49 protein-coding genes and 4 pseudogenes (1 of these 53 running past the window's edge) are annotated in these 56534 nt (G+C 73.5%); 23 read left to right on the top strand and 30 right to left on the bottom strand.

Features of this window, described 5'->3' with window-relative positions:
- On the top strand, positions 1–260 hold the final stretch of the coding sequence (locus tag P3T27_RS36685) for an excinuclease ABC subunit UvrA (protein ID WP_280685650.1). 2131 nt of this gene lie to the left of the window's left edge; only the last 260 of its 2391 coding nucleotides appear in the window; its start codon lies beyond the left edge, outside the window; the stop codon is at positions 258–260.
- Between the two features lie 118 nt (positions 261–378).
- A complete protein-coding gene (locus tag P3T27_RS36680) occupies positions 379–966 on the top strand; it encodes a hypothetical protein (RefSeq protein ID WP_280685649.1) in 588 nt (195 codons plus the stop codon).
- Positions 967–969: 3 nt separating this feature from the next.
- Here P3T27_RS36680 and P3T27_RS36675 read toward each other — a convergent pair whose 3' ends face one another.
- The 11 genes and pseudogenes from P3T27_RS36675 to P3T27_RS36625 all read right to left on the bottom strand — a co-directional run bounded on the left by P3T27_RS36675 (position 970) and on the right by P3T27_RS36625 (position 13288).
- Positions 970–2631 (bottom strand): amidohydrolase, encoded by a 1662-nt coding sequence (locus P3T27_RS36675; protein ID WP_280685648.1) that lies wholly within the window; start codon positions 2629–2631, stop codon positions 970–972.
- Entirely contained in the window at positions 2628–3482 is an 855-nt protein-coding gene (locus tag P3T27_RS36670; RefSeq protein WP_280685647.1) for a PaaX family transcriptional regulator C-terminal domain-containing protein, read from the bottom strand. Before P3T27_RS36670 ends, P3T27_RS36675 begins: the two co-directional genes overlap by 4 nt.
- Positions 3483–3552: 70 nt before the next feature.
- On the bottom strand, positions 3553–4311 hold the full coding sequence (locus tag P3T27_RS36665; protein WP_280685646.1) for an Asp/Glu racemase: 759 nt from the start codon (positions 4309–4311) through the stop codon (positions 3553–3555).
- 52 nt (positions 4312–4363) lie between these two features.
- Complete coding sequence (locus P3T27_RS36660; RefSeq protein WP_280685645.1) at positions 4364–5266, bottom strand: fumarylacetoacetate hydrolase family protein; 903 nt, start codon at positions 5264–5266, stop codon at positions 4364–4366.
- A 60-nt stretch (positions 5267–5326) separates the two neighbouring features.
- Positions 5327–6496 (bottom strand): cupin domain-containing protein, encoded by a 1170-nt coding sequence (locus tag P3T27_RS36655; protein ID WP_280685644.1) that lies wholly within the window; start codon positions 6494–6496, stop codon positions 5327–5329.
- On the bottom strand, positions 6493–7461 hold the full coding sequence (locus P3T27_RS36650; RefSeq protein WP_280685643.1) for a carbon-nitrogen hydrolase family protein: 969 nt from the start codon (positions 7459–7461) through the stop codon (positions 6493–6495). The genes P3T27_RS36655 and P3T27_RS36650 overlap by 4 nt, the downstream gene beginning before the upstream one ends.
- Positions 7462–7478: 17 nt before the next feature.
- On the bottom strand, positions 7479–9812 hold the full coding sequence (locus tag P3T27_RS36645) for an FAD-dependent monooxygenase (protein ID WP_280685657.1): 2334 nt from the start codon (positions 9810–9812) through the stop codon (positions 7479–7481).
- 77 nt (positions 9813–9889) lie between these two features.
- A pseudogene (locus P3T27_RS36640) lies at positions 9890–10261 on the bottom strand (thioesterase family protein); the annotation flags it as partial.
- A gap of 45 nt (positions 10262–10306) precedes the next feature.
- Positions 10307–11917: pseudogene (locus P3T27_RS36635) on the bottom strand (AMP-binding protein); the annotation flags it as partial.
- Positions 11918–12047: 130 nt separating this feature from the next.
- Positions 12048–12170: pseudogene (locus tag P3T27_RS36630) on the bottom strand (aldo/keto reductase); the annotation flags it as partial.
- A gap of 158 nt (positions 12171–12328) precedes the next feature.
- The gene (locus P3T27_RS36625; RefSeq protein WP_280685642.1) at positions 12329–13288 is read right to left on the bottom strand and encodes a chlorophyllase; all 960 of its coding nucleotides are present in this window, start codon (positions 13286–13288) and stop codon (positions 12329–12331) included.
- Positions 13289–13438: 150 nt separating this feature from the next.
- On the opposite strand from P3T27_RS36625, the gene P3T27_RS36620 reads away from it, so the two are divergent.
- On the top strand, positions 13439–14035 hold the full coding sequence (locus P3T27_RS36620; protein ID WP_280685641.1) for a helix-turn-helix domain-containing protein: 597 nt from the start codon (positions 13439–13441) through the stop codon (positions 14033–14035).
- 54 nt (positions 14036–14089) lie between these two features.
- Here P3T27_RS36620 and P3T27_RS36615 read toward each other — a convergent pair whose 3' ends face one another.
- The gene (locus P3T27_RS36615; protein ID WP_280685640.1) at positions 14090–15076 is read right to left on the bottom strand and encodes a hypothetical protein; all 987 of its coding nucleotides are present in this window, start codon (positions 15074–15076) and stop codon (positions 14090–14092) included.
- A gap of 232 nt (positions 15077–15308) precedes the next feature.
- On the opposite strand from P3T27_RS36615, the gene bla reads away from it, so the two are divergent.
- Entirely contained in the window at positions 15309–16226 is a 918-nt protein-coding gene (bla, locus tag P3T27_RS36610) for a class A beta-lactamase (RefSeq protein ID WP_280685639.1), read from the top strand.
- A 178-nt stretch (positions 16227–16404) separates the two neighbouring features.
- Here the strand turns inward: bla and P3T27_RS36605 are convergent, their stop codons facing one another.
- A complete protein-coding gene (locus tag P3T27_RS36605) occupies positions 16405–16902 on the bottom strand; it encodes a GNAT family N-acetyltransferase (RefSeq protein ID WP_280685638.1) in 498 nt (165 codons plus the stop codon).
- A complete protein-coding gene (locus tag P3T27_RS36600) occupies positions 16899–18224 on the bottom strand; it encodes a DUF6271 family protein (RefSeq protein ID WP_280685637.1) in 1326 nt (441 codons plus the stop codon). The genes P3T27_RS36605 and P3T27_RS36600 overlap by 4 nt, the downstream gene beginning before the upstream one ends.
- 373 nt (positions 18225–18597) lie before the next feature.
- Between P3T27_RS36600 and P3T27_RS36595 the strand changes: the two genes are divergently transcribed.
- The 8 genes and pseudogenes from P3T27_RS36595 (at position 18598) to P3T27_RS36560 (ending at position 25165) form a co-directional block, all read left to right on the top strand.
- Positions 18598–19797, top strand: a complete 1200-nt coding sequence (locus P3T27_RS36595; protein ID WP_280685636.1) for a peptidoglycan-binding protein — start codon at positions 18598–18600, stop codon at positions 19795–19797.
- Positions 19798–20102: 305 nt separating this feature from the next.
- Positions 20103–20699, top strand: coding sequence for a DUF2269 domain-containing protein (locus P3T27_RS36590; RefSeq protein WP_280685635.1), 597 nt, complete (start codon positions 20103–20105; stop codon positions 20697–20699).
- 52 nt (positions 20700–20751) lie between these two features.
- Positions 20752–21759 (top strand): MsnO8 family LLM class oxidoreductase, encoded by a 1008-nt coding sequence (locus P3T27_RS36585; protein ID WP_280685655.1) that lies wholly within the window; start codon positions 20752–20754, stop codon positions 21757–21759.
- 22 nt (positions 21760–21781) lie between these two features.
- A pseudogene (locus tag P3T27_RS36580) lies at positions 21782–22165 on the top strand (TetR/AcrR family transcriptional regulator C-terminal domain-containing protein); the annotation flags it as partial.
- Between the two features lie 566 nt (positions 22166–22731).
- Positions 22732–23115: a hypothetical protein gene (locus tag P3T27_RS36575; protein ID WP_280685634.1), complete on the top strand. Its 384-nt coding sequence runs from the start codon at positions 22732–22734 to the stop codon at positions 23113–23115.
- An 88-nt stretch (positions 23116–23203) separates the two neighbouring features.
- Positions 23204–24250 carry a transcriptional regulator gene (locus tag P3T27_RS36570; protein ID WP_280685633.1) on the top strand — a complete coding sequence of 349 codons (1047 nt, stop codon included), beginning with the start codon at positions 23204–23206 and terminating at the stop codon, positions 24248–24250.
- An 82-nt stretch (positions 24251–24332) separates the two neighbouring features.
- Complete coding sequence (locus P3T27_RS36565; protein WP_348534194.1) at positions 24333–24728, top strand: roadblock/LC7 domain-containing protein; 396 nt, start codon at positions 24333–24335, stop codon at positions 24726–24728.
- Positions 24729–24790: 62 nt separating this feature from the next.
- Positions 24791–25165 carry a hypothetical protein gene (locus P3T27_RS36560; RefSeq protein WP_280685631.1) on the top strand — a complete coding sequence of 125 codons (375 nt, stop codon included), beginning with the start codon at positions 24791–24793 and terminating at the stop codon, positions 25163–25165.
- A gap of 27 nt (positions 25166–25192) precedes the next feature.
- Here P3T27_RS36560 and P3T27_RS36555 read toward each other — a convergent pair whose 3' ends face one another.
- The 7 genes from P3T27_RS36555 to P3T27_RS36525 form a co-directional block, all read right to left on the bottom strand.
- Positions 25193–25594 carry a DUF6188 family protein gene (locus P3T27_RS36555; protein WP_280685630.1) on the bottom strand — a complete coding sequence of 134 codons (402 nt, stop codon included), beginning with the start codon at positions 25592–25594 and terminating at the stop codon, positions 25193–25195.
- A gap of 116 nt (positions 25595–25710) precedes the next feature.
- Positions 25711–26850, bottom strand: coding sequence for an NUDIX hydrolase (locus P3T27_RS36550; RefSeq protein ID WP_280685629.1), 1140 nt, complete (start codon positions 26848–26850; stop codon positions 25711–25713).
- Between the two features lie 116 nt (positions 26851–26966).
- Positions 26967–27851: an SGNH/GDSL hydrolase family protein gene (locus P3T27_RS36545; RefSeq protein ID WP_280685628.1), complete on the bottom strand. Its 885-nt coding sequence runs from the start codon at positions 27849–27851 to the stop codon at positions 26967–26969.
- Positions 27826–29022 carry a glycosyltransferase gene (locus tag P3T27_RS36540; protein ID WP_280685627.1) on the bottom strand — a complete coding sequence of 399 codons (1197 nt, stop codon included), beginning with the start codon at positions 29020–29022 and terminating at the stop codon, positions 27826–27828. The genes P3T27_RS36545 and P3T27_RS36540 overlap by 26 nt, the downstream gene beginning before the upstream one ends.
- Positions 29019–30299, bottom strand: coding sequence for a glycosyltransferase family 1 protein (locus tag P3T27_RS36535; RefSeq protein ID WP_280685626.1), 1281 nt, complete (start codon positions 30297–30299; stop codon positions 29019–29021). Before P3T27_RS36535 ends, P3T27_RS36540 begins: the two co-directional genes overlap by 4 nt.
- 108 nt (positions 30300–30407) lie before the next feature.
- Positions 30408–30596, bottom strand: coding sequence for a DUF1508 domain-containing protein (locus P3T27_RS36530; RefSeq protein WP_280685625.1), 189 nt, complete (start codon positions 30594–30596; stop codon positions 30408–30410).
- A gap of 316 nt (positions 30597–30912) precedes the next feature.
- The gene (locus tag P3T27_RS36525; RefSeq protein ID WP_280685624.1) at positions 30913–32601 is read right to left on the bottom strand and encodes a serine/threonine-protein kinase; all 1689 of its coding nucleotides are present in this window, start codon (positions 32599–32601) and stop codon (positions 30913–30915) included.
- A 140-nt stretch (positions 32602–32741) separates the two neighbouring features.
- Here P3T27_RS36525 and P3T27_RS36520 point away from each other — a divergent pair, with 140 nt between their 5' ends.
- Positions 32742–33536, top strand: coding sequence for an FHA domain-containing protein (locus P3T27_RS36520; RefSeq protein ID WP_280685623.1), 795 nt, complete (start codon positions 32742–32744; stop codon positions 33534–33536).
- On the opposite strand, the gene P3T27_RS36515 is transcribed toward P3T27_RS36520, so the two are convergent.
- The 3 genes from P3T27_RS36515 to P3T27_RS36505 all read right to left on the bottom strand — a co-directional run bounded on the left by P3T27_RS36515 (position 33527) and on the right by P3T27_RS36505 (position 37167).
- On the bottom strand, positions 33527–33781 hold the full coding sequence (locus P3T27_RS36515) for a hypothetical protein (protein ID WP_280685622.1): 255 nt from the start codon (positions 33779–33781) through the stop codon (positions 33527–33529). The two genes, P3T27_RS36520 and P3T27_RS36515, sit on opposite strands and share 10 nt — an antisense overlap.
- 32 nt (positions 33782–33813) lie before the next feature.
- On the bottom strand, positions 33814–36351 hold the full coding sequence (locus P3T27_RS36510) for a hypothetical protein (RefSeq protein WP_280685621.1): 2538 nt from the start codon (positions 36349–36351) through the stop codon (positions 33814–33816).
- 81 nt (positions 36352–36432) lie between these two features.
- On the bottom strand, positions 36433–37167 hold the full coding sequence (locus P3T27_RS36505; protein WP_280685620.1) for a Crp/Fnr family transcriptional regulator: 735 nt from the start codon (positions 37165–37167) through the stop codon (positions 36433–36435).
- Positions 37168–37340: 173 nt separating this feature from the next.
- Here P3T27_RS36505 and P3T27_RS36500 point away from each other — a divergent pair, with 173 nt between their 5' ends.
- The 6 genes from P3T27_RS36500 to P3T27_RS36475 all read left to right on the top strand — a co-directional run bounded on the left by P3T27_RS36500 (position 37341) and on the right by P3T27_RS36475 (position 42797).
- Positions 37341–38084 (top strand): hypothetical protein, encoded by a 744-nt coding sequence (locus P3T27_RS36500; protein ID WP_280685619.1) that lies wholly within the window; start codon positions 37341–37343, stop codon positions 38082–38084.
- A gap of 7 nt (positions 38085–38091) precedes the next feature.
- Entirely contained in the window at positions 38092–38508 is a 417-nt protein-coding gene (locus P3T27_RS36495; protein WP_280685618.1) for a hypothetical protein, read from the top strand.
- Positions 38505–39707: a protein phosphatase 2C domain-containing protein gene (locus P3T27_RS36490; RefSeq protein ID WP_280685617.1), complete on the top strand. Its 1203-nt coding sequence runs from the start codon at positions 38505–38507 to the stop codon at positions 39705–39707. Before P3T27_RS36495 ends, P3T27_RS36490 begins: the two co-directional genes overlap by 4 nt.
- Positions 39704–40843: a hypothetical protein gene (locus P3T27_RS36485; RefSeq protein WP_280685616.1), complete on the top strand. Its 1140-nt coding sequence runs from the start codon at positions 39704–39706 to the stop codon at positions 40841–40843. The genes P3T27_RS36490 and P3T27_RS36485 overlap by 4 nt, the downstream gene beginning before the upstream one ends.
- Positions 40844–40859: 16 nt before the next feature.
- Positions 40860–41510, top strand: a complete 651-nt coding sequence (locus P3T27_RS36480) for a VWA domain-containing protein (RefSeq protein WP_280685614.1) — start codon at positions 40860–40862, stop codon at positions 41508–41510.
- A 537-nt stretch (positions 41511–42047) separates the two neighbouring features.
- Positions 42048–42797, top strand: coding sequence for a polysaccharide deacetylase family protein (locus P3T27_RS36475; protein ID WP_280685613.1), 750 nt, complete (start codon positions 42048–42050; stop codon positions 42795–42797).
- Between the two features lie 53 nt (positions 42798–42850).
- Here the strand turns inward: P3T27_RS36475 and P3T27_RS36470 are convergent, their stop codons facing one another.
- Both P3T27_RS36470 and P3T27_RS36465 read right to left on the bottom strand, forming a co-directional pair.
- Positions 42851–44248 carry a glutamate-cysteine ligase family protein gene (locus P3T27_RS36470; RefSeq protein ID WP_280685612.1) on the bottom strand — a complete coding sequence of 466 codons (1398 nt, stop codon included), beginning with the start codon at positions 44246–44248 and terminating at the stop codon, positions 42851–42853.
- Positions 44245–45780, bottom strand: coding sequence for an NAD(P)/FAD-dependent oxidoreductase (locus P3T27_RS36465; RefSeq protein WP_280685611.1), 1536 nt, complete (start codon positions 45778–45780; stop codon positions 44245–44247). Before P3T27_RS36465 ends, P3T27_RS36470 begins: the two co-directional genes overlap by 4 nt.
- Before the next feature lie 484 nt (positions 45781–46264).
- Between P3T27_RS36465 and P3T27_RS36460 the strand changes: the two genes are divergently transcribed.
- Together P3T27_RS36460 and P3T27_RS36455 are read left to right on the top strand one after the other, a co-directional pair.
- Positions 46265–46633, top strand: a complete 369-nt coding sequence (locus tag P3T27_RS36460; RefSeq protein ID WP_280685610.1) for a hypothetical protein — start codon at positions 46265–46267, stop codon at positions 46631–46633.
- Between the two features lie 592 nt (positions 46634–47225).
- Positions 47226–48950 (top strand): amidohydrolase, encoded by a 1725-nt coding sequence (locus tag P3T27_RS36455; protein ID WP_280685609.1) that lies wholly within the window; start codon positions 47226–47228, stop codon positions 48948–48950.
- Between the two features lie 175 nt (positions 48951–49125).
- Here P3T27_RS36455 and P3T27_RS36450 read toward each other — a convergent pair whose 3' ends face one another.
- Positions 49126–51240: a glycoside hydrolase gene (locus tag P3T27_RS36450; protein ID WP_280685608.1), complete on the bottom strand. Its 2115-nt coding sequence runs from the start codon at positions 51238–51240 to the stop codon at positions 49126–49128.
- Positions 51241–51517: 277 nt separating this feature from the next.
- Here P3T27_RS36450 and P3T27_RS36445 point away from each other — a divergent pair, with 277 nt between their 5' ends.
- Positions 51518–51967, top strand: coding sequence for a MarR family transcriptional regulator (locus tag P3T27_RS36445; protein WP_280685607.1), 450 nt, complete (start codon positions 51518–51520; stop codon positions 51965–51967).
- Here P3T27_RS36445 and P3T27_RS36440 read toward each other — a convergent pair.
- The 3 genes from P3T27_RS36440 to P3T27_RS36430 all read right to left on the bottom strand — a co-directional run bounded on the left by P3T27_RS36440 (position 51964) and on the right by P3T27_RS36430 (position 55762).
- Positions 51964–52632, bottom strand: coding sequence for a cysteine hydrolase (locus tag P3T27_RS36440; RefSeq protein WP_280685606.1), 669 nt, complete (start codon positions 52630–52632; stop codon positions 51964–51966). The genes P3T27_RS36445 and P3T27_RS36440 overlap by 4 nt on opposite strands.
- A gap of 60 nt (positions 52633–52692) precedes the next feature.
- The gene (locus P3T27_RS36435; protein ID WP_280685605.1) at positions 52693–54126 is read right to left on the bottom strand and encodes an MFS transporter; all 1434 of its coding nucleotides are present in this window, start codon (positions 54124–54126) and stop codon (positions 52693–52695) included.
- Between the two features lie 178 nt (positions 54127–54304).
- Positions 54305–55762, bottom strand: coding sequence for an amino acid permease (locus tag P3T27_RS36430; protein ID WP_280685604.1), 1458 nt, complete (start codon positions 55760–55762; stop codon positions 54305–54307).
- Positions 55763–56103: 341 nt separating this feature from the next.
- Here P3T27_RS36430 and P3T27_RS36425 point away from each other — a divergent pair, with 341 nt between their 5' ends.
- Positions 56104–56310, top strand: coding sequence for a hypothetical protein (locus P3T27_RS36425; protein WP_280685603.1), 207 nt, complete (start codon positions 56104–56106; stop codon positions 56308–56310).
- The last annotated feature ends 224 nt before the right edge of the window (positions 56311–56534 follow it).

Here is a 56534-nt window from a genome sequence, read left to right as displayed (position 1 = left end):
TCGACGAGCCGACCACCGGCCTGCACCTCGCCGACGTCGAGCAGCTGCTCGGCCTGCTCGACCGGCTGGTGGAGTCCGGCAAGTCGGTCGTCGTCATCGAGCACCACCAGGCAGTGATGGCCCATGCCGACTGGATCATCGACCTCGGCCCGGGCGCCGGCCACGACGGCGGCCGGATCGTCTTCGAGGGCACCCCGGCCGACCTGATCGCCGCCCGCTCCACCCTCACCGGCGAGCACCTGGCGGCGTACGTCGGCTGAACGCCCGCAGTCGCTGACCGCCTGGGGCCGCTGAGCCCGCGCGGTCGCCGAACGCCTGCGCCGGCTGGACGCCTACGGCGGCAGGGTGGTGCCGGTCCCCAGGCACTACCCTGCTGCCATGGCGATCCAAGGCTTCGGGGCCACTGAGTTCCAGCTCGTGCTGCTGCGCCGGATGGCCGACTTCAACCCGGACCTGGTCGAGCAGGCCGTGCGGCGGCTCGGCACGACCCGCGCCGCCCTGCGGGAGGCGAACAAGCGCTGGCAGGCGATGATCCGCTCGCCCCGGTTCCCACGCGGCGCCGACCGCTGCGCCGCAGTGCTAGGCCCCCCGCAGGCGGCCGTGCCGCGCCGGATCGGGGACCTCGCCTGCACCGCGCGGCAGTGGGCGCTGCCGCTCTGGCCCGAGCTGCGCTTCGAGAGCCTGCTCGGCCCGGCGGAGACCGGCCGGCCGCTGCTGAACGAGTGGCTGGTGCGGGGCCCGGACGCCCCGGCGCCCGGGCTGCGCACGCTCGCCGACCTGACGCCGTGGAGCTGCGTGGTCGCCGACCTGGGCGCCGCGTTCCCGCCCGCCCGGCCGCGCGAGGGCAGCGCGCCCACCCGCTTCCAGCTCGACTTCACCGCCCCGGACACCGACGGGCGGGCGCGCCCGTGCACCGCCGACTTCACCTGGGGGTTGTTGCAGGAGGTCCGGACGGCGCAGGGCTGACCGCTACCCGGCGGTGCCGTGGACGGTCCGTCCGCCGACGACGGTGCGTTCGGGGCGCAGCCCGCGCAGCGCGTCGACCGGGCAGCTCAGCGGATCGACCGGCCACACCGTCAGATCGGCCAGGGCCCCCGGTCGCAGGCTGCCGCGCTCGGCGCTCTCGCCCATCAGCCTGGCGGCGTCGACGGTGTGCAGCGCGATCGCCTCGGCGCGGTCGATGGCGTGCTCGGGCCCGACCACGCCGGCGGTGGTCCGGCGGGTCGTCATGCCCCACACCGACACCATCGCGCCGTACGGGCCGACCGGGAAGTCCGAGCCGGCGGCGAGCAGTGCGCCCTCGTCGAGCCACTCGCGCAGCGGGAAGATCCCGGCGGTCCGCTCCCGCCCCCAGGCCCGCTGCTGGGTGAGCGCGCCGTCGTGCAGCAGCGGGTGCTGCACGGTGACCGGGATGCCGAGTGCGATCGCCCGGGCCCGCTGGTCGGCCCGGGCCAGCCCGCCGTGCTCGACCACCAGCGTGCCGGGCGGCAGGCCGGGGCGGTGCTTGAGCACCTCCTCGAAGACGTCCAGCAGGGTGCGCAGGCCGCGGTCGCCCCAGGCGTGCACGCCGACCCGCCAGCCGCGCCCGACCACCCGTTCGACGGCCGCGACCAGCTCGGCCGGCTCCCAGAGCAGCCGGCCGTGGTAGCAGGGCTGCCCCTGGTAGGGCTCGTCCAGGGCGCCGGCCTCGAAGCCGCCGTCGATGCCGAACTTGACGCCCCACACTCGGAGCAGGTCGTCGTCCTCGCCGGCGGCGCGCCAGGCGTCCATCCGGTCCAGCAGCGCGTCGACCTGTTCGGGGGTACGGGCGGCGAAACCGGAGACCAGCGCCCGGACCCGGACGGAGAGCGCGCCGGCCGCCCGGGCGGCGCGCAGCACGTCGAGGTCCTCGACCGGGACCAGGCAGTCGCGCACGGTGCCGATCCCGGTCGCGGCGTAGTCGGCGGAGGCGGCGCGCAGACCGGCGACGCGTTCGGTGCGCGCGGGGCGCGGCAGCACCCGCTCGACCAGTTCGACCGCCTTGTTGATCAGCCGTCCGGTCAGCCGCCCCTGTTCGTCGAGCTCGATCACGCCGCCGGGCGGGGCCGGGGTGGCGGCGGTGATGCCGGCGAGGCGCAGCGCGGCCGAGTTGAGCACCATGTTGTAGGCGCCGCGGCGGACCAGCACGGGGTGGTCGGCGGTGGCCCGGTCCAGCTCCTCGGTGGTGGGCATCCGCTGCTCGGCCAGGTGCACCTCCTGCCAGTTGATCGTGGTGTGGATCCACTGTCCGGCCGGGGTCCGGGCGGCGCGCTCGCGGATCAGGCCGAGGAACCCGGTGAGGTCCCGGGCCTGGTGGACGGGTACGCCGTGGACGCTGTGGCCGGCCAGGATCAGGTGGGTGTGGGTGTCGTCGAAGGCGGGCAGCACCGTCGCGGCGGGGGCGTCCAGCACCTCGGTGGCCGTTCCGATCAGGGCGTCCAGGCCGTCGGGGGCGGGGGACAGGGCGGTGATCCGCGTCCCGGTGACGGCGATCGCGCGCTGCGGCGGCTCGCCGGGGACGAGGGTGTGCACGGCGGCGGCCCGGATCAGCAGGTCGGCGGGTGCGGGTGCGGGTGCGGAGTCGGGCGCGGCGTTGTGGTCGGGGTCGGTCATCGCGGCTCCTGGTGGGGTGGGCCGCCGGCCGACAGACCGGTGACCTTCTCGACGTACCGCAGGCCGGGCTCGGCGAGCAGCGCGTGCAGCTCGGTGAAGACGGCCCGGGCGGCGACGGCGTTCCAGTCGGCGGGCAGCAGCGGCTCGGGCAGGCCCGGGTCCAGGTACGGCAGTCGGCGCCACTGGGTGAGCATCGGCACGTAGTCGCGGAACGCCTCGACCGGGTCGATCCGCGGCTGCCCGCGCAGGTCGGCGGCGACCGGGCGCCAGGCGTCGTCGAAGGCCGCGTACTGCGCCTCGATCGCCGGGAAGTCCCACCAGTCGGCCACCGCGGTGCGCAGTTCGGCGAAGCCCGCGTACTCGGCGGACAGGAACAGGTGCACGTAGGCGCTCAGGCCGAGGCGCTCCAGCAGGCGCCGGGCGTCCGGCAGCAGCCGGGCGGGTGCCAGCCAGACGCCGGGGGCGGCGTTGCCGAAGCCGAGCCAGCTCAGCCGCGAGCGCAGCCGGTGGCGGTGGGCGCGCTCGGACTCGGGCACCGAGAACACCGCGACCACCCAGCCGTCGGCGAGTTCGGCGGGCTCCAGGCTGTGGAAGATCCGGCGGTCGCCCTCCTCGAACACCGGGCCCATCGCCGGGGCCAGCCGGTAGCCGGTGCCGCCGCGGCGTTCCTGGAGCAGGGTGCCGGCCTTCTTCAGCCGGGAGATGGCCGAGCGGACGGCCGGGCCGTCGACGTCGAGTTCGGCCATCAGCGCTATCAGGTCGGCGATCGATATCCAGCCGCCGAGGCGGCGCACGAACTCGCCGTACACGGTGTGGATCAGCGAGCTGGGCCGGGGTGTGCTCTCCGACATGGTGGGCCTCCTCCCCGGCAGCTCGTGGTGATCATAGCGGTGGCCGGCCGTCGGCGGATCGGTGTCGGCTTCAGGCCTCCGCGTAGGCGCCGGAGAGCAGGTGTCCGGCGCCGGGGGCGAAGGCGGGGAGGCCGAGGGCTCGCAGCAGTTGGTGGGCGGTGCAGATCGCCGCCGAGACGACCGGCTTGCCGAGCCGCTGCTCGGCCTCCTCGACGGCGGCCAGCGAGGGCATCTGGACGCAGGCCGAGAGCACCACCGCGTCGGCGTCTGCGTGGGCGAGGCGCTGGGCGATGGCGGGGAGCCTCGCCGGGTCGTGGGCGGCCACGTCGAGGTTGTCGGGGATCTCCAGGGCCGCGTAGTCGAGCACCTGGACGCCCTCGTGGGCCAGGTAGTCGACCACCGTCCGGGCCAGCGGCCGCAGGTACGGGGTGACCAGGGCGACCTTCCGGGCGCCGAGCGTGTGCAGGCCGGCCACCAGGGCGCCCGCGCTGGTGACCACGGGCGCGGGGGCGCCGTTCTCGACGGTGCGGCGGTGCAGCCGCTGTTCGGCCTCGCGGTGGTAGCCGGGGCCGGTGGCCATCACGGCGACCAGGCAGGCGTAGCCGAGCACGTCGACCCGGGCGTCGGAGAGTTCGATGGCGCAGCGGTCGGACTCGGCGTCCATGGCGCGCAGTTGCTCGGGGGTGACCCTGGTCATCCGCATCCGGCTGGAGTGGAAGGTGAACCGCTCGGGCGCGACCGCCTCGCGGGCCCGCAGCAGGGCGGGGACCTCGGTCTCCATGGTGACGTTGGAGCTGGGGACGATCTGGCCGATCCGGTAGGTGGTCATGGGGGCGTGGGGCTCCTTTCCGGGTTTCCGGGGCTCCGTGCGGGGGCTCGGTTCAGCGGGCGTCGACCACCGGGTTGGCCAGGGTGCCGATCCGCTCGATGGTGGCCTCGACCAGGTCGCCGGGTTGCAGGAACTGCGGCGGCACCATGCCGGCGCCGACGCCGGACGGGGAGCCGGTGGCGATCACGTCGCCCGCTTCGAGCGTGACGCCGGAGGAGATGTCGGCGATCAGACGGGCGATGCCGAACAGCATGTGGCGGGTGTTGGAGTCCTGCCGCAGCTCGCCGTTGACCCGGAGCGAGAGGTCGAGTCCCTGCGGGTCGGGGATCTCGTCGGCGGTGACCACGACCGGGCCGAACGGCGCGTAGCTGTCCTGGCCCTTGGAGAAGAACCACTGCCCGGAGCGGCGTTGGTCGCGGGCGCTGACGTCGTTGACGATGCTGTAGCCGAACACGTGCCGCCAGGCGTCCTCCTCGGCCACCCGGAAGGCCGGTTCGCCGATCACCACGGCGAGTTCGCACTCCCAGTCCAGCTGTTTGGTCAGGTCGGCGTTGTGCCGGATGGGCTGGCCCGAGCCGGTGACGGCGGTGGCGGGCTTGCTGAACAGCACCGGGCGGTCGGGCAGTTCGCGGTCGGTGTCCAGGGTGCGGTGCGATTCGGAGACGTGCTCCACGTAGTTGAGGCCGACGCCGACGATCTTGCCGGGCCGCAGGGGTGCGCGCAGCGAGACCTCGGTGAGCGGGCGCAGAGCCGGGTGGTCCGTCGGCGTGGCCGTGAGCAGCGCGCGGGCGGTGGCCGTCGCCGGCTCGCCGGCCCGGATGAACTCCAGCAGGCCGTCGGGCAGTCGGGCGCCGGCGGCGGTGGCGAGGGCGGTCAGATCGGCGACCCGGTCGCCGAGCCGGGCGCCGAGGCGCGGGGTCTCGTCTCCGTCCGCGCAGTAGGTCAACAGGTGCATGGTCGGGGCTCCTTGGTGACGGTCCGGGGATTGGCCACCGGGCGGTGGCGGGTCGGTGGGTTACCGGGCGGTGACGGACTGGTGCCCGTCGGGGTCCGGGTGGGCCTCCTCGCGGTAGAGGCCGAGCGCGTGCATCACCGGGAAGTCGTTGAACGAGAACAGACAGGCGTCCTCGCCGGGGTCGAGGTTCGCGTGCTCGTGCCAGGCCCAGGACGGGACGACGAAGACGTCCCCCTGCCGCCACGCGAAGCGCTGCCCGGCGATCACCGAGACACCGCGCCCCTTGGCCGCCGTGTAGACCACCGAGCCGGTGTGGCGGTGGGCGCGGGTGGCCTGGCCGGGGCGCAGCAGCTGCAGGTGGGCGGCCATGGTGGGCATCACCGGGCCGCCGGTGACCGGGTTGGTGTACTCCATGATCACGCCGTCGTACGGCGATCCCTCGGTGGCCCGGGCGAGTTGGCACAGTGCGTGGTAGCTCGGCTCCCAGGGCCAGCCGAGCAGCGGGGAGTAGGGCCTGGTCCAGGTCTCGACGCCGTACGGGAGCAGGTTGCCGCCGTAGCTCAGCAGCGAGGAGTTCACCACCGGGCCGGGTCGCTGGTACAGCTCCGGGTGCACCTCGTAGAAGTTCGCGTCGAGCATGTTGACCAGCGGGATGTCCAGGCCGTCCTGCCAGATCACCGGGGCGTCGTCGGACTCGTTGCCGTGCTCGTGCCAGGAGTTGTTGGGCGTGATGGCGAAGTCGCGCGGGCCGACCTTGAGCTTCTGGCCGTTCACGATCGTCCAGGCTCCGGTGCCCTCGTGGACGAAGCGCAGGGCGGCGGCCTGGTGGCGGTGCGCGGTCATCGCCTCGCCGGGGCCCATGATCTGCAGGCCGGTGTACAACAGGCCGACGGCGGCGCTCAGTTCGCGGCGTCCGGGGTTGACCAGCATGACCACCCGGCGGCCGGCGTCGTCGGCCTTGACCAGCGGCAGTGCCTTGCGGACCAGCGGGCGCAGGTCCGCGTAGCGCCAGAGCACCGGTACCGACCTCGGCTGCGGGTACCAGGGCTCGATCTCGTTCGCCACCGTCCACAGCGCGCCGGCCTCGTGCTCGGCCAGTTCCTCGTAGTAGGCGGTGAGTTCGGGGCTGTCGCCGACCCTGGCGCGGCCGATCCGGTCGTCGTCGTGGTCGGCCGTTCCTTCGTGACCGGCCGTGCCCTCGTGGCCGGTCATGCCGTGGTGGCTGGTCATGCCTCCTCCTCCAGTGCCAGCGGCCGCAGCGGACGGTTGTCCACGTGCAGCCGGAAGACGTCGAAGCGGTTGTAGTGGCCCACGATGTCGTGCATCTGCTTGGGCTGGATGCACCGGCCGAGGTCGATCTCGGCGTAGACGATGCCCTCCTCGTCCACCAGCGGTTCGCCCACCGGGCGCCCGTCGGGGCCGAAGATGCCGGACAACGCGCTGCGCGGGCGGGCGAGTTGCTTACGGACCTGCTGGTCCTCGCCGGCGATCAGGTCCACCATCTCGGGCGAGATCGTGGAGCAGGAGACCACGGTGTACAGCTTGCCCTCGAAGCAGTGCGCGGCGGCGCGCAGCGCGATCGCCTCCGCCATGTCGTAGTCCTCGGGGGCCACCGGCAGGGCGATGTAGCTCGCGGCGTGGACGAGTTCGCCCTGGGCCAGCAGGGTGAAACGGGCCAGGGTGTTGGTGTTCTCGCCGCAGGCCAGCGCGCCGAGCGGGCCGACGGCCGTGCGGTGGACCCGCAGGGAGCTGCCGTCGCCGGGCGTCCAGGTCAGCTTCTCGGCCCAGGTCGGCACCAACTTGCGGTGAACGCCGAGCAGTTCGCCGTCATCGCCGATGATCAGCAGGGTGTTGTAGAGCACCCCGAGACTGTGCCGCCCGCGCTCGTTGACGCCGATCACCAGCACCACGCCGGCCTGCCGGGCGGCGGCGCGCAGCGTGTCCACGTACGGGCCGGGGACGTCCACGGCGGCGCGGTAGAGGCGTTCGTACCAGGGGGAGCCCTGGACCGGGGTCATCGTCCAGTTCCAGTACGGGTAGCCGGGGACGAAGACCTCGGGGAAGACCACCAGGGTGGCGCCGTGGCCGGCTGCCTCGTGGATCAGGGCCACGGCCTTGTCCACGGTGGCGGCCGGGTCCAGGTAGACGGGGGCGGCCTGCACGGCCGCGGCGGTGAAACGGGGCAGATCCGGCATGGGTTCTCCTCGGCTGCTCAGCGTGGTCCGGGCGGGGGCGGCGGCCAGCGGCGGTGCACCGGCGCGGGCGGCTCGCGCCGCAGGTGCAGGCGCGGGGCGACCCGGTCGGCGTTCGGGCCCGGCGGTCTGCGGCTTCCCGCCGACCAGGGTCCGGGCCAGCGCGCGCCCGGCCCGGTGTAGCCCTGCTCGGCGGCGGCGTGCAGCGTCCAGAGCGGGTCGTACAGCTGGGCCCGCCCGACCGCGACCAGGTCGGCCCGCTCGGCCAGCAGGACGGAGTTGGCGTCGTCGTGCCCGGAGATCGCGCCGACCGCGACGGTCGGCAGGCCGGTGGCACCGCGGATCAGTTCGGCGAACGGCGTCTGGTAGCCGCGGCCGTACGGCGGCCGCTGGTGGGCGACCACCTCGCCGGTGGAGACGTCCACCGCGTCCGCCCCGCCGTCGGCCAGCGCACGGCAGATCGCGACGGCCTCCGGCTCGGTGGTTCCGCCGGGCGCCCAGTCGCAGGCCGAGATCCGCACCAGCAGCGGCCGCCCGGCCGGCCAGGCGGCGCGGACCGCCGCCAGCACCTCCAGCGGCAGGCGCAGCCGGTGGGCGAGCGGGCCGCCGTAGCGGTCGGTGCGGTGGTTGGTCAGCGGTGAGAGGAAACCGGAGACGAGGTGCCCGTGGCCGAACTGCAGCTCCAGCGCGTCGAAGCCGGCCCGCGCCGCGCGCTCCGCCGCAGCGGCGAAGTCGTCCACCACGGCAGCCAGGTGGGCGGCGCTGGCGGCGTGCGGGGGAGGGCTGCCGGGATCCCAGGGGAGCGGGGAGGCGGCGAGCAGCGGCCAGCCGTCGGCGAGCGGGCGCCCGATCCCGTCCGGGCCGGGGGCGGCGGTGGCGCCCCGGCGGCCGGCGTGGGTCAGCTGGAGACCGAGCGGGGTAGGGCTCACCGCGCGTACGGTGTCGACGAGTTCGCGCCAGGCCGACTCCTGGTGGTCGCTCCACAGCCCCGGGCAGCGGTCGGTGGCCCGGCCTTCGGGGCTGACGGCGGTCATGCCGGCGAGGATCAGTCCGGCACCGCCGAGCGCGTGCGCGGTCAGCTGGGCCCGGTCGAAGCCGCTGGGCAGGGTGTCGGCGGAGGTGAAGGTGGCGAGCGGGGGCACGACGATGCGGTTGGCCAGCTCCAGCGTGCCCAGCTTCAGCGGCCGGAACATCGGCGGTACGCCGGGCGGGCCGCCGGCGGCGGCGTCCACCGCGTCGACGAAGGCGGGATCGCGGGCCCGCAGACTGCCGTAGGTGACCCGGCGGCTGCGGGTGAGCAGGTTGAACGCGAACCGGTCGGCGTCCTGCCCGGTGCGCTGCTCCAGCGTCTCGAACCACTCCAGGCTCGCCTGCGCGGCCCGCTGGGTGGACTCCACCACCGGCCGCCGCTCGGCCTCGTAGGCGGCCAACGCCTCGTCCACCGAGGGTTGTTCCCGCAGGCTCGCGGCGAGCGCGAGGGCGTCCTCCAGGGCGAGTTTGGTGCCCGAGCCGATCGAGAAGTGTGCGGAGTGCGCCGCGTCGCCGAGCAGCACCACGTTCCGGTGGCGCCAGCGCGCGTTGCGTACGGTGGTGAAGCGGATCCAGCGGGAGGCGTTGGGGATCAGCCGGTGGCCGTCCAGGTGTCCGGCGAGTAGCTCCGCGCAGCGCCGCACGCTCGCCTCGTCGCTCTCGCCGCGCGCCGGCTCCGTCGCCGCGAGGGCGTCGAAGCCGGCCCGGCGCCAGGCGGCCTCGGCGATCTCCACGATGAAGGTCGAGCGCGTCGCGCTGTACGGGTAGGCGTGCACCTGGAGGGCGCCGAAGTCGAACCGCTCGACGATGAAGGTGAAGGCCTCGAAGACCTTGTCGGTGGCGAGCCAGATGTAGCGGCAGTGCCGCTCGTCCAGGTCGGGCCGGAAGGTGTCGGCGTATGCCGCCCGGGTGGCCGAGTGGATGCCGTCGGCGGCGACCACCAGGTCGTAGTCGGCGGCGAGGCGGTCGACCGGCGGGGCGGCCGTGCGGTAGCGCACGTCCACCGCGAGGCGTTCGCACCGCTGTTGCAGGATGGCGCGCAGCCGGTTGCGGTCGAGCGCCGCGAAGCCGTGCCCGCCACAGGTGCGGACCCGGCCCGCGTAGCGCACGTCGATGTCGCTCCAGCGGGCGAACTCGGCGCTGATCGCGGCGAAGACCTCCGGGTCGGCCTGGGCGATGCCGTCCAGCGTCTCGTCGGAGAACACCACGCCGAAGCCGAACGCGTCCTCCCGGCCATCGCGTTCGAACACGGTGATCTCCCGGTGCGGCGCCAACTGCTTGGCCAGCGCGGCGAAGTAGAGCCCGCCCGGCCCGGCGCCGATCACCGCGATGCGGCGGGCGGTGACGGGCCCTGGAGCGCCTTCGGCGGCTGCGGCCGCCGCACGAGCCCCGGCCCCGGCGGTCACCGGATCACCTCCGCCTGCTGCGGGCCGGCCTCGGCCAGTGCCCGGCGCACCGGAGCCGGCCAGGGCTCGGCGCCCTTGGCGTGCGGCGCGGCGTGCACCACCGACATCCGGCCGGACGCGGCCAGGCCCTGCGGGCCGTGCACCTCGAAGGCGTAGTGCAGCGAGGACCCACCGACCCGGACCACCCGCAGCTCGGTGCGGACCACGTCCCCGAACCAGAGCCGCTCGCGGTAGTCGGCCTCGAAGTGCACCCGGGGGATCCGCCCGAACAGCTCCGCCAGGCCCAGCCGTCGCAGCAGCGCCGCCTCGGCGGCCTCGGCCCAGCGCTGCACGGCCGAGAAGTGGTAGTGCCCGGCCGCGTCGGTGTCGGACCACTCGACCCGGCGCTCGACCGCCACGCTGGCCGGGGCGGTCGCGGCCCGTCGGCGCAGCTCGGCGCGGTGCAGCTTGCCGGTGGCGGTGCGCGGCAGAACGGTGACGAACTCGACCGCGCGCGGGTACTTGTACGGGGCGATGGTCCGTTTGACGTGCTCCTGGAGCTCCGCCGCCTTCTCCGGTCCGGCGGGTACGCCCTCGCGCAGCACCACGTAGGCCTTGACCACCGCGCCGCGCCGCTCGTCCGGCGCCCCGACCACCGCGCAGTCGGCGACGTCGGGGTGGGCGGCGAGGGCCTGCTCGACCTCGGGACCGGCGATGTTGTAGCCGGCCGAGACGATCATGTCGTCGTTGCGCGCCTGGTACCAGTAGTAGCCGTCCTGGTCGCGGACGTAGGTGTCGCCGGTGAGGTTCCAGCCGTTGCGCACGTAGTCGTGCTGGTGCTCGTCGTCCAGGTAGCGGCAGCCGGTCGGACCCTTGACGGCGAGCAGCCCGGGTACGCCGTCCGGCACCGGCCGGCCGTGCCGGTCGAGGACGGCGGCCCGGTAGCCGGGGACGGGGCGCCCGGTCGAGCCGGGGCGGATGTCGTCGTCGGCGGCGGAGATGAACACGTGCAGCAGCTCGGTGGCGCCGAGGCCGTCGATCAGCCGTTGTCCGGTGGCCGCGCGGAAGGCCTGCCAGAGGGCGGCGGGCAGGTGCTCGCCGGCCGAGACGCAGCGCCGTACGCCGGACAGGCGGTCGGCGAGCCCGGCGGCCAGGATCGCCCGGTAGGCGGTCGGCGCGGTGAACAGCACGCTGACCCGGTGCCGGTGGACCTGCTCGGCGAGCTGTTCGGGGGTGGCCTGCTCCACCAGCAGGCTGGCGGCGCCGGCGCGCAGCGGGAAGACCACCAGGCCGCCGAGCCCGAAGGTGAAGGCGAGCGGCGGGGTGCCGGCGAACAGGTCGTCGGGGGTCGGCCGCAGGAGGTGGCGGGAGAAGGTGTCGGCGTTGGCGAGCACGTCGCGGTGGAAGTGCAGGGTGGCCTTGGGACGGCCGGTCGTCCCGGAGGTGAAGGCGATCAGTGCGACGTCGTCGGCGGCGGTCGGGACGGCGGTGAAGTCGCCGTTCTTGGCGGCGCAGCGGGCGGTCAGGTCCTGCGGGCCGGGCCCGCCGAAGGCGAGGGTCCGCAGGCCGGGAGTCTCGGCGCGGGCGAGGTCGTCCAGGTAGCGGTGGTCACACAGGGCGACGACCGGCCGGGCGATCCGGTGCAGGGCGGTCAGTTCGGCGGCCCGCAGCAGCGGCATGGTGCTGACGACCACCCCGCCCGCCTTCAGCACGCCGAGCCAGCAGGCCACCAGCCAGGGGGTGTTCGGGCCGCGCAGCAGCACCCGGTTGCCGGTGGCCAGGCCGAGGTCCTCGGTCAGCAGCCGGGCCACCCGGTCGGCGCGGTCGCGCAGTTCGCCGTAGGTCCACCGGCCGGTCGGGGTGAGCAGGCAGCGGCGGTCGGGCCCGAGCCGGGCGATCGTCGCGTCGAGCAGCGCCTGGGCGCAGTTCAGCCGGTCCGGATAGGACAACTCCGGTATGTCGAAGAGGAGTTCGGGCCACTGGTCGAAGGGCGGGAGATGGTCTCGACAGAACGTGTCCACGTGCGCGGAGGGGGATAGCTCCATGGGCGGGCACCTCATCGTGCGAGCGGGGAGTGAGGCCAGTATGGCGCCACGGTGACGCCAGTCAAGAGAGCGATACATGCATTCGGGGGAGCGGGCGTCGTGCGGGCGCCCCACGGCACGACTCCGGCCTCGCCGCGTCGACGATGGCGGTTGCCTCGTCCTGAGCGGTGCGCCCGACCCTGCCGACGTTCCTCGCGCCGAGCGCGAGGAGGCTGACCTGCACACCGGTGCGGCCCAGGGTGCGGTCCGGCATGACCGTGCTTCCGCCATGGCGACGGGGGAAGCGCGATGGCACGTCACCGCTGGGGTGTCGGGCCTGCCCTGGCGGTGCGGAGCGAGGTCGGAACCCAGGGGCGCTCCGGACGTGTCACTCGCCCCTTCCCCCGCATGCCTCCGCACCGCCTGGTGGGCCTACTTGGATTCGATCCTTCCGATCGGGTTGGGCTCGGACGCCAGCGTCTGGCGCGCCGCCTGCCAGGCGGGGTCCCCGGGGTGGAGCTCGGTACGGAGGTAGGCCCAGGTCAACCGCTGGACCGCGGCGACTCGCCGGGGGTTCTCGTCCGTGGTTTCGGCGGCGTCGTAGCCGGAGATCCCGCCGAGCCCGTGCTCCGCGTCGAACAGGGTGAGCAGGGACTTGGGGCCCGGCGAGAGGACATACGGGTCGGCGTGCCAGTCCGGGCCCCGAACCGTCAGGTGGGCCGAGGAGTCCTGGTCGCCGGCGACCACGAGCGTGGGTGTCGTCATCCGGGAGAAGTCCGTGGTCAGGAGGAAGGGGTGGTTCTCGGCGACGGACGTGGTCAGTGCGTCGCCGCCGCTGCCGGGCGCGGCGAGCAGGACGCCCGCTGCGATCCGGGGTTCGGCCAGGTTCACCTGGGTGCCGGTGCGGGGGTCGGTCAGCCGTGCGCCCAGGAGCAGGCTCGCGGTGTGTCCGCCCATCGAGTGCCCGGCCACGGCGATCCTGTTGTGGTCCAGGCGCCCGGAAAGCTGCGGGACGGCGGCCTCGATCGCGTCGAGCCGGTCGAGGATGCGCTTCATGTCCTCGGCCCGCGAGCGCCAGTACAGCGGCGCCTCGGGGTGGTCGGGATCCAGGCTCAGCGTCCTTGAGCTCAGATGGGTGGGTTGGATGACGACGAAACCGTGCGCTGCCCAGTAGTCGGCGAGGGGGGCGTAGCCGTTCAGCGAGGAGAGGTTGTTGGAGGGGCCTTGGCCGTGCGAGAGGAGGATGACCGGCAGGTCGCTCCCGGTCACGGGGGCGGAGACCCGCACGTGCAGGTCCACGGCTCGGCCGGGAGCCGGCAGCACCACCGGGCTGACCGAGAGGACGGGAGCGGGTGCGCCGACGGTGTCGGCTGCGGACGTCGATTCACTCATGGTGTTCCCTTTCCAGGGCCCTGCCGCCGGTCTCATCCGGCGGCAAGGCGGACGGGAGGGGTCCGCCTCGACTAAGCTCGAAGCGGAACCTTGTTCCGCTAACGATACGGAACGCCGTTCCGCTTAGTCAACATCGTCCGGAGGGAGACCATGGTGTCCACTGCAGGCCGGCCTGGGGACGCGCCGGCCCGAAGCAAGCGGGCCGACGCGCTACGGAACCAGCAGACGCTGCTTGCCGCCGCCGCCGAGGTGTTCGTCACCTCCGGCGTCGACGCGCCGATCCGTCAGATCGCGGCCAGGGCGGGTGTCGGAGTGGGCACCATCTACCGCAACTTCCCGACCCGGGCGGACCTCGTCGTCGCCGTCTACCGCCACCAGGTCGAGGCCTGCGCCGAGGCCGGACCGGCCCTGCTGGCCGCCTCCGCCTCCCCGCTCGCGGCACTCCGTCAGTGGGTCGACCTCTTCGTCGACTTCCTGGTCACCAAACACGGACTCGCCAACGCGCTGCAAGCGGACAGCGGCTTCGAGGCGCTGCACACCTACTTCCTCGACCGCCTGGTGCCCGTCTGCACGCAGTTGCTCGACGCCGCGGTCGACGCCGGCGAAGTCAGGCCCGGCACGCAGGCCTACGAACTGATGCGCGGCATCGGCAATCTCTGCATCGGACGTGACGGCGACCCCCGCTACGACCCCCGCCGCTTGATCGAACTGCTTCTCCAGGGGCTGCGGCGACCGCGGTCATCCTGATGCCGACGGCGCCCGGTGGTCCTGCGGTTTCCACGACGATCATGCCGACCGCGGTCAGGCGGCGCCCTGGGCGGCGGCGTCCGGCTCCCGGCCGTCCTGGGCCTGCTGGGCGCGTTCGGCCAGCAGGCGGGTGAACAGGGCCAGCGCCGGCATGGCGGTGGCGGTGCCCGGACCGGCGGCGCGGAGGTGGAGCAGCGTCGTGCCGCCCCGCACCAGCGCCTCCGCCGAGTCCGTGCCGTGCGTCCGGGCGGCGCGCTGGTCGCCGACCGGGGGGAGCGGGACCGGTACGGCCGGGTCGTCGCCCCCGGTACGGGCGAGCAGCGCGTCGAAGGCCCGGCCGGCGGCCTCGGGGGAGGCGAAGGCGATCACGGTGAACTGTGCGCTGTGGCCGGTCGGGTCGTGGATCGTCTCCGTGGCGTAGGCGAGTTGCTGGTCGCAGGCTTCCGGGAGCAGGCACGGCGCGTCGGTGCCGGGGCCCGACCCCGACCGCGGGCCGCTCTCCACCTGCCACCCGCCCGGCAGGGCCCGCGGATCGGGCAGCACGTCCTGCACCTGGGCGGGGTCGCGCAGCGTCCGTGCGGCGTGCGCCAGGTCGGGCCCGCCCGGCCGCAGGAGCGGGCGCGACCCGAGGTTGATCCCGACGGCGACCAGGGCGGCGGCGACGACCAGCGCCAGCGTGACGACGAGGGGGGCCGCGCCACGCCGGGCGGCCCGGGCCCGGGCGCCGGTGACCGCCGGATCCACCCGCAGGTGGACGGTCGGCGGGTCGGCGGGTCGGCCGAGCTCGGTGGTGGCCAGGTACCGCGCGAACGCCGGGTCCGCGGCGAGCAGTTCGCCGACGGCGTCGGTCAGTCCGGCCCGGGCCCGGGCGTCCCCGGGATCGGCCTCGATCGCGTCCACGGCGCGGGCGCCGTCCGCCGTCGCCCGCAGCCGCGCCCGCACCAGGTCCGCCGGCCCCCGCCCCGGGCCGCCGGCCACGCCCTCGGCCGCCCGGATCAGCACGCCGACCACGCCTGGTACCAACTCCTGGCCGTCCCCCATGGAAACTCCCCCCGCCCCACGAGCCGTCGCCCCCCACGATCGCGGACCGGACGGCGGTTCGCACCCCCGTCGGACGGAACGGAGACGGAACCGCAACCGGGCCCGGACGGGCGTGGGGCTGGTGCGGCCGATGATGGGGAACGGATTCGGGCGCGGCCGCGTCCAGACAGGGGACGAACGGTTCCGGGTGCCCTGAACCTCCGTCACGGTCGAGTTCCGGCACGAGTGGAGGATGATGGTCATGAAGGTACGTCCGAGTCGGCGCGGGGTTCTCTCCGGGGTCGCCGCGACGGCCCTCGCCGCCGTGCTGCCCACCGGCGGAACGGCCTCCGCCCAGGGCGTGTCCGGCGAGGAGATCGCCGGTCGGCTGCGCGCGCTCGAACAGGAGCACTCCGCGCGACTGGGGGTCTTCGCGCGGGACACCGGTACCGGCCGGACCGTGCTGTACCGGGCGGACGAACTGTTCCCGATGTGCTCGACCTTCAAGACGATCGCCGTCTCGGCGGTGTTGCGGGACCTGGACCGCGACGGCGAGTTCCTCGCCCGGCGGATCCGGTACACGGAGCAGGACGTCGAGAAGTCCGGCTACGCGCCGATCACCGGCCTGCCGGACAACCTGGCCGGCGGCATGACGGTCGCGGACCTGTGCGCCGCCGCGATCGAGTACAGCGACAACACCGCCGCGAACCTGCTGCTGGCCGAGCTCGGCGGCCCCGGCGCGGTGACCCGCTTCTGCCGCTCCATCGGCGACGGGGTGACCCGGCTCGACCGCTGGGAGCCGGCCCTCAACTCGGCGGAACCGGGGCGGGTGACCGACACGTCGAGCCCGCGCGCCCTCGGCCGGACGTACGCCCGGCTCGCCCTCGGGGACGCCCTCGAACCGCAGGACCGGGAGCGGTTGACCGGGTGGCTGCTGGGCAACACGACCAGCGGCCGGCGCTTCCGCGCGGGGTTGCCCGAGGGCTGGACCGTCGCGGACAAGACCGGCACCGGCGGCTACGGCACCACCAACGACGTGGGCATCACCTGGCCGCCCGGGCGCGGACCGATCGTGCTGGCGGTCCTGGCCACCAAGCGCGACGCCGCCGCACCGGCCGACGAGAAGCTGGTCGCCGACACCGCGGCGCTGCTGGCGGCCGCCCTGGCCTGACGGCACGCCGCCCAGCCGGAGACGCACTCGTCGCAGCGCCCGCAGGCGTCCGCGTACGGACAGCTGCCGGTGGGGGCTGCGCGCGGGGCGCAGCCACCACCGGCTTCACCCGGTGGGGTGATCTTCGCCGTCCGGACCAGGCCGAAGGAGAGATCATTCGTCCAGGTGTCCCCGCAGGTCAGCGCACCGGCATCGACATGTAGACCGCGCGCCGCCCGTAGCACGAGGGGACCGCCACGTCCCGGTGCGCCCGGTAGCCGAGCAGCCGCAGCAGGATGTCCGCCCCGCGCACCGCGACCATCGAGATCCGCTCGTAGCCCAGCTCCTCCGCCCGCTCCCGGAAGTGCCGGATGAACCCCAGCGCGACGTCCCGGCCGCGCAGGTCCTCGGCGATCACCAGGTCGTGCACGTGCAGGTTGTCCGACGCGAACACCGCCTCCTCCGGCCGGTCGAGGTCCGGGCAGCGCAGCGGCGGGTACGGCAGGCTCAGCAGGTAGCCGCGGACCGTGCCGCCCTGCTCCAGCACGAAGCAGGTCCGCGGCGAGGCGAGGGCGCGGGACTGCAGCGCCTCCCGGCCCTCCGACAGGCCGTCGGCCGCGTAGGCGTCGTGCTCCAGCGCGACCACGGCGTCCCAGTCGCCGTCGGCCAGGAGCCGGATCCGGAGGTCCTCGCTCACCCGGCCGGAACCTCCGAAGCGGCGCCGAGTCCCTCCGCGCGGGAGGCGGCCACCAGCGCCGCCCAGGCCTCCATCAGCACCGCCCAGCGCTCGGCGTCCTCCTGCGCCTCGTCCAGGAGCTGCTGCCGCTTCCCGGCCACCACGTCCGCGAGCTCGGCGTACTTGCCGCCCAGCTTGCGGTAGGAGCGGTCCACGACGTCCAGGCAGTGCTCGTTCCCGGCCCGGTCCCAGTCGACGCTGCCCCGCACCAGGTCGAGGATCGGCTCGACCTTCAGCCCGTGCCGCTCGTCCAGGAGTCCGCGGCCGAGGTCGATCATCCCGCCGTAGACCGGGTACAGGTACAGCATCGAGAGCAGGAACTTGACGAACCGCAGCTGGTAGGAGATGAAGCCGGCGCCGGTGCGGCGCTCGGGCGTGTAGTAGTTGACGATGTGGCGGTTGTGGACGACGCCGGGCAGCCGGGAGTGGACCATGGCGTGCAGCAGGGCGTAGTCGCAGCCGATGGTCTCGATCGAGGGCAGCAGCGGCAGCACCTCGTAGGCCCGGTGGTCCAGGGCGATGTTGCACATGTAGACGTCCCAGATGTCGGGCACGCCGAGGACGGATTCGTCGGTGCTGAACGGCTCGGTGCCGGTGCCCTTGAAGGAGACGTCCACCATCGCGTCCCGGTCCTCCTCCGACCAGACCGGCGGGGTCCACAGGCGGACCAGGTCGCGGTAGACGGCCGGGTCCAGCTCGTGGATCTCGCCGATGTCCACGTTGAGTTCGCCGATGAAGGAGCCGCTGACCAGCATCACCGGCTTGTCCGCGTCGGCCGGGTCGAGCTCGGAGCGGGACACGCCGGCCACCGCCTCGCCGGCCGGTCGGCCGATCGAGAGCAGCTCGTGGTGGATCGGGAAGATCTTCTGCCCGTCGACGACCTGGAAGTCGGCGTCGTCGTTGCGCAGGTGCGCCGAGGTGCAGCCCAGGGCGGCCGCGCCCAGGAAGAGCCGGTTGACGCAGGAACCGTACGCGACGGCCCGCGGGAGCATCATGTCGAGCAGCAGTTCGGGGTCGGCGGCGCCGGAGCGCTCGGTCACCCGGCGCAGGAACTCCCGCTGCCGCGCCCCGCTGAGGTGGTGGACGACCACGCCGGGGGTGGGCTCCAGCGCGGCCACGGTGCCCGCGTTCTGCGCGAACTCGACGGCGTCGGTGGTGTCGAGGATGAGGAGGTGCACCTCGACGTCGAAGTTCGCGACGGCGTAGGCCGCCTCCTCGGCGAGTTCCGCGATGGTGTCGGGGCAGGGTCGCATGGTGGGCAGGGCGAGGCAGACTCTTTGCATGGCGGTGGAATCTCCGTCGGGACGTCAGAATCGCTGTGGTGATGACGGTATGAGTGCTTTGAGCGCACCACCGTGGACTAGACCAGTTCCGAAGTCAACGATTGACAGGGCGGCTTCGGCGGGATGGAATGCGCCCCCGCCCGACGGCTTTCCGGAGCCTCTCGGGCTTCCTTCGGGGCACGGCGGAGCACGGGTCCGGTGGCGCGCGGAGCGGGCGCCCGTTTCGTACGCGAGGACGAATACCCATCACTGATCCGAACGGCCGTGCGAGTGTGGGTGGTTCATTGCCGCGTATTGCGCCGTTCGGGTCAAACCGGAGGCCGGACCTGCCGATACCCGCAATGACGTCCGTACGCCGTCCGGAGGAGAGCGCATGCCTGACCTGTGGCTGCCCGGTGCCGAGATCCACGACCTCGGCGACCACGCGCCGACCGACCAGCAGTACCCGCCGAAGGCCATCGCCCACATCACCTGGGACCGCAACGCCACCGCCGCCGCGCCGCAGGACTGGTGCCCGTACGAGGACTTGGTCGGCTACTTCACCGGCAGCGGCGCCGGCGACGCGCCGCACCTGGTCTGGGACCCGTTCAGCGGCCGCACGGCGCAGCTGTTCCCGGCCGACTCCCGCTCGAAGAGCCTGCTCAGCCCGACGGCGAGCCCGACCCGCACCAACCGGGCCGGCCGGGTGGTCATCCAGATCGAGGCGGTGTTCTTCCCGTACTGCCGCCACCAGGGCACCGTCTACCCGCGGTTGACCGACACCCCCTGCGCCGGCTGGGACCGGATCCACGCCTGGATCGCCTCCTGGGGCGTGCCGGACGTGTGGCCGATGGGCCGGCCCGTCGACTTCTCCTCCCACCGCGACGAGCAGGTCTGGGAGACCTGCGGTGGCTGGTTCGCGCACGCCCACGTCCCGTTCAACGACCACACCGACCCCGGCTCCTGGCCCGACTTCACGGCCGGGCCGGGCGCCCCGACCACCCCGCCCTCGCAGCAGCCTCCGGCACCCCCGCAGGGGTCGACCCCGGCCCGGTACCAGACGAGCATCAACGGCCTCCCGTACGGCTACGGAGCCCAGGGCTACCAGGTCACCGCGGTCGGCCGGGCGCTCGTCGCACAGGGCTTCGGCGCCCACTACCGGTCCGGCCCCGGGCCGACCTGGACCGACGCGGACACCGAGAACTACGCGGACTACCAGCGGAGTCTGGGCTACTCCGGCCAGGCGGCGGACGGCGTGCCGGGCGAGGACTCGCTGCGGCGGCTGCTCGGCTACCTGCCCGGGCCCCGGTCGGTGTCGCTGGCGCACGTCGTGGCGGCCGCCCGGAGTGACCCGGGGGCCGAGCAGGGGCACCGGACGTACGGTGCCGAGGTGGCGATCGTCGAGCAGGCGCTGGCGGACGAGGGGCTGCTCGAACAGCGGTGGGTGGACGGCTCGTTCGGCAGCCTGACGGTCACCGCCTACGCGGACTGGCAGCGCCGCTGCGGGTACGCCGGCGCTGCCGCGGACGGCATCCCGGGGCGGGACTCGCTGCAGCGCCTGGGCGCGGCGCGGGATTTCGCGGTCACGGACTGACCGGCCGTGACGGCCGGCGGGTGGTGACGGGCCGGCCGTCACGGACCGGCCGGTGGTGACGGACCGGCCGGGGGAGAGGGGCCGGCCGGTGGTGACGGGCCGGCCGGGGTCGGTGATTCCGGGCCTCCGGGGGCAGGATTCGCCGGGGCGGCGGGTACGCCCGGGGGAGACCTGCGATGCCTTGGGTGCGAAGGTGCGTACTCGCCTCGGAGTAGTCGAGGTTACTTCCGCCGGCAGACGCCCGATGACGGTCGGCCGGGGCAGTCTGGGCGCGTCCTCGTGGCCCCGACTCGAAGGAGGTACCCGTGCGCTCGTCCACCCGCGTGGCGACGGCGCCGAGCCCCGCCGCCCGACGGAGCGCGGCCGGCCGCCGGTTGTCGCCGTCGGCGCGCAAGCGCCTGGTCGTCCTGCACATCACCGTCTCGGTGAGCTGGTTGGCGTTGATGCTGTGCCTGCTCACCCTGGCGGTGACGGCGCTGACCACCGACGACGCCGACCGGCTGAGAACGGCCTACCGGGCGATGGGCATGCTCGGCGACACGCTGATCCTGCCGCTCAGCCTGCTCACCTTCCTGAGCGGGGTGGCGCTGGGGCTCGGCACGTCCTGGGGCCTGTCCCGGTACTACTGGGTGAGCACCAAGTTCTGGCTGACCCTCGCGGCGATGGCGGCCTCGGTCCTCGCCCTCACCGACCGGCTGCACGACGCCGTGCGGGTGGTGGCCGCGCACCCGACCGGGCCGATCACGGCGGCGGACCTCGGGTTCGTCCGCTACAACGCGGTGATCGTCCCGTCCGTCGCGCTGGCGCTCTACCTGCTCAACGTCGTCCTGTCCGTGTTCAAGCCCTGGGGCCGGCGGCCGGAGGGTGCTCGGCGCGGCCGCATACCCGGGGCGGCCCCCTGACCGGCCCGGGCTGGGGGAATGCCAGCCTCGGCGGCGGGTGTTGTCCACCGACGTGACCAGCGCGACGCCCACGACCAGGCTCTCCGTCCTCGACCGCTCCCGGACCAGACGGGGTGAGGAGCCGGCACAGGCGCTGCGGGACACGGTGGCCTTCGCCCGCGAGGTCGAGCGGCTCGGGTACCACCGCTTCTGGGTCTCGGAGCACCACGGCGTGCCCGGGGTGGCGGGATCGGCGCCGACCGTGCTCGCCGCGGCGGTGGCGGCGGCCACCACGCGGATCCGGGTCGGCACGGGCGGGGTGATGCTGCCCAACCACCAGCCCCTCGTGGTGGCCGAGCAGTTCGGGGTGCTCGCCTCGCTCTTCCCCGGCCGGATCGACATGGGGATCGGCCGCTCGGTCGGCTTCACCGACGGCGTCCGGCGGGCGCTGGGCCGGGAGAAGGACGCCGCGGACGACTTCGGCGCCCAGCTGGCGGAACTGCTCGGCTACTTCGACGGCTCGCAGCAAGCCCATCGCGGCGTCCACGCCCGGCCGTCCGAGGGCCTGCGAGTGCCGGCCTTCGTGCTGGCCACCGGCGCGGGCGCCGACCTGGCCGCCGACGCCGGACTGCCACTGGTCATCGCCGCGGCCCGGGGCGAGGAGCGGATGCTCGCGGCGATCGACCGCTACCGCGCCCGGTTCCGCCCCTCGGCGCAGGCCGCCGAGCCGTACGTGGTCGTCTCGGGCACGGTCGCGGTGGCGGAGAGTGCCGACCGGGCGCGGGACCTGCTCGTCCCCGAGGCCTGGTCCGGCGCGTACTCCCGCACCCACGGCGAGTTCCCGCCGCTGGCCCCCGCCGCCGAGATCCGGGCCCGGTCGATGAGCCCGCGCGAGCTCGCCGCGTACGAGCAGTCGCTGAAGGGCCACATCGCGGGCACCCCGGAAGAGGCCGTCGCCGAACTCGCCGCCCTGGTGGCGCGCAGCGGCGCGGACGAGTTCCTGATCACCACCAGCACCTACGACCGCGCCGCGCTGCTCGACTCCTACCGGCTGCTCGCCGAGGCGGTCGGCCAGGCCTGAGCGGGCCCGGCCGGACCAGTCCTGGGACGCGGCGCTGCGCACCTGGGCGCACGCCTACCGGGACGCCTTCGCCGAACACCCCGGCATCGGCCGCCTGCTCGCCACCGCCCCGCTCGCCGAACCGTTCATGCACCAGCTGTACGAGCGCGCCGTCGCCACGCTGGAGGGTGCGGGCTTCGCCGCCCGGGACGTGATGGGTGTGATCACCGCCCGGGAGAGCTTCATCCTCGGCTCCGCCCTCGACCTGGTCGCCCCGGACGTCATGGTCGACGCCGTCGACCGCGACGCCACCCCGCGCCTGGCCGACGCCCTCGACGCCGTCCCCGCCGGCCGCGAACGCGCCGACCAGGCCTTCGGACTCGGCCTCACCGCCCTGATCGCGGGCTACCGGGCCCTGCTGTCCTGACCACCCGTCGCGGCCGGGCCGTCGTCCGTTCCCGTCCCCACCCGATTTCTGAGCAGGTGTGATGACCTGCTAATGTTCCTGTTGTCGAGAGGAAATGATCTCTCGAACAGGCGTCAGCGGTGCTACCAGAGCACGTCCTACTTTCAGTAGGAAGAGTCCGTGCGATCCGGGCCTGGCGCTCCACCCGAAGGGGCTCGTTCCGTCCAGCGGAACGGGCCCCTTCGTCGTGTTCGGGCCCCGGGTGGCGGTTCGCGTCTTCGGTCCTCCTATCGCATTTCCTTGGGCGAAACCCTGCCGTGTGGCCGGTTATCGGCCAAGGTCCCGTGCCAGGTGGTCGATGGGCGCCGGTCCATGGCGTCGCCGGGCCAGCGGGTTCGCCCGTCGCCGGGGGCCGGCGTGCCGTCGTACCTTGGCTGGAAGCAGTCGCTACCGATGTGAATATGCCATTGGAATGTTCGTCATCCGGAATCCGGCAGTAGCCTTCCGTGTCGAAGCCGCCACTGCTGGTGGCGGTCCGGCCGTGCCGTGCTGTGCCCGGCTGGCCAGACCCCTGCGAAGGAGCCGGTGTGCCGGGTATCGACGAATGCCTCGCCGGAGCGATGTCGATCGCCGGGGCGCGCTCCGCGAGCCTGGTCGACTGGGGCAGCGGACTCGCGCTCGGCAGCCTCGGCGAGTGCCCGACCGGCGATCACGAGACCGCGGCCGCCGAGACAACCGACTTGGTACGGGCGGCCGTTGAGAGCCAGACCTTTACCGGGGCGGAGGACCGGCGCTCGCCGCTGCAGGACGTCATCGTCACCGCCGGCCGCAGCTACCACCTCATCTTCTTCATCGACACCGTCTTCGACGGCCGCCTGATCCTGCACCTCTGGCTCGACCGCGCACAGGGCAACCTCGCCGCCGCCCGCTACCGACTCCAGGCGCTCGCCGAGGAACTGGTGCTCGGGTGAGCAGGACGCCCGCGACCGCCGTCGGGTTTCGGCCAGCGCACCGGACGGACCGCCCCCGCCCCCCGTGCACCACCGGGCGGTGGTCCGGATGACCGCCGCGCCCGCCGCCGTCCCCGCCGCCGTCCTTCCTTCCGTTCCGCCGCAGACTCCCGGCGAGGCACTCGGCCTGCTCGCCGCCCGCCGCGCCACCGGCGCCCTGCACGGCCCGCTCGGCAGCCTGTACCTCGTCGACGGCCGGGTGGCCCACGCCGACTCCCCGCGCGCGCCCGGCCTGGCCGACCTGCTCACCGGCTGCGGCCGGATCACCCCCGAGGACTGGGCGGAGCTGCTCCGCGTCCACGGCCCGCACACCCGGGTCGCCGAGGCGCTGGTCGAACGGCGGCTGCTCACCCGGGGCGAACTCGAACTCGGCCACCTGAGCACGCTCTTCGACGCCGCGTTCTTCGTCCTCGCCGACCGGACCGGCGGGCTCTGGCGGTTCGAACCCGAGGCCCGGCACTGGCTGGGGCCGGTGCGCGCGGTCGACGCCGAGCGGCTGCGCCGCGAGGCCGGGCGTCGAGGCCGACTGCTGGAACGGATCTGGCCCTGGCCGCAGCTCGACACCGCGCCGGTCCGCCCGGCCGCGCCGAGCGCGCAGCCGTCGCACCGTACGGCGGGCCGCCGCCGGCACGAACTCCTGGACCACGCCGACGGCCGAAGAACCCCGGCGGACCTGGCCCGGCTGCTCGGCCGGTCCGGCTTCGGCGTGACGGCGGACATTCGCCGCCTGGCCGCCGCCGGACTGCTCGACGCTCCGCGGCACGCCGCACCGGGGACCGCGCCGCCCGCCGAGCCACCGGCCGCGCCGTCCGCCGCGCCGCCCGCCGAGCCACCGGCCGCGCCGTCCGCCGCGGAACCCGAGGCGCCGGCACCCGTCCGCCCGGCCGGCGGCCTGCACCGCCGCGTCCCCGGCGCCACCCTCCCCGGCGCCATCCGCACCGGCTCTGGGGCGCCCGGGAGCACAGCCCCCGGCCCCGCGGCCGCCGCCCGCTCCGATCGCCCGCCCGCCGCGGCAGCGGCCCACCCGCTGGCCGTCCCCGACCCGGACATCGCGCTGCTGACCCGGGTCCGAACCCTTCTGGAGGCCCGACTTTGAACCACTCTCCGCCCGCGACCCCGTCGTCCCGGCCATGAGGCGGGCGCTCAAGCAGCGTGTCGGAAGGAGACAACTGATCGCCTTGGAGACCGAGCTGCTCGCCGAACTCCGCGCCGTCAAGCACCGCGTCCCACACCTCGCGGGCGGCCTGGTGGCCAGCGTGGACGGCCTGCTGGTCGCACACGACACCCACGGGGCGGAACCCTCCGGCCTGGCCGCGATGACCGCCGCCTCGCTGTCGCTGGCCCAGCGGCTCGCCGACACCACCGGCCAGGGCGACTTCCGTGAGTCGCTGGTGCGCGGCGAGCACGGCTACGTCGCCACCTACGCGGCCGGCGGCAGCTGCGTGTTGACCCTGCTGGCCCACCCGGACGTCAACGTCGGCCGGCTGCACCTGGAGGCCCGCCGTTCGGCCCAGCGCATCGCCGGACTGCTCAACGACAGCCTCCTGCCCAAGGACCCGCGCGACCCCGCCTGACCGACCGACCAGACCTCGCGCGACAACACCCATCACCCAACCACCGAACGGGAGTTACCCAGATGACCGACGCAGCCGGCGCGCTCAAGCAGGCCATGACCGTCATCGAGGGCGCCATCGGCGCGGCCCTCGTGGACTACAACAGCGGCATGGCGCTCGCCACCCTCGACGGCCCCGGCGGGCTGGACCTCAACGTGGCCGCCGCAGGGAACACCGACGTGGTCCGCGCCAAGATGCGCACCATGGACATGCTCGGCCTCCAGGACGGGATCGAGGACATCCTCATCACCCTGAGCAGCCAGTACCACCTGATACGGCCGCTCACCGGCCGCACCGGCAAGGGGCTCTTCCTCTACCTGGCGCTGGACAAGACGCGGGCCAACCTCGCGATGGCCCGCCACCAGCTCACCAGGATCGAGGCCGACCTGGAGGTCTGACCGAACGACGGGACGGTGCCCGGCGGCTCAGGCCCCGCCGGGCACCGTCCAACTGACCTCGCCGCCCGGCAGCCCCGCGCAGACCGCCCCCTCGGCGGTCACCACGCTCCACGGCGCGAGCTGCGCGTGCGGCGGGACGGACAGCGCGCCGCCCTCCGCGAAACCCAGCTCCAGGCCGCCGGCCGGCGTGATCTCGGCCAGGTCGACGGTCCGGCCGACCAGCGCGAGCAGGACGCCGGTCGGCCGGAAGGTCAGCGCCGGAAAGAAGTGCGCCACCTCCGCCGGGGCGGCGAAGGACGGCGCCGCGAGGCGGAACTCGTGCGCCACCCGGACGCTCACCGGCCCGTCGAAGGTGAGGTCCAGTCGGCCGCCGCCGCTGACCGACGCCACCCGGCGGCCGGTCAGCACCTCCGTGATCCCGTTCTGCATGCCCCCAGTGTGGCCCACCCGACCGGAGCCTGTCCGCCCCGCCGGACCGACCCCCGCACCAAACGCCGCGCCAAACGCCGCACCAAACCCCGTACCAGCCCCCGCGCCGACACGCCCTACCCGACGGCGAGCCCGCGTACCAGCTCGACCGGCCCGCCCGCCCGCTCCCGGGCGGCCAGCGCGGCGGCCGTCCGGGCCCAGGACGGGCCGGTCAGCAGCGTCCGGGCCTCGGCCGGGTCGCAGAGCCGATACTCCACCAGCTCCTCCTCCTGGAGCGCGATCGAGCCGAGCATCCGCTCCGTCACGGTGCCCCCGTCGAACACGGACACCAGCACGGCGGTGTCCCGCCCGGTCGCCGGGCCGGCCTCCGGATCGGCCGCCGCCCCGGGCTGCCAGTCCAGCGCCAGCAGCCGCCCCGGCTCGACCTCCCAGCCCAGTTCCTCGCGGATCTCGCGCCGGACGGCCGCCCGGGGCAGCTCCCGGTCCGCCTCGATCCCGCCGCCCGGCAGGGTCCAGTACGGCACCCGGCCGCGCGGCCCGTCCCACGGCCGCAGCCGGACCAGCAGCACCCGCCCGGCGCCGTCGGTGAACAGCGCCCGCGCCTTGGCCCGGATCCGCGGGCGGGTGGCGATGTAGGTGTCCCGGTCCATCGGCGGCTCCGAAGCCGGGCCCGGGGAGTGTCCGGGGCCCTGTCCGCCGGGCCCGCCGCCCAGCGCGGGCACCCCGGCCGGCCCGGTGTACGCGGGCGGCGGTTCCACCGCCGGCAGATGGTCGAGTGTGTGGCCCACCGGTCGGCTGTCCTCCAGCTCCAGCGGGCCGGCCGACCGCGGCGCCCGCAGACAGGCCGTGACCCGCCGGGACAGCCGGGGCGGCAGCGCGTGGCCCGCCTGCTCCGGGGTCAGCCAGGCCCAGCCGCCGACCTCCGCCGCGTCCGGCCGGAACGCCGCCGCCTGCTCGGCGGTGAGTGGCTGCGCCCAGTACAGGTAGGCGGCGATCGGTGGCCGGAAGTCATCGAGCGTCCAGTCGATGCAGGCCAGCGGGCCCAGCCGGGGCGTGAACCCCAGCTCCTCCTCCACCTCGCGCACGGCGGTCTCCCGCGGCGAGCGGTCCTGCGGCTCCCACCCGCCGCCCGGGATCGCCACCGGATGCTTCCGGTCGTACGGCAGCCGCACCACCAGAACCCGCCCCTGCTCGTCCGGGAACAGCACCCCCGCCGCCGCCAGCAACTCCCGCCCGTCCCCGCGTGACGCCCCCATTGCTGCTCCCTCCGTCAGGCCCGACCCGAAGGCCGTGCCCTCCCGACGACATCCCCGGCCGCCCTCATGGTTCCCACCGCACACCGCATCCGATCAAGCCGCGGGCCGAAGCCCCCTCACCCCAGCGACGCGAGCGCCTGCGCCGCGGCGCGCGCCATTTGCTCGTCGTGCCGCCCGGTCGACCCGCGCAGCCGGGCGAGGCCCTCCGCCGCCGCCAGCGCGAGCAGCCCGGGCAGCAGGTCGGTGCTGCGGGCGGCCACCCAGCGGGTGCCCTGGGTGGCCATCCACCACAGGTCGGCGGCTCGGCCGGGCTGCGGCTCGGCCGGTGCGATGGTGGGCGGCGGGCCGAGCGGGTGCCCGGCGGCGGCGAGCAGCTCGTGGAAGCCGCGGGCGATCAGGTGGTGGCCCTCGGCGCTGGGGTGCAGTCGGTCGACGCTGAGCAGGCGCCGCTGTGCGCACCAGGGGAGGTCGGCGATGTGCAGGTGCACCGCCCGGTGGCGGGCGGTGAGGGCGTGCACCACGGTGTTGACGGCCTGCATCCGCCGCGCCAGCGGGCGGGCCAGTGGGGCGGGCAGGCGGAGCAGGGTGCCCGGGTCGGGCAGGCAGGCGGTCAGCAGGACGGCGCCGTGGCCGGAGAGTTCGCCCATGGTGGCGTCCAACTCCAGGGTGGTGCGCCGGATGTCGAAGCCCGCCCGCAGGGTGTCGTTGCCGCCGACCACCACGGCCGCGAACTGTGGTCCGAGTTCCACCGCGGCCGGGAGTTGACGTTCCGTCAAGTCAACTGTCAGGGCGCCGCTGCAGGCCAGGTTGGTGAACTCGACGGCGTCGCCCGCAGGTGCCAGCGACCGGGCCAGGACGGCGGCCCAGCCGCGCCACCCCTCGCCGACCGGGTCCCCGACCCCTTCCGTCAACGAGTCCCCGAGCGCGACGAACCGCGCCGGTCCGCCGGTGGCCGACCGGCCGTCCGCCGACCGGTCACGCCCGGTGCCGAGCACGCTCATCCCAACCCTCCTCCACCGCGCCGGAGTTCCGTACGCCGTGAGCCGCCAGGAACGCCGCCACCGCGGCCGGCCAGCCGAACCGCTCGGCCTGCGCCCGGGCACCGGCCCGCCGGGCCTGCTCCGGGCGCGCCAGCAACTCCCGTACCGCCGCCGCGAATCCGTCCCCGGTGTCGGCGGCGGCCACCCCGGCCAGTCCGATCAGCCCGGGTAGGGCGGAGGAGCGGCTGACGGCCACCGGCGTCCCGCAGGCCAGCGCCTCCATCGCGGCGAGCCCGAAGGTCTCCACCGGCCCGGGCGCGAGCACCACGTCCGCGCAGCCCAGCAGCCGGGCCAGCGACTCCCGTCGGCCCAGGTGCCCGAGGAAGCGTACCGGCAGCCGCAGCCGCTCCGCCCGGGCCGCCAGCCGGTCCCGCAGCGGCCCGGTGCCGGCCACCACCAGGACGGCCGGCAGCCGCCGGGCCCGCAGCGCGGCCAGTGCCTCGATCGCCCGCTCGGGCCGCTTCTCGGCCGAGAGCCGGGAGCAGAGCACCAGCAGCGGTTCCCCCGGTGCGGCGTACCGCGCGCGCTCCCGCTCCCGCGCCGCCGGGGGCAACGGGCGCATCGCGTCCAGGTCCACGCCGAGCGGGGCCCGGGCCAGGTTGGGCGCGCCGATCCGCCGGAACTCCGTCGCCGCCCAGTCGGTGGTGCAGAGCACCGAGTCGTACGCGCGCGCGGTGGCCGCGTTGAGGCGGTCGGCGGCCGCGTCGGCGACCGGACGGGGCAGGCCCCAGGTGCGCAGTACCCCGGCGGCGCTCTCGTGCGACACCATCACCGAGCGGACGCCGTGCCGCCGGGCCCAGCCGCCGGTCCAGCGCAGCGTGGTGCGGTCGGACACCTCCAGCCGGTCGGGCTTCAGCCGGGTGAGTTCGGCGGCCACCGCCCGCCGGTCGGTGAGCATCCGGTAGCCGCCGCTGGCGGGCAGCACCGGCCCGGGCAGGGTGATCACCAGGCCCTGCTCGCCCTCCTCCTCGCGGCGCCGCTCCCCGGGCACGATCAGCACCGGCCGGTGCCCGGCGGCCAGGTAGCCGGCGCCGAGGTGCCGCAGCGCGGTGCGCAGGCCGCCGGAGACCGGGGTGACGAAGTTCGCGAGCCGCACGACGGTCAGCGGCTCGCGGTCGGCCGTGTCGGTCATGCCGGCAGCTCCTCCCCGATGGCGGCGGGCTCGACGGCGACCGGCTCGGCGGCGACCGGTTCTGCGACGACCGGCTCGGCGGCGACCGGTTCGCCCGTCGCCGGGGAAGCGGCCGGGGGAACGGTGGGCACCGGCACCCCGTGGTGCTCGGCCAGCACCTCCGCGTAGTGCCGCAGCAGCAGGTCGCCGACCGCCTCCCAGGTGCGCTCCGTCACCTCCGCCCGCCCGGCGCGCCCGTACGCGGCCCGCCGCGCGGGGGCGGCGGCCAGGTCCGCCACCGCCCGGGCCACCGCGGCGCCGTCCCGGGGCGGCACCAGCAGGCCGGTCCGGTGGTGTGCGACCAGGTCCAGCGGCCCGCCGGCGGCCGGGCCGATCACCGGCACGCCGCTCGCCATCGCTTCCTGGATGGTCTGACAGAAGGTCTCCAGCGGGCCGGTGTGCACGAACACGTCCAGGGTCGCGAAGCAGCGGGCCAGCTCCTCGCCCGTCCGGCGGCCGAGGAAGACCGCGCCGGGCATCGAGGCCCTCAGCCCGGGCCCGGACGGGCCGTCCCCGATCACCACCACCCGCACCCCGGGCAGCGCCGACGCGGCGGCCAGCAGGTCGACCCGCTTCTCGGGCGCCAGCCGCCCGACGTATCCGACCAGCACCTCCCCGCCCGGGGCGAGCGCCCGGTGCAGCGCCTCGTCGCGGTGCCGGGGGTGGAACCGCACCGAGTCCACCCCGCGCGGCCACAGCTGCACCCGGGGCACCCCGTGCGCGGTGAGGTCCTGCGCGGCCGGGGTGGACGGCGCCAGCGTTCTGGCGGCCGCCCGGTGCACGGCCCGGATCCGCCGCCAGGCGGCCGCCTCCCCGAGGCCCCGCCCGGCCCGGTAGGCGTGGGCGTACCCGGCGAGGTCGGTCTGGTAGACGGCCACGGCGGGCACGCCGAGTCGTGCCGCGACCTGCATCCCGCGCGCTCCGAGCACGAACGGGCTGGCCAGGTGTACGAGGTCGGGCCGGTGCCCGGCGACGGCGGCGGCCAGCTGCCGGCTCGGCAACGCGATCCGCACCTGCGGGTAGCCCGGCAGCGGCACCGACGGGATTCGCACCACCGGCAGCTCCACCGCCTCGGCGCCGAAGGTGTGCGGCGGGCACTCGGCGCCCCGCGCCGGCGCGGGGGTGACGACGAGGGGCTGGTGGCCCCGGCGGACCAGATGCTCGGCCGTCCGCAGCACGCTGTGGGCGACTCCGTTGACCTCGGGCGGAAAGGATTCGGTGACGATGACGACGCGCATGCCAGTGTTCTGTCCGCGCCCGGCGTGCACCCGGCCAAAGGGATCTGTCGTACAAGCGAACGCGGGTCGGCGATTTGCACCACCGACCCGCGTTCGCGTCGCGCCGCCTCAGTGCGAGCCGGCCGCCTCCTTGAGCTCCGCGTACGGCGCGAGCTTGCGGAGCGACTCGATGCTCTTGAGGCAGTCGTCCCTGCTCTCCTGCGGGTCGCCGGTCACCACGATCGTCCCGTTGCTCGCCTTGAGCCGGAACCGGTGCATCCCGCTCTCGTCCTTGTACAGCTCGAATTTCCCGGCCATGCCAGTAACAGCCTTTCGCTCGATGGCCCCCTGGCACCGCAACCTAGGGTCAAATCCTTTGGAATGCTCGCTAGTTGACCCAGTCGGGCGGCGGCCATTCGAGTCGCGGAGTCGAGTGCTGCTTGGCCGCCATGAGGGAGCGTGATCCCGACCTGGGCCGCAGTCGTTCCGGCAGCCTCGCGACAGTCTCGGACATCCTCGATGCCGTCTCGCTGGACGGATCCGGCGCCTGGATTTCGCCCGAATGGCCGACGAGGGCTGGTGTGCGGGCGGCTGGGCGTGGTGGCCCGGAAGTGCTCCTTGCGGCAGCCTCGTTTCACCGGCGGACCGGGGTGGTGCCGTTCATGCCGAAGCGAGCGGAGCACTGCTCGCCGGATCGGTTGTTCGCGTTCCAGACGCAGATCCACATCGTGTAGCCGATGTCTGGGACGAAGCTCGTCTTCGCGGCGCCCCAGGAGGCGCGGAAGGTGTAGGTGATGCCGTCGCTGCGGGCGAGCTCGGCGACGCAGGTTTGGTTCAGGGAGGTGTTGAGCACGCCCGCGAGCGAGCCGGAGCCGTTGTCGTCCAGCCAGGCGGAGCAGGCGGCGTCGTTGCCGAGCCAACTGGTGTCCGCCTCGGAGCCCTTGACCTGTGTCGGGTCGTCGCTGCCGTTGATGCCGCTGATCGATGACGAGGTGGGGCTGGGGGCGGCCGCTGAGGGTGCGGCGGGGGCAGTGCTCGGTGGGGTGGTCGGGGGCAGGGTAGCGGGTTTGGCGGTAGCGGAGGTCGAGGGCCGCAGGCTCGGGGAGGGTGTCCGTGTAGTGCCGGCCGGGGCGGTTGAAGGCGGGGGAGAGGGTTCGGCGGTGGCGGAGATCGAGGCGCTCGGGCTCGCGGAGGGCCCGTGCGTCGTCCCGGCCACGGGCTCGACGGTGACCGGCGCGCCGCTGGACCCTTGCGAGTTGTGGTTCTGCGGGGAGGTGGACGGGCTGAGGACGAACACCGCGACCGCGCCGAGGGCGGTCGCCGCGGCGATCGGCACCAGGAACAGGTGCTTGCGCGGGCGGCGAGGTGATGCGAGAGGTGTGGTCCCGACGTCAGGCTTCGGGTCCGTGCTCGGATCCGGTGGCGGGACGGTCTCCAGCTTGCCGACCGGCGTTTCGGCGAAGGCACGTCGCGAGTCGATGCGTGACATGACCTCAGGCGGCCAGGACGGGGGAGGGACGAGCCGGTGCGCGTGGGTCGCCAGGACGATCTCGTCGGCGGCGGGGCGTGCTCCGGGGTCGGTGGCGAGACAGGGCTCGAGGAGGGCGCCGAGGTCGGCGTCCATGGCGCGCAGCGGCTCCACGTCGGGGACGGCGCTGGGCGTGCGACCCGAGGCGGCGTAGAGCAGGAGCGCCGCGAGCGAGTAGACGTCCGCGGGCGCTGCCACGTCCTCGTCCCCGGCCTGCTGTTCCGGTGCCGAGAAGCCCTGCGTTCCGTAGCTGCCACCGCTCCTGGTGAGCCTCGCCTGGTCCGCGGCGCGCGCGATGCCGAAGTCGATCAGCTTCACGCCGTCGCGCACCAGCATGACGTTGGCGGGCTTGATGTCGCGGTGCGCGATCTCGGACGCGTGTACGGCCCGCAGTTGAGCGGCTGTCTCGGCCAGCAGTAGCCACAGCGCCTCGGCGGGCAGCGGGCCGTGCAGCCGGACCGCCTCGTCCACCGTGAGCCCGGGGACGTACTCGGTGGCGAACCATGGGCGTTCCGGAGTGGCGTCGCTCGCCAGCACCCGCGGTCCGACTCCGAACGGCACACGGTAGAGGATGCCGACCTCTCGTTCGAAGCGCTCGCTGGAGACCAGCCGTGGCCGGACGAGCTTGACAGCGGCGTAGCCCCTGTCCGAGACCCCGAGGTAGACCTCGCCCATGCCGCCGGTGCCGAGCAGGCCGATGATGCTGAAGCTGCCGATCTCCTGCGGATCGCCCGGACCGAGTGGTTCGGCGACCATGCTGTCGATCGCAGCAGCTCGCCGGCTGATCGTGCTCACGCGGGCAGGCTATCGAGCAAGCCCACTCAGGGCAAACAGAGTTGGCGGTTCGGCAAGCTCGGCACACCGCATGCCCGCAGGAGGACTGGTCCTCCCGGTGCGCTCGTACACTGGCGCGAGCCGAGGCGGAGGTATGTGAGATGGCGTACGGAGACTTCCCACCCCAGATGCTGCCGCCGGGCAGTCCCTCCGACAGGGTGCCCTCGGCGCCACCCGGGACGATCTTCGTGCTCGGCCCGGAGGGTGGGTACGCCGTGCCGCCGCGCCGGTACACCTTGCTGTTCGGGCGCGACCGCGAGGACGTGCACGTACCGGTCGGTGTCGACGACCCGACCGTCAGTCGTCGGCACGGCGTCTTCACCTGCGCCGGCACGGACGGCGACTGGTGGCTGGTCAACACCGGCAATCTGCCGATCGAGTTGCCCGACGGCGTGCTGATGCTCACCAGCCACAAGCGGATCATGGGGCCCGGGTACACCCCGCTGGTGATCAACTCGTCCAAGCGGCGGTCCCACCTGGTGGAGGTCCGCGTCGTGGACGGGGATGACCTGCACCCCCGTTCCACGAGCAGCGCCGAGACCGCGGCTCCCGAGACGGTCTACCTGCTCTCCCTGCAGGAGCGGCTGGTGCTCACCGCGCTCGCCCGGCGCTACCTGGAGGGCCAGGACGCCTTCCCGCTCCCGTCGGCCTGGGAGGAGACCGCGCGGCTGGTCAACGCCTCGCCCCACGTGACCAAGTTCTGGACCCACAAGTCGGTCGCCAACACGGTCGAGGACGTGCGCGAACGGCTGCGCCGGCGGGGCGTGCGCGGACTGACGCGCGACGAGGTCGGCGAGCCGGTCGGCTCGACGCTCAGCGTCAACCTGATCAGGGAACTGCTGAAGACGGCGACGCTGAACGCCCAGGACCTGGAGTTGCTGGCCGATCAGGGCTGACGCGTTTCTCGGGCCTCCGTCTCGGGCGCGGCTTCGGCGTTGTGGTTGTACGTGACGTGCATGGTGCCGTGTTCCACGGCGAAGACGGCTGCCTGGTCCTCGGCCGAGTTCTGCTGGCGCGGTTGGGGCTGCGGCTGCTCGGGGTGATGCGTGGTCGTGTTCGTCACGTGGTTGCTGTCGCCCACGATGAAGGTGCCGGAGACATCTCCGGCGTGGATGTCGCCGGGGGTGGATTCCGTAGGCATGGTCGGCCTTTCCTGGTCGGTCTTGTGGCGGATTACCAGGCGGTGCAGTGGATCACCAGACTCTGCCAGGCCGAGTTGTATGCCGAAGCCTGGCTGGCCGTGTTGTAGCCGGTACTGGGATTGTTCCGAAGCGAGCGGAACTGGCTCTCGTCCTGCTGGAGAGCGGTCAGAATGCCCTTGAGGTTGGAGACCACGGATCCGTCCCGCGCTTGCGAGATGGCTCCCCGCAACGTGGACTCGCTGGCGCGCAGGTCTTTGAGGATGATGTCGATACGGGATTTCATCGTGCTGTCGTCGGGCACGGTGGAGGTCCGTCGTGAGTTGTACGCGGCTACGGCGTTGTTGTATGAGCCGAAGGCGCTGTGAACGGCGGCCAGGTCGGCGTTGTACTGCTGGGTCTCTTTTCCCAATTCCGGTACCACCGTTGCGCACACGGGATCGACGGGGTCCGGCGTTACCAACGGGGCCGGGGCCGGCGGCTTGGGGGTGTAGACCGGCGGGGCCGGGGCCGGTGGGTTGGGGGAGCGGATCGGCCGAGTCGGGACTGGCAGGTTGGTGGCGTTGGCCGTTGTGGTCCGGTCCGACTGGTTCTGGGCGTAGACCATGGCGCCCACGCCGAGTACGGCTGAGGCGCCGACCACACAGGCGACGACGAGGGCTGCTCCGCCCTTGGCGCCCGCGGCACCGGTGGTGGCGAGCGCTGTGTGACCTGTACTGGTTGTGGTCGTGGTGCTGCTCGCGGCGTGCGTCGAGTGGGTGGCGGAGCTGTGCGCACCCGAGAGGTCGATCTTCTGCGGCACTGCGTGCGAGGGAGCGTGCGCGCCGGCCACGTGGCCGGTGGGTGGGGGCTGTTGGGCGGCCTGGGACAAGTCGATCACCTTCGGTGCAGCCGGCGGGTGCACGGGAGCCGGAGCACCGGAGGCGGGGACCGGTTGGGTGATCGTTGGGGGGCTGACCACCGGATGAGTGACCGTCGGCGGGGTGGCCACGGTCGGTGTCGGCGTGACCGGCGTGACCGGCGTGACCGGCGTGACCGGTGCAACTGGGGCGATCGGCGTCATCGGGGTGACCGGCACGACCGGCGCGAGAGGCGCGATCGGCGGCACCGCGGTGATCGCCGTCGTGGCGGCCTGGTGGGCCACCGAGTGCGCTTGCAGAGCGGCGAGTTCCTGCCAGAGCACTCCCGCCTCCAGCACCAGGGCCGTCGTCAGCGCCGCCCGGCCGATCGCCTTGCGGCGGGTGCGCGCCTCCCCCAGGAAGAACTCCTCGCCCGCGCGGTCGCCCGCGCTCTTCGCGGCGGCCCAGCCGGCTCCGAGGAGGCTGCCCCACGCGTCGAACTGCCGGGAGAGCGCCAGTTTCGGCGAGGCGGCACGGGCCAACTCCACGCCGAGCTGCGCCTGTCCGCTCCGCTCCGCTCCCAGCACCGCGACGTCCAGGGCCTGGAAGTGGGCCGCGACCTCGTCCGGGGTGGTCTCCCGCGACTCGACCCACGCGGTGAGCGCCCGGCAGAGCTGCGCGGCGGGGAACTGCGTCATCCGGCTCTTGAGCACGCACTCGGCGACGTCCGGCGGACACCCGTAGCCGGTTTCCGAGGCGACCAGCAGGCCGTGCCGCACCAGGCCGTCGGCGAGCGCATCGGCGTCCGTGCGGCCGAGCAGGGTGTTGAGCTGCCGTGCAGCCAACTCGGCGCCAGACAGCGAGCCGAGCAGGTACAGCAGGTCGCGCTCCTCCGGCCGGAGCCTGTTGAGCAGCGCGGGAAGCAGCGCGGGGAGATCGGCGATGCCCGGCAGGCCCTTGCCGGTCGCGGCCGACAGGGCGATGCGCCGCAGTCGGAGCGGATTGCCGTGCAGGGCGTCGCACAGCGCCGTCACGGTCCGCGCTTCGTCGGGCTGCAGCGCGCGGGCCAGGACCGTCTGCACCAGGACCACCCCTGCCGGGGCCGTCAGTCCGTCGAGTCGGATCGCGTGTACGCCGGCGACCGACGACCGGCGCTGCGAGGTGAAGACGAACGTGGAGTGCTCGGCCAGGTCGAAGAGCCGGTGCAGGTCCTTCTCGTCGAGTCCCGCGTCGTCCAGGTAGATCCGCAGCCGCAGGGTCTTCAGGTGCTCCTTCAGCACCTCCAGCGACGGCTTGTAGTTCGGCGCGTCGAAGCTGATGTCGAAGATCGCCTGCGCGAGGTCGTCGGCCGTCCGTCCGCCGGCTTCGATGTAGGCGGCGCCCTCGGGCCCGCGCGGCAAGGTGCGGGCGAGGTGGCGCAGCAGCGCACTCTTGCCGACCCCGGAAGTGCCCCAGATCTGCACCAACTGCCGTGCCCCGATGACCTGTTGCAGTATCTGGAGCTCCCGCTCCCGGCCGATCAGCGGATCGGCGGCGGAACGCGGCAGGTGGGAGATCGGCTGACGCTTGACCGGGTTCGGCGGAGGCCCCGCGTTCACGGTGATGGCCGAGCCGTTCCCGGTGGTGATGTTCAGGTTGGTCACGGTGTTCCGGTTGCCGACGATCATCGTTCCGGACACGTCGCCCGCCCGGATTCGCGCGGAACCGCCCGGAGCACCGTTGTTCTCTGGCATCTGTTTCTCCGGTCCTCTCCAACGCTCGGATCCCGGCACTCGGTCATGCTGGCGCCGACCCGTCGTCGGAACCCGGCGCTTTTACCTGTTTGGTGAGATCGCCCGTGAACCGGCCGGTTCGGCCGCGGCGGCGATCCGGGCGAGGTGATCCAGGTCGAGGATCGTGATCCTGCGGTAGCCCGTGACGACCGCGCCCGACTCCCGCAAGGCCCGCAGGGCCTTGTGGATCGACGACTCCGCGGCGCCGACCAGCGTGGCCATCTCCGGCTGCGACAGCGGGAGATGGGCTTCGGTGCGGCCGGGGCGCCCGTAGGTGACGGCAAGGTGGTGCAGGATCCTGGCCAGCCGCCCGAGCACGTCGCAACCGGTGAAGTCGACGATCCGGCCGGTTGCCGTGCGCAGCTTGGCCACCACGCTCGCGTTGAGTGCGAGCCCGATGGCGGGGTGCTGCTTCGTGCACGCCAGCAGTTCGGAGGGCAGGATGTAGCGGGCCAGCACCCGGCCGCAGGCGGTCACGGTGCCGATGCGCGGCTGACCGTCGATCCCGGCGAGCTCCCCGACGAGGTCCCCGGCCATCCGAACGGCCAGCAGCGCATCCCGACCGTCCTGTGCGTGCGCGGTGACCTTCACCGTGCCGCCGATCAGGAGCAGCGCGAAGTCCGAGGTGTCGGCCTCGTGGATGGTGATCTGACCGGCCGGGTAGACCACGCCGTGGCCGAGCCCCAGCAGGACTCGGCGATCGGCCTCGCCGACCCGGCCGAGCAGCCCGGTCGGCGGCCAGTAGGCCCCGGCCCCGCGCATCCGTGTGTTGCTCATCGGTCACTCCTCTTCCTCGTCCGGCCGAAGCCGGACAAGCCGTATTAGTAGCCGGTCCACCCGAGGACCCCTCCCCTACGATCTCGTTAACCATCGTGTCGGCACCGGGAATTCGGTGCCGACGGCAGATCGATCTTCGAACTGCCGGCCCCCGTCGTGATCGCGGAGGGAATGTGAATCCGAGGTACGAGTACCGAGCTCTGCTGGCGTGCGACATCGCGGGTTCCGCGGGCCGCGGTCAGCAGCGGCTGCAGGAGATCCGCGGTGTGCTGCGGTCCGCGCTGTTCGGCGCCCTCGGCGTCGCGGAGCTGGACCGGCGGGACTTCGCGTACGTGGACACCGGCGACGGCTGCCGGCTCGTCGCCCCGGCCGGGTTGCCCAAGGCCGGACTGCTGGTCCCGCTGCTGCCGGAGCTGGGCTCGCGGATCCGCGAGCACAACCGGCACGCCGGCCCGGACACCCGGCTGAGGGTACGGGCCGCCGCGCACGCGGGGGAGGTCCGGCTCGATCCGGACGGCACCGTCTCCGGCACCCCGTTCGAGACGCTCGCCCGGCTGCTCGACTCGCCCCCGCTGCGGCAGGCGGCCCTGGCCGGTCCGGACGGCACCCCGGTGGCCGCGATGCTTTCGCAGCACTACTACGAGGAGACGGTCGGGCACGGCTACGAGGGGCTCGAAGCCGGCGCCTTCACGGCGGCCGAGGTCCGGGTCAAGGAGTACGCCGCACGGGCCTGGCTCTGGTACCCGGGCAGCCCGGTCGGGCCGCACGGCGGTCCCGGCCCGGAATCCGGCTCCCGCGAGCGGCCTGCGGAAGCCGAGCCGCGGACCGTGGAGCAACTCGTCCAAGCCACGGGGAACGGCACGGTCTTCGCCGTCGGCCGAGGTGACCAGCACATCCGCTACAACGAACGGAGCTGAAGCGCCGATGAACCAGGAACTCGCCGAGCTGGCCGCGAGCGGAGCCACCGCTCTGGTGTCCGCGATGGGCACCGATCTGTGGAACGAGGCGAAGCGACTGATGAGCGGCGTCATCGCCCGGGCCCACGGCAGTCGCCGCAGGGAACTGTCCGTCGCGCTGGAGCGGGGGTCGACCGCCACGAGGGGAGCGGTCGACGCCGCGGCCGTGGACTTCTGGACCGAGGCCCTGTTCCAGTTGCTCGACCGGAACCCGGCTCTCGCCCAGGACGTCATAGCTCTGGCGACGCTGCGGACCGCGCAACGGCCGGAGGTCGTGGTCCAGGTCAACTCCGCCACCGGTTCCGGTGAGGTGTTCGCGGTGCAGCACGGTGACCAGCACTTCGCCTCCGGGCCGAGGTCCCGCGATCGTGAGGAACGGCCGTGAGCGGGGGCGACGGCCGGCGGGACGGCCTGGCGGACGGCTGGGTGCGGGCGGGGCTGCTCGCAGCCGTCGCCATCGGGGCCTTCGCCGAGGTCGGCACGCCGCACCGGCACTACGGCTGGCTGGTGGACGCGTTCGCCCTCGCGGCGGTGGGTGTCGTCGGCGCGGCGGCCGCACTGGGGTCCGAGGCCGCCGCGACGCCCGCCCGGCAGCGGGACCGGCCCGAACGGGAGCCCCGGCCCGACGCGACGGTGCCGGTCTGCCGCTTTGTCGCGGCACCGGCGGTGCCGACGGCCCAGCCCGGCAGGCCCCGGCCGTTCCTGCGCGAGAGGCCGACCGACCTGAGCGTGCCCCGCTTCGGCGAAGGCGCGCGGGCACAGGGCTACCCCTGGCTGCTGCCGGAGCGCACGGTGCAGAACGGCATCGCCGCCGACGAAGCCACGGTCGGTGCCCTCACCATCCGGGCCGCCTCCGTCGTCGGGCCCGGCCACCGCTGCGGCCAGCCCGCCGAGCCGCGACAGGACTCCTACCGGATCGGGCGGAGCCCGGACAGCCGGTACGCGATCGTGGCCGTGGCCGACGGCCTGTCCAGCGCGGCCTGGTCCGACGTCGGGGCCACCGCGGCCTCCAGCCAGGCCGTCACCCTGCTGCGCGAGCAGATCGAGACGGTCGGCTTCGACCGGCTCGACGTCAAGGCGCTGTACGGGCGGATCGCGGAAGCGATCGCCGCGCACGCGGCCGGACGCGGCGTCGGCACCTCGCACCTGGCCACCGTGCTGATCACCGCGGTGATCGCCGAGCCGGACGTGAACGGCGTGGCGCGGGCATGGGTCGGGTGGCTCGGTGACAGTTCGGCCTGGACCCTCGACCCGCGCGTTCCGCTGTGGCAGTTCTCCGCCGGCGAAGCCAAGGACCGCGCGGCCGCGGTGGTCTCGAACGAGGTCGCCGGCCGACTGCCGGACACGCCGCACCTGGCCGTGGACGGTTACGTCACCCTGGCGGCCGGTGCCGCCCTCGCCCTGGTCACGGACGGGATCGGCGACGCGTGGGCGGACCCGGCGGGCAACGTCAACGAGTACTTCGCCAACGCCTGGCGCGCGCCGGTCCCGGCCACCCGGTTCACCGCCGACGTCGGCTTCGACGCACCGCAGTGCCTCGACGACCGCACCGCCGTCGTGGTGTGGAACGGCAGCGGGACATGACCGACTCCGATCCCGTCGCCGGCGGCGGCGCCCCGGCGGTGGACCCGCGGGGCTGGGCGTTGCCGAGGACCGTGGGCCTCGCCGATCTCGGACCGCTCGCCGAGCCGATCTCCGAACACAACGGCCAGGCCGTCGCCGTACGGCCGCTGACGGACCATCCGGGCTGGCTGGCCAAGCTCTACCGGCCCGGCCTGCACCAGGAGGACGGCCACCGGATCGACCTGCTGATCTCGGCTCCGGACACGCTGCCGGAGACGGAGCGGGCGACCCTGTACGCCGGGACGTGCTGGCCCGCGGCCCGGATCCACGAGCCCGGCAACCCGGCCGTCGGGTGCGTGATCCCGATGGCGCCCGAGCAGTACCGTTCCGAGCTGCGGCGCGGCAAGTTCAGCGAGCGCCGGTTCCTGGAGATCGACTGGCTGGCGAAGTCCGACGAGTCGATCCGGGGCGTCGGCCTGCCGCGCCCCGGCTTCGAGGGCCGACTGACGGCCTGCCGCCAACTGACGGAGCTCGCCGCGATCCTGGAAGGCCTGGGCCTGGTCTACTCGGACTGGTCGTTCTCCAACGCCTTCTGGAGCCCGGAGCAGCGCTCCGTCTACCTGATCGACGTCGACGGCTGCCAGCCGAAGAAGATGCCCGACATCCACCAGCCGAACTGGGCCGACCCGCTCACGCCGCCGGGCTCCGACGCGGACCAGTACACCGACCGCTACCGACTCGCCCTGCTCGTCGCCAAGTGCCTGACCGGCCGGCGCGACGCGAGCACCTTCCACGGCGTCGCCGCGTCCCCCTGGCCGAACCAGCCCGCCGTCTCCGAGGTCCTGCTGGACATGCTGCTCGCGACCGACCGGGAACGACGGCCCGCGGCCGCCCAGTTGAACCAGGCGCTGAACAACGGGCCCTACCTCAGGGCCGTGCCGCGTCCGACACGCACTCCGCTGCCCCAACTGCCTCCGGTACAGGCTCCGGTGCTGCGTCCGCAGCCCGCGCCGCACGCGATCCCGGAGTCCCCCACCGTCACCCGCATCAGCACGGTCGAGGAGAAGCAGAAGGACGCGACCGGCTCGTCCACCAAGTGGATCTGGGTGCTCGCCTTCGTCGTGATCCTGGTCGTCATCATCGCCTCCAACCACTAGCTCAGAGGTGCACACAATGTCACTCTGCCTGCCCACCTACGTGGTGATCGACGCCTCCTCGTCGATGAAACCGCACGAGGCAGTGCTCAACGCGACCCTCTCGCGTCTGCACTACAACCTGGCGACGAATCCGCGCGTCTCGGAGTTCGCCAGGGTCAGCGTGGTCGCCTTCTCCACCGACGTGCACGTGGTGATCCCGATGTCGGACATGGAGCAGGTCCCGAGCATGCCCGAAGTGATCTGCGGCGGGGGCACCGAGTACGGCAAGGCCTTCGACCAGTTGCGGCAGAGCATCGAACAGGACGTCAGCAGCCTGCGGGCGCAGCAGTACAGCGTGCTGCGGCCGGCGATCTTCTTCCTGACCGACGGCGCTCCGACCGACGCGAGGTGGCGGGACTCCTTCCGCACGCTGGTGGACCGGAACTGGCCGCGCCACCCGCACGTGATCGCCTACGGCTTCGGCGGCGCCAGGCGCGACGTGCTGAAGGAGGTGGCGACCAAGGCACTGTTCATCGCCGACGGTTCGGACACCGAGTCGGCGCTGAGCGGGGCGATCACCGGCCTGCTCAACACCCTGATCGCCTCCTCGCAAACCGGTCAGATGCAGATCGCCACCGACGTCAAGGGCTTCGAGTACGTCCAGGTCGCCCAGGAATACGTGGACTGAGCGTGGACACCGACCTGCGTACCACGGCGCCCCGGGCGCTGCGGGCCTCCGCCGGGCTGTCCGTGCTGGCCGCGGTGCTGCTCGCCTGCGGCGGCGTGGTCGAGGTGGCGGGCAATCTCCTCGGCCCCTCGACGAACGGGGGCGGAGGCGGCTCGCACCCGGCGACGTCGATGCCGGTACAACCGACCTCGACCCCTGATGTCTCCTCTCCCGCCGCGGCGCCGTCGCCGAGTTGCTCGCTCTCACCCTCACCCACCCAGCTGCCCGAGCCTACGACCACCGCCACCACACCGGCGTCTCCTTCGGAGCATCCTCCAGGGAGAGGGGCATCCCGGACGAGGACTCCTGCGACGAAGAGTGCTGCTCCGTAGCTGCGATACCGGCGGGGTCGCCGAGGGAGGTCAGAGAGTTGACTGCCAGGGAATTGCAGGTTTCGCACCGCGGGCCGTCCGGAGACAGGGACCGGCCAGATCGTGGATGAGGTCTGGAGAGCAATAGTGGCCACGGGAGGCGAGGTGCCGTGCTGACGCTCGGCGCGTGGTGACGGCGGGCGCGGCGGCCGCGGCACTGCTCGCCGCCGCCGGCACCGTGCTGAAGGCGCCCGACGGGCTCGGTGCGCTCGCCGGCTCCCCGGCCGCACCGGCCAGCGCCACCGCTCCGGACCCGAACCTCCCGGCGCCGCTCGTCGACATGAGCGTCTCCCGCCAGTCCGAGGACCCGGGACGGACCGTCAACCTCACCATCGACGACGGGCCCGACCCCCAGTGGACGCCCAGGATCCTGGACGTCCTGGCCCGCAACGGCGCCAGGGCCGTCTTCTGCATGCTCGGCCCCAACGCCCAGGCCCACCCCGATCTCGCCAAGCAGGTCGTCGCCGCCGGCCACCGCCTGTGCGACCACACCGTCAGCCACGACACCGCCATGGACCACAAGGACGTCGGCTACCAGCAGCAGGAGATCCTCGACGGCCTGCGGATGATCCAGGACGCCACCGGTGGCGCCCCCGTCCCCTACTACCGGGCCCCCGGCGGCGCGTTCACCCCCGAGAGCCGCCAGATCGCCGCGGCCCACGGCATGCGCCCGCTCGGCTGGAACGTCGACACCCGCGACTTCGAGCGCCCCGGCCCCGACCAGATCGTCGCGACGGCCGAGGCGCAGCTCCGCAACGGCCCCACCGTCCTGCTGCACGACGGCGGCGGGAACCGGGCCCAGACCCTCGAAGCGCTCGAACGGCTCCTGCCCTGGCTCAAGGACAACGGCTACGCCTTCAGCTTCCCGCGCCGATGACGGGGGACGGCCGAGGCGGCCGGGCGTCGCCGGGTTCCGGCCTGGTACGCGGTTCAGACCCGGAAGGCCGCGACGTAGCGGGCGGGGTCGCGGGCCAGGTCCTTGTCCCAACGGTCCAGGCACTGCTCGGCGAATGTCCTTCCCCCGTCGAGCAGTTCGTCGAGGGGGTCGAGGTAATCCAGTACCTTCGCGGGCTCCAGCCCCGCGGATACCCGTGCGCTCAGCCCCGCGCGGGCCAGCCGGACCAGCTCGTGGGCGAGTTCGCGCACGGGGTCGCCACCGAGCGTGGTGTGCAGCCCGGTGCTCGGGAGTCTTGCCATCGCGGCGCGGTGGTCCCGCAGCGTGTAGCGCCTGAGCAGGTCCCAGGCCGCCGTTCGCGAGGGCTCGTGGTAGGTGAGGCCCACCCACAGCGCGGGGACGGCCGGGATGTGCTGGTAGGGCGGGCCGTCCGCCTCGCGCAGTTCCAGGGTCCGGCGGACCCGCACGTTCGTCCAGATCTGCGACAGGTGCGAGGCCCAGTGGTCGAGCGAGGGGACCGAGCCGTCGTCGAAGCCCCGCTCCAGGAGCAGGCCGAACGGCCGGTCGGGGGCCGGATGGAACCGGCCGTCCCCGCTGCGGTAGTAGATCATCGGGATCCCGAGGGCCCAGTCGATGACGTCGTCGGCGTCCACGTCCGGCCGCAGGGCGGGCGGCAGGACACCGCAGCGACGCGGATCCATCCGCAGCCAGGCATGGGAGCGGTGGGACAGCAGTTGGTTCGGCCGGCCGCCTTGGAGCGGCGAGTTGACGAGCAGTGCGGCGATGACCGGCGACGCGACCGTCTGCATCCGCAGCTTCTGGGCGAAGTCGTCGACCGAGACGTAGTCCAGGTGCACCTGAGTGCACAGGGACATCGACATGATCTCCAGCGCCCGACTGCCCGCCTCGCCGATGCGGGCGAAGTAGTCGCGCATGAGGGCGCCGCGGCGCATGGGCACCCAGGCGATGCTGCCCGGGGCGTCGAAGGGCAGGCCGGCTCCGGGCAGCAGGGCCCAGCCGAAGTCGGCGGCGAGTTCCGCAAGGCGCTCCATGGCGGTTCGCATCTCGTCGACGGCTGTTCCCAGGCCGATGGCCGGGGCGGAGGAGTACTCCACCTGCCCACCGTGTTCGAGCGTGATCTGGCTACCGTCGTCGAGGAGGACGCCGGTCAGGTTGCCGGAGTCCTCCAGTGGCTGGCCGCCCCACTGGGAGAGCACCGCCTTCAGCACCGCCCGCACTCCCCGCTCGCCCGAGTAGGGGGCGGCCAGGCCCGTTCGCGGGTCCACCAGGCCGCTCTCGATCTCCAGTCCGACCCGCTCGCACGCGCCGACCGGCGGGGCGAGCAGCGACCGGAGGGCGTGGCGGTCAAGCCCTCCGGCGGTCGCCGTGGACGGCTCGGGCCGGTGTTCGCCGGCCCGGGCGGTGCCGGTCATTCGGACTCCACCCGGGCCGGGATCCGCGCCTGCCGCCCGCGTTCGAGTACGTGGCCCACCGCGTTCAAGGCCGACTGTATGGCGCCCTGGCACCACGCGTGCGCACCGGACAGGTGTTCACCGGCGAAGAAGATCCGGGGATCGCCGGCCGGGTGGGGCGAGCCGAGCGCCGTGAGGTAGCGGGTGTGCTCGCCGGGCGTGAGGTGGGCGAAGGCGCCGCCCATGCCGAGCTGCTGGTCCCAGTTCCAGTGCACGATGTCGTCCACGTCGCCGTGGATACCGGGGTGCAGCCGTTCCAGGCAGTCCAGCACCAGCCGGTCCCGGTCGGCGTCCGGCAGCGCGGCCAGCCTGCGCGCGTTGGCTCCCCACGGGTAGGCCCCCAGGAGCACCGTGGGCTCCCGGGACCTGCCGGGGTCCCGGGCGACCCACCGCTCTCGGCCGGCGCCGTCCCCGTTCGGGGCCTCCTCAAGGAGGCGGGCGTTGTCGGAGGGGTACCAGCACTGCTGGATCGGCAGGTCCGTGAAGCTGCCCCCGCCGTAGATCCCGTCGTCCAGCTCCCACCTGCGCCGGGTGAGGTGCAGGAGCGTCTTGGTGCTGCTGGCGTAGTTGATGCCGCGGATGGCGTGGCGCTGGGCGTGCGGCAGGCCCGGGACGAAGGCGACGTGGTCGAGCGCGGGCGCCGGGACGCAGCAGACGACGACGTCGACGTGCTCGGTCAGCACGTGGTCCAGCCGTTTCCCCTTGACCAACACGCCGTCGCCGGTCAGCGCGAGTTCGTCGATGCGGGTGGACAGCCGCAGGGTTCCCGGCAGCAGCTTGTGGACGAAGGCGCGCACCAGGGCGTCCATGCCGTCGACCAGCTCCAGCTGGCCGGCGTGGAACAAGCCGAAGTAGTCGACCAGGACCTCGATCAGGGAGGACTGCTCGTAGTGGACCAATCCGCTCGCATGGCCCACCAGGTCCCAGGCGTCCTGCGACAGGTGCTCGCGGACGAACTGCCACAGCGACACCGAGACGAGCCGCTCGAGTGCGGGATCGTCCCAGCAGCCGTCGAGCAGGCGCCGCTGCTGGCCCGCCGTGAGCGTCTGCCAGGCGCTCACCAGGAGGCGGTGGAGAATGCGGGCCGGGGCCTCCTGCTCGGCGGCGCGCAGGGAGAACGCCGTGAACAGTTCGCGCACGTCACGCACTCGGGCCCGGCGCCCGCGCAGGTGGTAGTAGGCGAGCGGGTTGACGTTGACGAAGGGGCGGGTCGCCAGGGCGAACTCGGACACGTAGTGCAGGACGCAGTGGTGGTTGGAGGGGATGCGCATGGCTCCCAGGTCCGCGTGCGTGCCGTCCCAGAAGTGATGCGTACGCACTCTCCCACCCGGTCGGTTCGACCGCTCGAACAGGACGACGTCGCAGCCGCGGCGCTGAAGCTCGTACGCGCAGACCAGGCCCGCCACGCCCGCCCCGATCACCGCGACCCGACCCGAAGCGCCGACCGCCGGCTCCAGTAGACCGACCGGGAACGCGAAGCTCCTGTCGAACACTCGCGCCTCCGCAATCGCGTCGATGCCCCGCCACGCCCCAGCCTGGGCCAGCGCGGCACCGCCAACAACCGGGACACCTCCATTCGAAGCCCGACCGCCGTGGTCGACCGACCTGATGAGGCCGGCCGGCCCCCTCGCCACGCTCAAGGCACTCTGCCTCTTCGTGGGTCCGCGTGACTGCTCGGCGATCACCTTCGATCGGGCGGAACGGTTCGCGGGGCCTGACCAGCTCGAACGCGGGGTGACGGCGGTGGTCGAGGAGGGCGGTGGCCAGGCGGCAGACGCCGCTGGAGCGTCCGGTGGCGGTGGCGATGGTGATCTCGCATTCGATGACAGATCAAGGACCCTTGTCGACCACCATGCAGCCTTGACTTCATGGCCTTGATCTTTAGGCCTGAAAGTCGCTATCCGAAACCGGTGATCAAGCCGTAGGAATGGCTTCACGGCCTGACCGGCCACCCGCGATCAGAAGGAGCCACCATCCATGATTCGCCTTCGCACCACCTGTATGGCCATCGCCGGTGCCGCAGCGATGTTCGCCCTGACCGCCGCGCCCGCCCAGGCCGCCCCGGGTGACGTCACGACCTCGTGCGGAAGCGTTCTCACCCCGACCGGCTACGTCGATGTGAGTTGGGGTTACAGCAGCAGCTGCGGCACGCAGAGCTTCAGCCCGAACATCAAGCAGATAAAGCAGCTCACCGGACTGCCCGTCGGCACCGTGGTCCAGGCCTGCTCCTCGACCTACCCGCCTGCGGGCTGGGTCCAGACCGGCTCGTACTACAGCAGCAGCTGCGTCGCCTGGTCGAACCCGAGCTTCAACAACAACGCCTGGCAGCTGAAGCGCGTCTCCTGATCCGGCGAGCCCGCTCGGATCCTCGGTCGGGTACCCGACTTCAGAGCTTCAAGGGCGACGGATCCTGATGGTCCCGCTGCCGGATGCCCAGCGGTGGTGGTACCCGTGCCGAGAAGGCCTCTGATCGAGGTCCCGGCCAGTAGGGCGACCGGGACCTCGGTGTCAGGGCCGGGGTGTCCAGCCGGGTGGGGTGAGGGCGGTGTCCGTGAGGATCCGGCCGACCGTCCCCGCCAGGGTGCTGTGCTGCGGGATGACGTGTTCGACGCCTCCGGGCAGCTGGTACCAGCCGACCGGTCTGGTGGGCGCGGGCGATGACCTTGACGGCCTGGGCCTGGGCCTGGTCGCTGTCGCCGGAGATGGGCCGTAGCCGGTCCCATTAGGCGGTGGCGGTGGCGGTGGCGAGGGCGACGGCGTGGACGCGGTCGACCAGGTCGGCGTCCAGGCCGGCGACGGCCGGCCGCACCGCCGCCTGGCGCGGCGGCGCAGCCGGCGCATGCGGGGGCGCCGCGCCGACAGGTCGACCACAAGAGGTGATACCGCGATCACGATGGGTAGGAGCGGGGCGTCAACCCCCTACCCACGGGAGACCCGCATGGCCCAGCAGGCCGACCTCATCCTCCACGGCGGCGCGATCGTCACCGTCGCCGAGAGCGCCGACGGCGACGCCCGGCCCGAGGCCGTGGCCGTCAAGGACGGCACGATCGTCTTCGTCGGCCCCCGGCAGGAGGCGCTGGACCAGTGGGGCGGCCCGCACACCGTCGTGCGGGACCTCGAGGGCCGCGCCCTCCTGCCCGGGTTCGTCGACGCGCACGGGCACCTCGGCGGCATCGGCCTCCAGGCCGTCATCGCCAACCTGCTGGCCGCCCCGGACGGCGACGTCACCGACCTCGGCTCGCTGAAGGACAAGCTGCGGGCCTGGGCCGCGAGCCCGGTGGGCACGGACTCCGAGTGGATCGTCGGGTTCGGGTACGACGACGCGATGCTCGCCGAGGGCCGCCACCCCACCCGCGAGGACCTCGACGAGGTGTCCACGGACCGCCCGGTGCTCGCCATCCACCAGTCCTTCCACCTCGGCGCGGTGAACAGCCTCGGCCTGAAGCGGCTCGGCTACTCGGCCGCCACACCCGACCCCGAGGGCGGGGTGATCCGACGGCGCGAACTCGCCGTCCCACCCGCGTACGGCGAGCCCGACGGGGTGCTGGAGGAGAAGGCGTTCACCCCGGCCTCGGACCTGGCGCTCGCGGGGCTGCCGGAACGGGAGCTGCTGATGCTGTTCGTCACCGGCGCGGCCGCGGCGGCGAGCTTCGGCTTCACCACCGTCCAGGAGGGCGGCACCACCCTCGCCAACCTCAAGGCGCTGCGGGACACGGCCGCCGCCGTGCCGTTCGGGATCGACGTGGTCGCGTACGTGAAGGCCGGCGAGGCGACGTCCTCCGCACTGGACGACCCGATCGGGGTGAGCGACGAGTACGTGGACGGCGTCCGCGCGGCCGGGGTGAAACTGGTCCTGGACGGCTCGCCGCAGGGGCGCACGGCGTGGCTCACCGAGCCGTACCTGACGCCGCCGACCGGGAAGCCCGAGGACTACTGCGGGTACCCGGCGGAGCCGGACGACGCGGTGGTGGCCAAGCAGGTCGGCACGGCGGTCGAGCGGGGCTGGCAGGTACTGGCGCACGTCAACGGCGACGCGGCGATCGACCAGTTCCTCGGGGCGGTCGAGGCGGCCGGGCCAAGCCGGCGGCCGACCGTGGCCATCCACGCGCAGACCGCCCGCGAGGACCAGGTCGAGGCGTTCGCCCGGCTGGGGATCGTGCCGTCCTTCTTCTCCATGCACACCTACTACTGGGGCGACTGGTACCGCAGGACGGTCCTCGGCGAGCAGCGGGCCGCCGTCATCTCCCCCGCCCGCTGGGCGCTCGACCGGGGCCTGCGCTACACCTCGCACCACGACGCGCCGGTGGCGTTGCCGAACTCGATCGCCGTGCTGTCCAGCCAGGTGACCCGGCGCACCCGCACCGACGAGGTCGTCCTCGGGCCGGAGCAGCGGGTGTCGGCCCTGGAGGCGGTCCGCGCGATCACCCTCAACGCCGCCCACCAGTACGGCGAGCAGGACCGCAAGGGCAGCATCGAGGTCGGCAAGCTCGCGGACCTGGTGATCCTCAGCGCCGATCCGCTGACCGTCGACCCGGAGGAGATCCGCGACATCGAGGTCGTCGAGACGATCAAGGCGGGGATGACCGTCCACCCGCCCGCACCCGCCGGCCGGGCCTTCGCGAGCCCGGCCACCGCACCCACCCCGCAGTGGGGCTGCTGCTGAACGGCGGCGTCCTGCCGAGCCACGCCCGGCAGGACCATGAGGTACGGCCAAGCCGGGATCCGTGGCCGTGCCGTCCGCGATGAGCTCCGCCCGGCCGGGGCTCCCGGGCCACGGGCGACCGCGCGGTCGCCCGTGGCCCACACCACCCCTCGGCCCGACAGCCCGTCGGAACCGTTCAGGAGACCACGTCACCCGGGCAGAGCCGCTGCGTGCCCGGCCGCCCGCGCAGGGTGGCGTCCACGCAGCCGCCCGGCAGGCCGTCGTGGACCGTGGTGCCGAAGTTGGCGGTGACGGTCAGCGTGCCGTCGCCGAAGACGGTCCGCTGCACCAGGTGGTCGTCGCTCAGCCAGCGGAAGGAGGTCAGCGGCCGGGTGCCGGCCGCCTGGTGCAGCGGGGCGAAGTACCGCTGCAGGGAGGCCAGTTCCCGCAGGTTCTGACCGTCGCGCGGGTCCTTGTCGCTGAGCACGAAGTTGAGCGGGGTGTTGTAGAGCATCGCCAGCAGCGCGCGCGTGGTCTTCTGCTCCGGCAGTTTGCCGAAGGGCAACTCCCAGCGTTCGACGTTGACCAGCGAACCGTGCAGCGCCGTCTCGTACAGCGGCACCCGGTACCGCGGGTCGTACATCGCCTTCAGGGCGGCGGCCACCCGGGCCTGGTGCCCGGGCTCGAAGTCCGTGGTCCGCACCGGCTTGAAGAAGGTGGCGGCGGCCTGGTCCGGGGTGTAGCCGCCCCAGGCGCCGTCGTCCTTGGGGTCCTGCGGCCCGCTGTCGAAGTGTCCGCTCTCCATCGCCCACAGCCGCCCGTCCACCGGGGTGCCCGAGCCGTGGTCGAAGGCCAGCACCTTGTTGGCCCAGGAGCCGGCGGACTCCGAGCCCAGGACCAGCGGGGCGGTCCGGCGCGTCGACGCGTCGTACGAGCCGTCCGTCAGGCGCCGCATCCGGGCGAGCCGGTTGGCACGGTCCTCGTCCATGGTCATCGGGTGGCCGGGGTCGAAGTCCCGGAAGAGCTCGCCCGCCGCGTCCACGTCGAGGAAGTAGCTGTCGGCCCCGTTGGCGACCAGCGAGCGGGTGCGGTCGGCCAGGTAGTGCTGCTGCGGCTCGGCCTGCTCGAACGCCTGCGAGCTGAGGTAGCAGCCCTTCTTGTGGAAGCCGGGTTGCGGCGTTCCGTCGGCCCCGAGTACGCAGAACCGGGGGTAGACGTCGTCCGGCCAGACGGTGTTGGGGGACGAATCGTCCGTCTTCTGCTGGCCGTTGGCGAAGGAGTCGTACGGCCCGACCAGATAGCCGGCGGCCTCGGCGGCCTTGACGTCCTCGCCCGTCATCGGGGAGTCGTCCGAGTCGTAGCCGAGCCAGAGCCGGGAGACGCCCAGTTCCTTGAGCCGGTCGAGGTAGGCGGGCCGGCGGGCGCCACCCCAGGCGTAGGCGTGGAAGGCGCCGAGCAGCTTCGCGGTCTGCGGGTTCTGCTTGATCTTCTCGCTCAGACTGCCGAGCTGCCCGTGCTCCGCGAGCCAGTTGCGGTAGTCCACGGCCGGGGCCACCGGGGAGCCGTCGGTCAGGGAGAAGGCCACGGTGTACGCGCCGGTGCCGTTCCCGGCGGCGAACCCGTGCTCGGCCGTGGCCCGCAGCCGCCCGTCCTGGGAGGCGAACGTCAGCGACGTGCCGATGTCGGTGGGGACGATGTAGCCGACGCCGGCCCGGCCGGGGCGCAGCGTGTAGCCCCAGATCGGCATGGACAGCTGCGAGCTCAGCTCCTGCTCCTCGCCGACCAGCGCTCCGTCGGAGGAGTTCCAGAACGGGTCGTCGACGGGAACGGACAGCCCCTCGCCGCGCGGGAACTGGATCGCGGCGGCGGCCGGATCGGTGGCGGTCACCGGCCACCGCACCGAGGTGTCGCCGCCGGTGGCGGTGAGGGTGACCAGCAACCGGCCGTGATCGGCGCGCGCTTCGGCCCGCAGGCCCTTCTCCGGATACGACCAGCCGGCGCCGTCCGCCGTCCGGACCGGGTCGCTCGCCTTGCCCAGCCCCTGGGCGGCCGGCGCGGAGAGCAGGATCACCTGCCCGTCCTCGGTCCGGGCCTCGGCCCGCAGCGTGGCGGCGTCGATGCTGGCGGTGCCGCCGCGTACGGGCACGTCGACGCGCCCGCCGTGGATCCGCACCTGCGAGGCGGGGCCGCCGGTGGCGCTCGCCACGGTTGCGGACAGCAGCGCGGTGGACACGGCGAGGACGAGGACGGCGCGCGGAACGTGCCGGCGGGCCGGGCCCGCGAGGGATGACGTATGAGTACCGGTGTGCATGACCCAGTGATACGGAGCACTCCTAAGAGGTCCTTAAGAACGGACCGCTGACCACTGCTCAGGCTGATGGCACCGGCTCGGCCGCGCTACGAGTCGGGGCGCGGTTGTGGTGTGGACGTGTTGGTCTGGCGGTTCCGCTGGTGTGTGGCTGGCGGGTGATCAGCCGACGGATGGTCAGGGCGTCGGCGGCGTGGAGGACGTCGTCCCGGGCCCGGCAGGCCACCGCCCCGGCTCCATCCCTGGTCAGGGCGCGTGGGCCCTGTCCTATGCTGGCCCGGTGAGTAGTGAACCGGTTTCGCCCGAGGCCACCGCCGTCGAGCTGATGCGGGCCATGACCCGGCTGCGGGCGCGGCTGCGCACCGAGGCCCCGATCGACGACCTGCCCTGGAACTGGTCGCACCTGACCACCCTGCACCGGATCGTCCAGGACGGTCCGACGACCGCGAGCGAGCTCGCCCAGGCCGAGCACGTGCGGCGCCAGTCGATGGCGGAGACGCTGGCCGCGCTGCGCGAGGGCGGGCTGGTCACCACCGCCAAGGACCCCGACGACGGCCGCAAGACCCTGGTCAGCGCGACCCGGGTCGGCCGGGTCCTGTGCGAGCGCATCCCGGCGGCGCGCGAGGCCTGGCTGTCGGAGGCCATGCGCGCCACGCTCCGGGCCGAGGAGCGCAGGACGCTCCACCGCGCCGCGGAGATCATGAACCGGCTGGCGGACTCCGACCGTTAGTCGGTGCTGACCGCAGAGGTCAGCGTGTCGAGGTCCGCGGTGGTGACGATCTCGGCCTGGCGCGGGAAGACCTTCTCGACGAGCACCCGGTGCACCTCGGGGTCGGGGTCGGCGACGGCGTCGGCCAGCAGGAACAGCCGGTAGTCCGCGTCGGCCGCCTCCCGGAGGGTGCTCAGGACCACGCCGCTGGTGGAGAGCCCGGCCAGGACCAGGGTGTCCACGCCCCGGGCGCGCAGCTCGGCCCGCAGATCGGTGTCGCTGGCGAAGGCACTGAACCGGAACTTGCGTACGGACAGGTCCTCCTTCCGGATCTCCAGCGAGGCGTGCGGCACCGTGGCAGGGCTGCCGTCGGCGAGGTACCCGGCCGCGGCGGCCTGGGCGAAGGTCTTGTTGCGGGCGGGCACCGCGGCGGCGTCCGCCTCGGTGAGCGCGACCCGGACGAAGACGACCTGGGCGCCGTGGACGCGGGCCCAGGCCAGTGCCTCGCCCGCGCGGGCCAGCAGGCCCTCCGGGTCGGGGACGACGGCCAGTACGGCGGGCTGGAAGTCCATCAGCAGCAGTGCGGTGCGGGCCGGGTCGATGGCGGCGGCAGCGGCGGCAGCGGCGGTGAAGCCCGGTGCGGCGGTGCGGCCGGCGGTCTTGTCGGTGGTCTGGTCGGTGGTCATGTCGGTGGGCAACTCTCTCTGGATCGGTGCCGGTCCCGGTCCGGGCGGCGGTTGACGAGGTCAGTCAGCGTCCCGCCGGTCGGCGGTGGCCAACCGGCGGTCGCAGACGGTCAGGACGAGGACGACGACGGCGATCGGGACCAGCGCCCAGGCGATCTGGTGCAGGCTGCTGTCGTCCACGTGCTGGTGGAAGGCGGCGCCGGTGATCGCCGCGGAGGCGATCGACCCGAGGTAGCCGAAGGTGCGCAGCAGCCCGGACGCGGTGCCGACCGTGGCGGCCGGGGCCTCCTGGTAGAGGACGGTCTGGTTGGCGACCGACCCGGCGCCGGAGGTCAGGCCGAACACGGCGCTCGCGGCGACGACCGCGGCGATCGGGGTGCCGCTGCCGACGAAGAGCACGGCCACCGCGCCGACCAGCAGCAGCACCGCGCAGGCGACCAGCGGCATCCGGACGCCGGCCCGCCGCGACACCACCCGGGCGGTCAGCGCGGACAGCACGCCCATCGGCAGCAGCGCCAGTCCTGCCTGGTAGGCGGACAGTCCGCGGGCCGCTTCGAGCCACTGGGTGAGCCCGTACAGGATCACGTACGTGCCCAGCAGCGTCAGGCCGTTGCGGATGTAGGTGCGGGTCAGGGCGCCGTTGGTGGCGAGCAGCCGGACGTCCAGGAAGGGGTGGGCGGCGCGCAGTTCCCAGCCGACCAGGGCCGCGGCGAGCACCAGGGCGGCGGCGAGCGCGGGCCAGTTCGGGTGCGGCAGCGAGGAGAGGAGGACCACCACGGCGGTGAGCATGGCGCCGAACCCCAGCATGCCGGGCAGGTCGAGGCGGCGGGTCAGGGCGCGCGGTGCGAGGGGTCCGACCGGGTCGGGGTCGGGGGCGATCCCGATCAGGGCCAGCGCGAGGGCCACCGCCGCGACCGGGATGTTGATCCAGAAGGCGGTCTGCCAGCCGAGCCACCCGACCAGCAGGCCGCCGATGGCCGGGCCGACGGCCACGGTCGCCGATCCCGTGACGGCCAGGCCGCCGAGCACCCGGCGTGGCGGGGTCCGGTACCCGGCGTTCTGGGCGCGGCGGCGGATCAGCAGCATCGCTGCGGGGTAGCCCGCCGAGGTGCCCGCGCCGATCAGCACCCGGGCGGCGATCAGCGCCGGCAGGGAGTGGGCGAGCGAGCCCACCAGGCCGGCCGCGAAGACCAGCGCGATGCCGGTGAGGAAGACCCGGCGGGGCCCGAACACCTCGGCGAGCCGCCCGGAGGCTGGCTGGGCCAGCGCGCTGGTGAGGTAGAGGCTGGATATCAGGATCGCGGTGTCGCCGACGGCGATGTGCAGGGAGGCGGCGAGCGGGACCAGCGCCGTCGCGATGAGCGAGCTGTTGACCGGGTTGAGCGCGACCCCCAGGTAGAGCGGAGCGGTGAAGCGGGGGCCGAAGGCGTCACCGGTGGGCGTGCCGATCGCGGACGCCTGCCGCGAGGTGCTGGTGTCTCCGGCTGTCGACACGGTGCGGCTCCTTCCTCCGGGACCTCTGCGGGAGGCGGGCCTGCTGGGGAGATCCCGGCGGAGATAGGCAGGCCACCTGTCAAAAATATTAGCAGGTTGCCTGCCTATCCACTCGGCTTCCCCGGGCGGGCGGGCGGGCTGGCGGAGCGGGGCGGTGTCGGGCGGCGAGCGGCGAGCGTCAGGCCGGGCGGCGGGCGGCCATCCAGACGTAGACCAGGATTCCGGCGAACAGGAACAGCACGCCCTGGTAGACGGCCGCGTAGCCCGCGCCGGCGACCAGCCAGAGGGAGAAGCCGAAGGCGCCGAGGCCCAGTGCCGCGTCCCGGGCGAGCCGGCCGCCGGCCACCTTGCCGGACTCGCCGCGGACCAGCCAGTACAGCTGGGCGGCGGTGGAGAGCAGGTACGGGACGGTCGCGGTGAAGGTGGTGACCAGCACCAGGATGTCGAAGGCGCCCTTGGCGCCGGTGGCGAAGTTGAGGACGGTCAGCACCGAGGCCAGCGCGACACTGGCCACGACGCCGAACACCGGGACCCCTCGCCGCTCCTTGGCGAAGGCGGCCGGGAACAGTCCGTCCTTCGCGGCCGCGTACGGTGCCTGGGCGGCCAGCAGCGTCCAGCCGTTGAGCGCGCCGGTCATCGAGACGAGCGCGGCGACGGCGATGGCCGTGCCGCCCCACGAGCCGCCGAACATGGCGTCCACGGCGTCCGAGAACGGCGCGGTGGAGTGGATCAGCTGCTCGTGGGCGACGGTGCCGAAGACCGCGAGCGTGCCCAGCAGGTAGACCACCGCCGCGCCGGCCGTGCCGAGCACGCTGGCCCGCCCGACGTTGCGCTCCGGGTCGCGGACCTGGCCGGCGCTCATCGCGGCCGACTCCACGCCCAGGTAGCTGAACAGCAGGATCGCCGCGGCCGCCGTCATCCCGCCGGCCCAGCCGTGGCCGGTGGCGTCGAAGGGGCCGAGGTTCTTCGCGTCGAAGAAGCCGAGACCGCCCACCGCGACCAGCAGCAGCGGGATGAACTTGAGGACGGTGGAGACGAGTTGGACGACGCCGACGTAGCGGGTGCCGGCCAGGTTCGCCAGCGCGGGCAGCCACTGGAAGGTGAGCGCGGCGGCGATGCTGAGCCCGATGGAGTGGCCGACGGGCAGCAGCACGTCGAGGTAGCCGACGGCGGCGACCGCGAGCGCGGCGTTGCTGACCCAGGTGGTGATCCAGTACGACCAGGCCGACAGGAATCCGGCGAAGTCCCCGAAGGCCTCCCGGGCGTAGACGTAGGGCCCGCCGGTGCGCGGGTTGCGGCGCGCGAGCTGCCCGAAGATGAGCGCGAGCGCGATCGCGCCCACGGTCAGGACGGCGAAGGAGACCAGGCTGACCGTCCCGTAGGGGGCCACCGCGGCGGGGATCATGAAGATGCCGCCGCCGATGATGTTGGCCATCACCAGGGCGGTGGCGGTCGGCAGGCCGAAGCGTCCGCCCCGGCGGGGTGTCGGGGTGGCGGCGTCCGGGGTGACCGTTTCCGGGGTGTCCGGCGGGTTGGGGCGGGTCGCCTGCCGGGGTGCGGCCGGGCTGGTCTGCATGAGGGTGGTGCGCCTTTCGTGGTCCTGCTCGCGCTCGGTGGAGCGACTGTTCATGCTCAAACCAGGCGGTACCTTGCACCAAATCGATGGGATTTGTTCAGCCGACCTGGCATGTCACCGCAAGACTTGCGGTCCCACGGTGGCGGGACGGGCACTCGTCCTGCGGCGGTTCGACCCGACCGCGCGGAGTGCGGCCGGGTGTCCGAAGGCGTTCACCCGGACGAGGGGTGCCGTCACCCGGATACCTCAGCCCGGTTGCGCCGCGCCGCGGAAGGTGCGTGTTCGTGTGCAAACCTTGGCCCGGCGCCTCCCCGGTGGGGGCGTCGTTGCGTCCGCCGGACGGTCGAAGTGACCGTTCGGGGGCGCTGGTTGAGGACCACAGACGAACTAGGGGACAGTAGATGTCGCTTCGTGGGAAGATCCGCAAGCTCGCGGTGATCGTGGCCGTGACGGGTGCCGCCGTGGTGGCGGTGCCGACCTCGGCCATGGCGTTCGGCCACGCGCCGGTGCCGTCCTCCGGGCAGGGCCTGGAGTCGGGTTCGGCGGGTGTCGGCCTGTTCGGCCCGCACGCCCACTGGTTCAACTACCACGAGCACAGCGAGGGCTGATCGTCCGAGCTTCGAGCCCGGGGGCCGCTGTGGGCCCCCGGGCTCGCTGCTGTCCACCGGGCGCGGTGGGGGAACGGGAGTGTGCCCCGGCGTCGCCACGCAGGCGGGGGTTGGAAGAGAGGCCCTAGCTGTTCTGTCCCGTGAGGTTGGGGATGCGGCTTGCGGGTGGTTGGCCTGCGAGTGCGGTGTGTCCGCGGTGGTGATTGTAGGTGTGGAGCCAGGCG

The organism is Kitasatospora sp. MAA19, assembly GCF_029894125.1.
GTDB lineage: Bacteria > Actinomycetota > Actinomycetes > Streptomycetales > Streptomycetaceae > Kitasatospora.
This window is presented reverse-complemented; position numbering and strand designations above follow the sequence as displayed.

Bases quoted from the DNA above. Each gene is read 5' to 3' on its own strand.
- P3T27_RS36545 (WP_280685628.1), bottom strand. From the start codon at position 27,851: ATGAGCGTGCTCGGCACCGGGCGTGACCGGTCGGCGGACGGCCGGTCG.
- P3T27_RS36460 (WP_280685610.1), top strand. From the start codon at position 46,265: ATGATTCGCCTTCGCACCACCTGTATGGCCATCGCCGGTGCCGCAGCG.
- P3T27_RS36530 (WP_280685625.1), bottom strand. From the start codon at position 30,596: ATGGCCGGGAAATTCGAGCTGTACAAGGACGAGAGCGGGATGCACCGG.
- P3T27_RS36540 (WP_280685627.1), bottom strand. From the start codon at position 29,022: ATGACCGACACGGCCGACCGCGAGCCGCTGACCGTCGTGCGGCTCGCG.
- P3T27_RS36560 (WP_280685631.1), top strand. From the start codon at position 24,791: ATGACCGACGCAGCCGGCGCGCTCAAGCAGGCCATGACCGTCATCGAG.
- P3T27_RS36515 (WP_280685622.1), bottom strand. From the start codon at position 33,781: ATGCCTACGGAATCCACCCCCGGCGACATCCACGCCGGAGATGTCTCC.
- P3T27_RS36675 (WP_280685648.1), bottom strand. From the start codon at position 2,631: ATGACCGACCCCGACCACAACGCCGCGCCCGACTCCGCACCCGCACCC.
- P3T27_RS36520 (WP_280685623.1), top strand. From the start codon at position 32,742: ATGGCGTACGGAGACTTCCCACCCCAGATGCTGCCGCCGGGCAGTCCC.
- P3T27_RS36485 (WP_280685616.1), top strand. From the start codon at position 39,704: ATGACCGACTCCGATCCCGTCGCCGGCGGCGGCGCCCCGGCGGTGGAC.
- P3T27_RS36455 (WP_280685609.1), top strand. From the start codon at position 47,226: ATGGCCCAGCAGGCCGACCTCATCCTCCACGGCGGCGCGATCGTCACC.
- P3T27_RS36440 (WP_280685606.1), bottom strand. From the start codon at position 52,632: ATGACCACCGACCAGACCACCGACAAGACCGCCGGCCGCACCGCCGCA.
- P3T27_RS36655 (WP_280685644.1), bottom strand. From the start codon at position 6,496: ATGACCAGCCACCACGGCATGACCGGCCACGAGGGCACGGCCGGTCAC.
- P3T27_RS36670 (WP_280685647.1), bottom strand. From the start codon at position 3,482: ATGTCGGAGAGCACACCCCGGCCCAGCTCGCTGATCCACACCGTGTAC.
- bla (WP_280685639.1), top strand. From the start codon at position 15,309: ATGATGGTCATGAAGGTACGTCCGAGTCGGCGCGGGGTTCTCTCCGGG.
- P3T27_RS36480 (WP_280685614.1), top strand. From the start codon at position 40,860: ATGTCACTCTGCCTGCCCACCTACGTGGTGATCGACGCCTCCTCGTCG.
- P3T27_RS36495 (WP_280685618.1), top strand. From the start codon at position 38,092: ATGAACCAGGAACTCGCCGAGCTGGCCGCGAGCGGAGCCACCGCTCTG.
- P3T27_RS36505 (WP_280685620.1), bottom strand. From the start codon at position 37,167: ATGAGCAACACACGGATGCGCGGGGCCGGGGCCTACTGGCCGCCGACC.
- P3T27_RS36615 (WP_280685640.1), bottom strand. From the start codon at position 15,076: ATGGGGGACGGCCAGGAGTTGGTACCAGGCGTGGTCGGCGTGCTGATC.
- P3T27_RS36665 (WP_280685646.1), bottom strand. From the start codon at position 4,311: ATGACCACCTACCGGATCGGCCAGATCGTCCCCAGCTCCAACGTCACC.
- P3T27_RS36535 (WP_280685626.1), bottom strand. From the start codon at position 30,299: ATGCGCGTCGTCATCGTCACCGAATCCTTTCCGCCCGAGGTCAACGGA.
- P3T27_RS36450 (WP_280685608.1), bottom strand. From the start codon at position 51,240: ATGCACACCGGTACTCATACGTCATCCCTCGCGGGCCCGGCCCGCCGG.
- P3T27_RS36510 (WP_280685621.1), bottom strand. From the start codon at position 36,351: ATGCCAGAGAACAACGGTGCTCCGGGCGGTTCCGCGCGAATCCGGGCG.
- P3T27_RS36595 (WP_280685636.1), top strand. From the start codon at position 18,598: ATGCCTGACCTGTGGCTGCCCGGTGCCGAGATCCACGACCTCGGCGAC.
- P3T27_RS36570 (WP_280685633.1), top strand. From the start codon at position 23,204: ATGACCGCCGCGCCCGCCGCCGTCCCCGCCGCCGTCCTTCCTTCCGTT.
- P3T27_RS36620 (WP_280685641.1), top strand. From the start codon at position 13,439: ATGGTGTCCACTGCAGGCCGGCCTGGGGACGCGCCGGCCCGAAGCAAG.
- P3T27_RS36625 (WP_280685642.1), bottom strand. From the start codon at position 13,288: ATGAGTGAATCGACGTCCGCAGCCGACACCGTCGGCGCACCCGCTCCC.
- P3T27_RS36425 (WP_280685603.1), top strand. From the start codon at position 56,104: ATGTCGCTTCGTGGGAAGATCCGCAAGCTCGCGGTGATCGTGGCCGTG.
- P3T27_RS36470 (WP_280685612.1), bottom strand. From the start codon at position 44,248: ATGACCGGCACCGCCCGGGCCGGCGAACACCGGCCCGAGCCGTCCACG.
- P3T27_RS36555 (WP_280685630.1), bottom strand. From the start codon at position 25,594: ATGCAGAACGGGATCACGGAGGTGCTGACCGGCCGCCGGGTGGCGTCG.
- P3T27_RS36660 (WP_280685645.1), bottom strand. From the start codon at position 5,266: ATGCACCTGTTGACCTACTGCGCGGACGGAGACGAGACCCCGCGCCTC.
- P3T27_RS36650 (WP_280685643.1), bottom strand. From the start codon at position 7,461: ATGCCGGATCTGCCCCGTTTCACCGCCGCGGCCGTGCAGGCCGCCCCC.
- P3T27_RS36600 (WP_280685637.1), bottom strand. From the start codon at position 18,224: ATGCAAAGAGTCTGCCTCGCCCTGCCCACCATGCGACCCTGCCCCGAC.
- P3T27_RS36550 (WP_280685629.1), bottom strand. From the start codon at position 26,850: ATGGGGGCGTCACGCGGGGACGGGCGGGAGTTGCTGGCGGCGGCGGGG.
- P3T27_RS36680 (WP_280685649.1), top strand. From the start codon at position 379: ATGGCGATCCAAGGCTTCGGGGCCACTGAGTTCCAGCTCGTGCTGCTG.